The sequence below is a fragment of the Pseudomonas sp. DR48 genome (assembly GCF_019823085.1).
Lineage (GTDB): Bacteria > Pseudomonadota > Gammaproteobacteria > Pseudomonadales > Pseudomonadaceae > Aquipseudomonas.
In genome coordinates this window covers 629242-686912 of the sequence record NZ_CP081946.1, presented here as the reverse complement: position 1 = coordinate 686912, position 57671 = coordinate 629242, and the positions used below count along the sequence as shown (strand labels likewise).

Here is a 57671-nt window from a genome sequence, read left to right as displayed (position 1 = left end):
CGCTTCTTTATTGACCATGGCATGGGCATCGTCATTGGTGAAACCGCCGAGATCGGCAACGACGTCACCCTCTACCAAGGCGTGACCCTTGGCGGCACCAGCTGGAACAAGGGCAAGCGTCACCCGACACTTGAAGATGGCGTTGTGGTGGGGGCGGGTGCCAAGGTGCTCGGTCCGTTCACGGTCGGTGCCGGTGCCAAGGTCGGTTCCAATGCGGTGGTGACCAAGGCGGTTCCGCCGGGTGCAACGGTTGTTGGGATTCCGGGGCGGATCATCGTCAAGTCCGATGACGAGCAGGACGCCAAGCGCAAGGCCATGGCCGAGAAGATCGGCTTCGATGCCTATGGTGTTGGCGAAGACATGCCGGATCCGGTGGCGCGTGCGATTGGCCAGTTGCTGGATCACTTGCAGGCGGTCGATGGTCGCCTGGAAGGGATGTGCGGGGCGTTGAAGGATCTGGGCAGTAATTACTGTGCCAAGGATCTGCCTGAGCTGCGCGAAGAAGACTTTGCCTGTGTAAAGGGCAAGGACGAAAGCAAGGCCAGTTAAGGCCATGGTGGGTCGTATTCAGGCAATGGCGCAGCGCTCGGCGGTGTGCCATTAGGCCGCAGACCCTGATATGATGCCGCCGCTATTTTGCGGGTAATCCTGACTAAAGTACTAGGTCTTATAGTTGACTTAAACACTCGGGAATTGCATACTCGCCCCATTCCGAACTCCGTGGTAATTGTCCATGCGACTGACTACAAAAGGCCGATACGCCGTGACCGCCATGCTTGACCTGGCGTTACATGCGCAGCACGGGCCGGTGTCCCTGGCCGATATCTCCGAGCGCCAAGGCATCTCCCTGTCCTACCTCGAACAGCTTTTCGCCAAATTGCGCCGTAGCAATCTGGTTTCCAGCGTTCGTGGCCCGGGCGGCGGCTACCAACTGTCCCGCGACATGCAGGGCATCCAGGTCGCCCAGGTGATCGATGCGGTAAACGAATCGGTCGATGCGACCAAATGCCAGGGCCAGGGTGATTGCCATCAAGGCGACACCTGCCTGACTCACCACTTGTGGTGCGATCTGAGCCTGCAGATTCACGAATTTCTGAGCGGTATCAGCTTGGCTGACCTTGTCACTCGCCGTGAGGTACAAGAAGTAGCCCAGCGTCAGGACCAGCGCCGTTGCAACAGCAAGGCGCCACGCCTGGACAAGATTGAAGCGTCCGCCGTCGAATGACAGCCAAAGAGCTAAGCGGCACGCCAGCCAGCCTGATTTAGGAGATAGTCCATGAAATTGCCGATTTACCTTGATTACTCTGCGACCACCCCGGTTGATCCGCGTGTCGCGCAAAAGATGAGTGAATGCCTGCTGGTCGACGGAAACTTCGGTAACCCGGCGTCCCGTTCCCACGTGTTCGGCTGGAAAGCTGAAGAGTCCGTCGAAAACGCTCGTCGTCAGGTCGCTGACCTGGTCAACGCCGATCCGCGTGAAATCGTCTGGACCTCCGGTGCCACCGAGTCCGACAACCTGGCTATCAAGGGTGCGGCGCATTTCTATGCCACCAAGGGCAAGCACCTGATCACCACCAAGATTGAGCACAAGGCTGTCCTCGACACCATGCGCCAACTGGAGCGTGAAGGCTTCGAAGTGACCTACATCGAGCCTCGCACCGATGGTCTGGTCACCCCTGAAATGATTGAAGCCGAGCTGCGCGACGACACCATCCTGGTCTCGGTCATGCACGTGAACAACGAAATCGGCACCATCAACGACATCGAAGCCATCGGCGAACTGACCCGTTCCAAGGGCATCCTGTTCCACGTCGACGCTGCTCAGTCCACCGGCAAGGTCGAAATCGACCTGTCGAAGCTGAAAGTCGACCTGATGTCGTTCTCGGCGCACAAAACCTACGGCCCTAAAGGCATCGGCGCGCTGTACGTCAGCCGCAAGCCGCGTGTTCGCATCGAAGCGACCATGCACGGCGGCGGTCACGAACGTGGCATGCGTTCCGGCACCCTGGCGACCCACCAGATCGTCGGCATGGGTGAAGCTTTCCGCGTAGCCAAGGAAGACATGGCTGCCGAGAACGTGCGCATCAAAGCGCTGAGCGACCGTTTCTTCAAGCAGGTCGAAGGCCTGGAAGAGCTGTACGTCAACGGCAGCATGACCGCTCGCGTACCGCACAACCTGAACCTGAGCTTCAACTACGTTGAAGGCGAGTCGCTGATCATGGCGCTCAAGGATCTGGCGGTTTCGTCCGGTTCGGCTTGCACCTCGGCATCGCTGGAGCCTTCGTACGTACTGCGCGCCCTGGGCCGCAACGACGAACTGGCACACAGCTCGATCCGCTTCACCTTCGGCCGTTTCACCACCGAAGAAGAAATCGACTACGCCGCGAAGAAAGTCTGCGAGGCCGTTACCAAGCTGCGCACCCTGTCGCCGCTGTGGGACATGTACAAAGACGGTGTCGACATCTCGAAAATCGAGTGGGCGGCACACTGATTTCAAGTCGCCGCCAACCGGCCCTGTGAACCTTCGGGTGCAGGGCTCAAGAGCGACTCTCTGATGAGTGAGGATTAAGAATCATGGCTTACAGCGAAAAGGTCATCGACCACTACGAAAACCCGCGTAACGTCGGCAAGATGGACGCGGAAGACCCGGATGTCGGCACCGGCATGGTCGGCGCGCCAGCTTGCGGCGACGTAATGCGTCTGCAAATCAAGGTCAACGAACAAGGCATCATCGAAGACGCCAAGTTCAAGACCTACGGTTGCGGTTCGGCTATCGCCTCCAGCTCCCTGGCGACCGAGTGGATGAAAGGCAAGACTCTGGATGAAGCAGAGACCATCAAGAACACTCAGCTGGCCGAAGAACTGGCACTGCCGCCGGTAAAAATTCACTGCTCCGTACTCGCAGAAGACGCTATCAAAGCGGCCGTTCGCGATTACAAGCAGAAGAAAGGCTTGATCTGACTTTCAAGATTTGGCGACGAGTAAGGAGTCACCGATGGCTATCAGCATGACAGAAGCGGCTGCTCAACACGTGCGACGCTCCCTCAACGGGCGCGGCAAAGGTGAGGGGATTCGCCTGGGTGTTCGTACCACAGGCTGTTCCGGCCTTGCCTACGTGCTGGAGTTTGTCGACGAGGTGGTTGCAGAGGATCAGGTGTTCGAAAGTCACGGCGAGAAAGTGATCATCGACCCTAAAAGCCTGGCGTACCTGGACGGCACCGAGCTCGATTTCGTCAAGGAAGGGTTGAACGAAGGCTTCAAGTTCAACAACCCCAACGTGCGCGGTGAATGTGGCTGCGGCGAAAGCTTCAACATCTGAGGCTGCTTGTGGGTACTCTTTGTCATTTCGCTTTATTTGAGCTGCAACCGAGCTTCAATCTGGATCTCGACCAGCTGGCTACGCGCTACCGTGAGTTGGCGCGCAGCGTTCATCCGGACCGTTTTGCGGACGCTTCCGAGCGCGAGCAACGGCTGGCGCTAGAGCAATCCGCGAGCCTCAACGAGGCCTACCAGACGCTCAAAAGTCCCCCCAAGCGCGCGCGTTACTTGCTCGCCATGGGCGGTCGCGAGCTGCCGCTGGAGGTCACGGTGCATGATCCGGAGTTTCTTCTGCAACAGATGGAGTTGCGTGAAGAGCTCGAAGACCTGCAAGACAGCGCCGACATGGCCGGTATTGCAGCGTTCAAGCGTCGCCTGAAAACGGCGCAGGATGAGCTGAACCAAAGCTTCGCAGCCTGTTGGAATGATGCAGCGCAACGTGAGCAGGCCGAACGCCTGATGCGGCGCATGCAGTTCCTCGACAAGCTCACCTACGAAGTGCGCCAGTTAGAAGAGCGCCTCGACGATTAACCCAGTGCCGCTCCGGTCGCACGCCTGATATACAGATAAGTCCTGATCACGATGGCCCTACTGCAGATCGCCGAACCCGGCCAAAGTCCTCAACCGCACCAGCGTCGTCTGGCTGTGGGGATCGACTTGGGCACTACCAATTCGCTGGTCGCTGCGTTGCGCAGTGGTCTTTCCGAGCCCCTGGCCGACGCTGACGGGCAGGTCATCCTGCCGTCCGCCGTGCGCTACCACGCCGACCGCGTCGAAGTTGGCGAGTCGGCCAAGCTGGCTGCCGCTACCGATCCCTTGAACACCGTGCTGTCGGTCAAGCGCTTGATGGGTCGTGGTCTGTCCGACGTCAAGCAATTGGGCGATCAACTGCCGTATCGCTTTGTCGGCGGCGAATCGCACATGCCGTTCATCGACACGGTTCAGGGGCCGAAAAGCCCGGTTGAAGTCTCCGCCGATATCCTCAGAGTGCTGCGTCAGCGCGCCGAAGCGACGTTGGGTGGCGAGTTGGTGGGCGCGGTGATCACCGTTCCGGCCTATTTCGATGATTCCCAGCGCCAAGCCACCAAGGATGCGGCCAAACTGGCCGGTCTGAACGTGCTGCGCTTGCTCAATGAGCCGACTGCCGCCGCCGTGGCGTACGGTCTGGATCAACACGCCGAAGGCCTGGTCGCCATTTATGACCTGGGCGGCGGTACGTTCGATATTTCGATTCTGCGCCTGACAGGCGGAGTGTTCGAAGTGCTGGCCACCGGCGGCGACAGCGCCCTGGGCGGCGACGATTTCGATCACGCGATCGCTGGCTGGATCATCGAGAGCGCCGGTTTGTCCGCCGACCTCGATCCGGGTGCGCAGCGTCATCTGTTGCAAGCCGCTTGTGCGGCCAAGGAAGCGCTGACCAATGCCGCCTCCGTTGAGGTCGCTTATGGCGACTGGAAAGCCGAGCTGACTCGCGAAGCTTTCAACGCGCTGATCGAGCCGATGGTTGCTCGCAGCTTGAAAGCCTGTCGTCGCGCAGTGCGTGATTCCGGCGTCGAGCTGGAAGAAGTGCACGCCGTGGTCATGGTCGGCGGTTCGACTCGCGTGCCGCGTGTTCGCGAAGCGGTTGCCGAAGCCTTCGGTCGTCAGCCGTTGACCGAAATCGATCCGGATCAAGTGGTGGCCATTGGTGCTGCGATCCAGGCCGATACATTGGCGGGCAACAAGCGCGACGGCGGCGAACTTCTTTTGCTCGACGTCATTCCGTTGTCCCTGGGCCTGGAAACCATGGGCGGCCTGATGGAGAAGGTGATTCCACGCAACACCACCATCCCCGTTGCCCGCGCCCAGGACTTCACCACGTACAAAGATGGCCAGTCGGCCATGGCGATTCACGTCCTGCAGGGCGAGCGCGAGCTGATCAGCGACTGCCGCTCCCTGGCACGTTTCGAATTGCGCGGCATTCCGGCGATGGTGGCCGGTGCGGCGAAAATTCGCGTGACCTTCCAGGTCGATGCCGATGGTCTGCTCAGTGTTTCGGCTCGCGAGCTGGGTTCGGGCGTTGAAGCCAGCATCCAGGTCAAGCCGTCCTACGGCCTGACCGACGGCGAAATCGCCAAGATGCTCAAGGATTCGTTCCAGCATGCCAACGACGACAAAGTCGCCCGCGTGCTGCGTGAGCATCAGGTCGATGCCCAGCGTCTGATCGAAGCCGTGCAGGGTGCCCTCGATGCCGACGGCGACCGTCTGCTCGACGCCGAAGAGCGCATGGTCATCGAATTGCAGATGCAGGAACTGACCGAACTGATGAAAGGTACCGATGGTTACGCCATCGAGCAGCAGACCAAGCGTCTGTCGCAAGTGACCGACGCCTTTGCTGCCCGCCGCCTGGATTCGACGGTGAAAGCCGCGCTGGCGGGGCGCAACCTGAATGAGATTGAGGAATAACGATGCCGCAGGTCATTTTTCTGCCACACGAGAAGTTTTGCCCGGACGGCATGGTTGTCGAGGCTGAGCCCGGCATCTCCATCCTCGAACTGGCTCACGAACACCATATCGAGATGGAAAGCGCTTGCGGCGGCGTCTGTGCTTGCACCACGTGTCACTGCCTGGTCCGCGAAGGCTTTGACTCGCTGGAAGAAGCCGACGAGCTGGAAGAAGACTATCTTGATAAGGCTTGGGGGCTGGAGGCGCAGTCGCGTCTGGCCTGTCAGGCAAAAGTCGGGACTGAAGACCTGACCATCGAAATTCCGAAATACTCGCTCAACCATGCAGCCGAAGCGCCGCACTGATTCAAGGAATTGTCATGAGTCTCAAGTGGACTGATGTGCTGGAGATCGCGATCCAGCTGGCTGAAAGCAAGCCCGATGTTGACCCTATGTCGGTCAACTTCGTCGATCTGCGCAAATGGGTGATGGAATTGCCCGAGTTCGACGACAAGCCTGAGCATTGTGGTGAGAAGGTCCTGGAGGCTATCCAAGCCCACTGGATCGAAGAACGCGACTGAGCCACGCTGCAGGTTAGGCAATACCCAAGAACCCGCGTATAATTCGCGGGTTTAATTTTTCACAAATTACCGTTTCTGGAGTTACACCATGGCTGTTCAACGTACTTTCTCCATCATCAAGCCTGACGCTGTTGCAAAAAACGTCATCGGCGAGATCACCACTCGTTTCGAAAAAGCAGGCCTGCGCGTTGTAGCTTCGAAACTGAAGCAACTGTCCAAAGCTGAAGCTGAAGGCTTCTACGCTGAGCACAGCGCTCGTGGTTTCTTCAACGACCTGGTTGCTTTCATGATCTCCGGTCCGGTTGTCGTTCAGGTTCTGGAAGGCGAAAACGCTATCGCTCTGAACCGTGAGCTGATGGGCGCTACCAACCCTAAAGAAGCTGCTGCCGGCACCATCCGTGCTGACTTCGCTGACTCCATCGATGCCAACGCTGTACACGGTTCGGACTCCGAAGCCGCTGCTGCTCGCGAAATCTCGTACTTCTTCGCAGCTACTGAAGTAACCACTCGCTAAGCATTGGCTTAAGAGTGAAGGTGAATCCATGACTACATCGACTGTAAAAACCAACCTGCTGGGGCTGACTCAACAGGAAATGGAAAAATTCTTCGACTCAATCGGGGAGAAGCGTTTCCGTGCCGGTCAGGTAATGAAATGGATTCACCACCTTGGCGTCGATGATTTCGACGCCATGACGAACGTCAGCAAAGCCTTGCGCGACAAGCTCAAGGTGATTGCTGAAGTTCGTGGTCCCGAAGTGGTCAGCGAGGACATCTCCACCGACGGCACCCGTAAGTGGGTGGTGCGCGTGGCGTCCGGCAGCTGCGTCGAGACCGTCTACATTCCCCAGGGCAAACGCGGCACATTGTGCGTTTCGTCCCAGGCAGGCTGTGCCCTGGATTGCAGTTTCTGCTCCACCGGCAAGCAAGGATTCAACAGCAACCTCACTGCCGCCGAAGTCATCGGCCAGGTGTGGATTGCCAATAAATCGTTCGGCAGCATCCCGGCGACTGCCGACCGTGCCATCACCAACGTGGTGATGATGGGCATGGGTGAGCCGCTGCTGAACTTCGATAACGTCGTCGCCGCCATGCATCTGATGATGGATGACCTGGGCTACGGGATCTCCAAGCGCCGCGTAACCCTGTCCACTTCGGGCGTGGTGCCGATGATCGATGAGCTGTCCAAGCACATCGACGTCTCCCTGGCGTTGTCGCTGCACGCACCAAACGACGCATTGCGTAACCAATTGGTGCCGATCAACAAGAAATATCCGCTTAAGATGCTGCTCGAGTCGTGCCAGCGCTACATGTCGTCCCTGGGCGAAAAGCGCGTGCTGACCATCGAGTACACCTTGCTCAAGGACATCAACGACAAGGTCGAGCATGCCGTTGAGATGATCGAGTTGCTCAAGAACATCCCGTGCAAGATCAACCTGATTCCGTTCAACCCGTTCCCGCATTCCGGCTACGAGCGCCCGAGCAACAACGCGATTCGCCGGTTCCAGGATCAGCTTCACCATGCCGGTTTCAATGTCACCGTACGCACCACTCGCGGTGAAGACATCGATGCCGCGTGTGGCCAATTGGTAGGGCAGGTGCTGGATCGCACCCGTCGCAGCGAACGTTATATCGCCGTGCGCGAGCTGAGCGCCGAAAACGATATCGCACAGAACGCTGCGAACAATAATTAAGAGAGGATCTCTATGTCCCTGCGCTTTGCGCTGCTGTTGCTGCTGGCCAGCCTGTGTGCTGGTTGCGTCCTGTCGGGCGATTTCAACCCGATGAAGACCAGCAAGGGCCGCGATGAAGCGCGCACCGCCTACGTGCAACTGGGCTTGGGCTACTTGCAGCAGGGCATGACCGAGCGCGCCAAGGTGCCGTTGAAGAAGGCGCTGGACCTGGATAGCTCTGACCCTGACGCCAATGCGGCGTTGGGCCTGGTGTTCCAGGCTGAGATGGAGCCGGAGCTGGCTGACGAGCATTTTCGCAAGGCGCTGTCTTCGCGTCCCGGCGATGCACGAATACTGAACAACTACGGCAGCTTTCTTTTCGAAGAAAAACGTTACAAGGAAGCTTACGAGCGCTTTGAACAGGCCGCTGCCGATACCCTGTATCCTGAGCGTTCGCGGGTGTTCGAGAACCTCGGCATGACGGCTTCGAAGCTGGGGGAACGTGATCTGGCGAAGCAGCAGCTGGAAAAAGCCCTGCGTTTGAACCGCCAACAACCACGTGCATTGCTGGAAATGGCTGAGTTGTCCTTCGAAGACAGGCATTATGTGCCCGCGCGTGACTACTACGATCGTTTTAGCCTGCTCACCGAACAAAATGCACGTAGTCTATTGCTCGGCGTTCGGCTGGCAAAAGTGTTTGAAGATCGCGACAAGGCCGCAAGTGCAGGCCTGCAATTAAAACGACTCTATCCCGGCACGCCGGAATATCAGCAATACCTGTCGGAGCAATGATGAAAGCGGCGCATCCCGAAGTTGTAGCAGCGAATCGCGTTAACCCCGGTGAGACTTTGCGCCAGGCCCGCGAAAGCAATGGCTGGTCGCTGGCCGAAGTGGCCCTCAAGCTCAACCTCACCGTCAATTCCTTGAGCAATCTGGAAGCGGGCGCTTTCGACAAGCTGCCTGGGCACACCTTTGCTCGCGGTTATATTCGCGCGTACGCCAAGCTGCTCGGCATGGACCAGACCGTTCTGGTCCAGCAGTTCGACCAATCCACCGGTACCGACTCCCAAGGCAGCAATGTCCACAGCCTGGGTCGCATCGAAGAGCCGGTTCGGGTTTCCCACACTATTTTGCGTATCGTGAGCCTGCTGTTGCTGATCGCGGTGATTGGTGGTGGTTTTGTCTGGTGGCAGGATCAAACTTCGTCGCGTACCAAGGACCTGACCACCCTGGCTCCGGAACACGTTGAAGTCGAAGGCGCCGACGGCACCACCCAGATCCATCCGCTGGACGAGCCGGAAGACCAGGCCGTCGCGCAAGGTCAGGCTGAAGGCACCACCGCACTTGCATTGCCACAAGCCGAGACATCCGCCGAAGCACCGGCAGCCGCTGAAGCGCCCGCGCCGACAGCACCTGCGCCAACGCCTGCAACCCCGGCTCATAGCACCGCACCAGTTGTCGCGGCCCCGGCTCACAGCACCGCGCCAGCTGTCACGACACCGCTCTCGCCTGCGCCGACAGCCCCTGTTGTGTCGACCCCGCCGGCAAGCGCATCGGTGACACCGACCATTCCTCCAGCCACAGCGGCTGCTCCGGTGGCCGGCCAAGGCCAGGTTCAACTGCAATTCACGGCTGATTGCTGGACGCAAGTGAGCGACGGCACCGGCAAGGTGTTGTTGAGCGGTCTCAAGCGCAAAGGCGAAAATGTTTCTGTCAGCGGCAAACCACCGTTTTCAGTGCGTCTGGGCTTCGCCCGTGGCGCTCAAGTCAGCTACAACGGTCAGGTGGTTGATGTCGCTCCGTTCACCAGTGGCGAGACTGCTCGCCTGAAGTTGGGTCAATAAGTCATGCACGGCGAATCTCCAATCAAACGTCGCGAATCCCGCAAGATCTGGGTCGGTAACGTGCCTGTGGGCGGCGATGCACCTATCGCTGTGCAGAGCATGACCAACAGCGACACCAATGACGTGGCTGCCACCGTAGCCCAGATCAATCGCCTGGAAGCAGCGGGCGTCGATATCGTGCGCATTTCGGTGCCGGATATGGATGCCGCCGAAGCTTTCGGCAAGATCAAGAAACTGGTCAAGGTGCCGTTGGTGGCCGACATTCACTTCGACTACAAGATCGCATTGCGCGTAGCCGAACTGGGCGTTGACTGCCTGCGGATCAACCCGGGCAACATCGGTCGTGAAGACCGTGTGCGCGCGGTGGTCGATGCCGCTCGAGACCGCGGGATTCCGATCCGCATCGGCGTCAACGCCGGCTCCCTGGAAAAAGACCTGCAAAAGAAATACGGCGAGCCAACGCCAGCTGCACTGGTCGAATCTGCCTTGCGTCACGTCGAGCACCTCGAACGCCTGAATTTCCAGGACTTCAAGGTCAGCGTGAAAGCCTCCGACGTGTTCATGGCCGTCGCCGCCTACCGCTTGCTGGCCAAGGAAATCGTCCAGCCGCTGCACTTGGGTATCACCGAAGCCGGTGGTTTGCGTTCAGGCACGGTGAAATCCGCCGTAGGCCTCGGTATGCTGCTCGCCGAAGGGATTGGCGATACCATCCGCATCTCGTTGGCGGCCGACCCGGTCGAGGAAGTGAAAGTCGGCTACGACATTCTCAAATCCCTGCACCTGCGTTCCCGTGGCATCAACTTCATCGCCTGCCCGAGCTGCTCGCGGCAGAACTTCGATGTGGTCAAGACCATGAACGAGCTGGAAGGGCGTCTCGAAGATCTGCTGGTGCCGCTGGATGTCGCGGTCATCGGTTGCGTGGTCAACGGGCCGGGCGAAGCCAAGGAAGCCCATATCGGCTTGACCGGCGGCACGCCAAACCTGATTTACATCGACGGCAAACCGTCGCAGAAACTGACGAATGACAATCTGGTGGATGAGCTCGAACGCTTGATCCGCCAGAAAGCGGCCGAAAAGGTCGAAGCCGACGCCGCTGTTATCGCGCGTGGCTGACCCGACTGAAGCGCTGAACGAATTTAAGGATTTATAGTGAGCAAGTCTCTGCAAGCCATACGTGGCATGAACGACATCCTGCCCGATCAGACCCCCCTGTGGCGTCATTTCGAGGGCACCGTCTCGCGTTTGCTGGATAACTACGGTTACAAGCAGATCCGCATGCCGATCGTCGAGTTCACCGAGCTGTTCAAGCGCTCCATCGGTGAAGTGACCGACATCGTCGAAAAAGAGATGTATACCTTCGACGACCGCAACGGCGACTCCCTGACCCTGCGTCCGGAAGGCACGGCAGCGTGCGTGCGTGCGGTGCTCGAGCACGGCATCACCGGCGGCGGCCAGGTGCAGAAACTCTGGTACATCGGCCCGATGTTCCGCCACGAACGTCCTCAGAAAGGCCGTTATCGTCAGTTCCACCAGATCGGTGTCGAAGTGTTCAACCTCGACGGTCCGGACATCGATGCCGAGCTGATCGTGCTGACCTGGCGCCTGTGGGGCGAGCTCGGCATCCGTGATGCGGTCAAGCTTGAACTCAACAGCCTGGGCACCAGCGAGTCTCGCGGTCGTTATCGCGAAGCGCTGGTCGAATACCTTTCGGCCCGCCTGGATCAGTTGGACGAAGATAGCCAACGCCGTCTGAAAACCAACCCGCTGCGGGTTCTGGACACCAAGAACGCCGACACTCAAGCGGTCCTGGTCGACGCGCCGAAAATGGCCGACTACCTGGACGAAGAATCCCGCGTGCACTTCGAGGGCCTGAAGGCTCGCCTGGACGCCGCCGGCATTCCTTATGTCATCAACCCGAAGCTGGTTCGCGGGCTGGATTACTACAGCAAGACCGTTTTCGAATGGGTCACCGACAAGTTGGGCGCCCAGGGCACCGTATGTGCCGGTGGTCGTTACGACGGTCTGGTGGAGCAGATGGGCGGCAAGCCGACCCCGGGCGTAGGTTTCGCCATGGGTATCGAGCGCCTGGTGCTGCTGCTTGAAACCCTGGAACAGATCCCGGAAGAAATCTCCCGTCAGGTCGATGTCTATCTGTGCGCCTTCGGCGAGGCCGCCGAACTGGCTGCCCTGACGTTGAGCGAGAAGGTGCGTGATCAGTTGCCAAACCTGCGCCTGCAGATCAATGCCGGCGCCGGCAGCTTCAAAAGCCAGTTCAAGAAGGCCGACAAGAGCGGTGCGCTGTACGCGCTGATCCTCGGTGACGATGAAATGGCCCAGCAAGTGGTAGGTTTCAAACCCCTGCGTGGCCAGGGCGAACAACAAAGCATTGCCTGGGATGCGCTTGCTGCACACCTGGCCACCTGCGTCGTGCAGGGTTGAAGCTGTCAAACAGCCGAATTAGCGATTAAGGAGTATTGGGGTGTCGAGTACCGAAGACGAACAGCTGGCGGATTTGAAGGACTGGTGGACACGCAACGGCAAGCCCCTGGTCACTGGCGGCCTGTTGGCGCTGGTCATCGTGTTCGGCTGGCAGGCCTTTCACAAGTATCAGAGCAATCAGTCGCAAACTGCCTCGATTCTCTATCAGCAACTGCTGGAAACCACGCTGACGCCTGACGGCAAGCCTGACGCTGCCCGTGTTTCGGATCTGGCCGGCAAGCTTAAAAGCGAGTTCGGCGGCACCGCTTATGCGCAGTATGGCAGCCTGTTCGTGGCGAAAGTCGCGGTCGACAGCGGCAAGCTGGACGATGCTGGCACCGAACTGAAAGCCATCGTCGACAAACCGGCAAACCCGGCGCTGGGCGAAATTGCCCGTCAGCGTCTGGCGCAGGTATTGGCCGCGCAGAACAAGGCCGATGAGGCCTTGAAGTTGCTCGAAGGCGATGCCGACAAGGCGTTCCTGGCTACTCGCGAAGAACTCAAGGGTGACCTGCTGGTGCAGTTGGGTCGTACCGACGAAGCAAATACGGCGTATCAAAAAGCCAAGGCGGCACTGTCGGATGAAGCGGCAGTCGGTGGCCTACAAATCAAGCTGGACGACCTGGCCAAAGGGGATGCGTGACGTGATTCGTTGGAAACATGCAGCATTGCTGGCTCTCGCCATTTTGGCCGCGGGTTGCAGCAGCAACGGCAAAAAAGAATTGCCTCCGGCCGAGTTGACCGACTTCAAGGAAGAAGTGGTTCTGCACAAGCAGTGGAGTCGTTCGATCGGTAACGGTCAGGGCGAAACCTACAACATGCTGGTTCCGGCGATCGACGGCGATACCATTTATGCCGCGGACGTCACTGGTGTGGTGATGGCGATGGATCGCAGCAACGGCGACGTCAAATGGAAGAAGGATCTTGATCTGCCTGTTTCCGGCGCCGTTGGTGTGGGTTACGGTCTGGTCACGTTCGGTACCCTCAAGGGCGAAATCGTTGCCCTGGACGCGATTAACGGTGAAGAGAAATGGCGCGCTCGCGTGTCCAGCGAAGTACTCGCACCGCCGGCCAACAACGGTGATGTGGTTGTGGTTCAGACTCAGGATGACCGTCTGATCGGTCTGGATGCCGCCACCGGCAACCAGCGCTGGTTGTACGACAGCACGCCTGCGGTCCTGACCCTGCGCGGCACCAGCGCACCGATCGTGACCAACCGCCTCGCTGTGGCTGGCCTGTCGACCGGTAAAGTGGTCGCTCTCGATATTTCCAACGGCGTGCCGGTATGGGAACAACGGGTTGCGATTCCACAGGGCCGTTCGGAACTGGAGCGCGTTGTCGATATCGACGGCGGTCTGCTGTTGTCCGGCGGTACCCTGTACGTTGCCAGTTACCAGGGTCGCGTTGCGGCACTGGACCTGGAAAGCGGTCGTCAGCTCTGGCAGCGTGATGCTTCCAGCTATGCCGGTGTCGCCCAGGGTTTTGGCAACGTTTACGTGAGCCTGTCCTCGGGCACCGTTGAAGGCGTCGACGAACGTTCCACCACAGCCTTGTGGAGCAACGATTCGCTGGCCCGTCGTCAACTGTCGGCTCCGGAAGTGTTCTCCAGCTACGTTGCAGTCGGCGACATGGAAGGCTACCTGCACCTGCTGAGCCAGGTGGACGGTCGCTTCGTCGGCCGCGAGCGCATCGACAGCGACGGCCTGCGTGCCCGTCCGCTGGTGGTGGGTGACACGATTTATGTTTATGGCAACAGTGGCAAGCTGGAAGCCCTGACCATTAAGTAAGAACTATGCTTGGGGTTAACACCCCAGGCTGCTGCACATGTGGGAGCGGGCTTGCTCGCGAAGGGCGTCAACGATGACGCGTACAGCCTGAATAAACGCGGTGCTGTTACGGTTTTTCGCGAGCAAGCCCGCTCCCACAGTGTTGCCCCGAGCACCAGCCGCTGCCTCGCAGCGGCTTTTGTATTTTCTGAAATAACGAAGTGGAGAGCCGCATGGTTCCCGTAATCGCCCTGGTGGGCCGACCGAACGTCGGCAAGTCCACCTTGTTCAACCGCCTGACCAGGACTCGTGACGCCATCGTCGGCGACTTGTCCGGTCTGACCCGTGATCGCCAATACGGTGAGGCCAAGTGGCAAGGGCGTTCCTACATTCTGGTCGACACCGGCGGTATCTCCGGTGACGAGCACGGTATGGACGAAAAAATGGCCGAGCAGTCGCTGCTGGCCATTGAAGAAGCGGATGTCGTTCTGTTCCTGGTAGATGCCAAGGCCGGTTTCACCGCCGCCGACCAGATGATCGCCGAGCATTTGCGCAAACGTAACAAGCGTTCCTACGTAGTGGCTAACAAGGTCGACAACATCGACCCTGAAATGGCCCGCGCTGAATTCGCCCCGTTGGGCATGGGCCACGCGATTCCAATCGCTGGTGCTCATGGTCGTGGCATCACCCAGATGCTGGAAATCGCCCTGAGCGACTTCCCGAAAGACGAAGACGAGCAGGAAGAAGGCGAGGAAGAGATCGTTGCCGAAGGCGAGGAAGCCAAGCGCATTCCTGGTCCAAGCGAAAAAGACGGGATCAAGATCGCAATCATCGGCCGCCCGAACGTCGGCAAGTCGACCTTGGTCAACCGCATGCTCGGTGAAGACCGGGTAATCGTCTATGACCAGCCCGGCACTACCCGCGACAGTATCTACATCCCGTTCGAGCGTAACGACGAGAAGTACACGCTGATCGACACCGCCGGTGTGCGCAAGCGCGGCAAGATCCACGAAGAAGTCGAAAAGTTCTCCGTGGTCAAAACCCTGCAAGCGATCAAAGACGCCAACGTGGTGATCTTTGTGATGGACGCCCGCGAAGGCGTGGTGGACCACGACCTCAACCTGCTGGGCTTTGCCATTGAGTCGGGTCGTGCGCTGGTCATCGCGATCAACAAGTGGGACGGCATGACGCCAAGCGAGCGCGACTTCGTGAAGGTCGAGCTGCAACGTCGACTGTTCTTCGTTGACTACGCCGATATCCACTTCATCTCGGCCCTGCACGGCACTGGCGTGGGCAACCTCTACGCGTCCGTACAGAACTCGTTCAAGTCCGCGGTCACCCGCTGGCCGACCAACCGCCTGACCCAGATTCTGGAAGATGCGGTTGGCGAGCACGCGCCACCGATGGTCAACAACCGCCGGATCAAGCTGCGTTATGCCCACTTGGGTGGCGCGAACCCGCCGATCATCGTGATCCACGGTAACCAGATCGAGAAGGTGCCGAAGTCGTACGTTCGTTACCTGGAAAACACCTACCGTCGCGTGTTGAAGCTGGTCGGTACGCCGATCCGTATCGAGTTCAAGGGCGGCGAGAACCCGTTCGAAGGCAAAAAGACCACGCTGACCGACCGCCAGGTCAACAAGAAGCGTCGCATGATGTCGCACCACAAGAAAGCCGACAAAAAGCGCCGCGATAAGAAGTAGAAGCAGCTTTAAGTTTCAAGCTGCAAGCTTCAAGTCAAAGCAAAAAGGGTCCTGTGCAGGGCCCTTTTTTGTGCATGATGGTTTGAGGCTTGACCGCTTGCAGCTTGTCGCTTGAAACTTGCAGCTCACCTGCAAGGGGCTACCGATGATCACCAGTAAGCTGCCGAATGTCGGCATCACTATCTTCACTCAGATGTCTCAGCTCGCGGCGCAAACCGGGGCGATCAACCTGTCCCAGGGTTTTCCCGATTTCGATGCGCCGCAGGCCCTGTGCGATGCGGTCGGTCGGCATGTTGCCAATGGCCACAACCAGTATTCGCCAATGACCGGCCTGCCGGCGTTGCGCCAGCAAATCTCGGCCAAGATTGCTCGCAGCTACGGCGTCAACGTGGATGCCGACCATGAAGTGACAGTCACGCCCGGCGCTACCCAGGCGATCTTCTGTGCCATACAGGCGGTTATCCACAGCGGCGACGAAGTGATCGTGTTCGATCCATGCTACGACAGCTATGAACCATCGGTGGAGCTGGCCGGTGGCCGTTGCGTGCATGTGCAACTGGGCCTCAACGATTTTGCCATCGACTTTGAAAAGCTCGCGGCGGCGATTACGCCACGCACGAAAATGATCGTTCTCAACGCTCCGCATAACCCAAGTGGCGCACTGATCAGCCGTGCGGAACTGGATCAGCTGGCGACCTTGATTCGAGACCGCGACATCTACATCGTCAGCGACGAAGTCTACGAACACCTGGTCTTCGACGGCGTGCCTCACGTCAGCGTGCTGAATCACGAAGAGCTGTATCAACGCGCGTTCGTGGTCAGTTCCTTTGGCAAGACCTATCACGTGACGGGCTGGAAAACCGGCTACGTGGTTGCACCGCCGGCACTGACTGCGGAACTGCGTAAAGTGCACCAGTACGTCAGTTTCTGCGGCGTGACACCGTTGCAATATGCCTTGACCGACTTCATGGCCGAGCACCCGGAACACGTCGAGGAGCTCCCTGGTTTCTACCAGGCCAAGCGCGATTTGTTCTGCGATCTGCTGGCGCCGTCCCGATTCAGCTTCAAGCGGGTAACAGGCACTTATTTCCAGCTGGTTGATTACTCGCAGATCCGCCCGGACCTCAACGATGTCGAAATGGCGTTGTGGATGACCCGCGAACATGGTGTGGCGAGCATCCCGATTTCGGTGTTCTACCAGACCCCGCCCGAAGGCCAGCGCCTTGTGCGACTGTGCTTCGCCAAACGCGAGGAGACCCTGCGTGAAGCAGCGGCAAAACTATGCGTGATTTGAGTGCTCTGCCTAATCTGAATGTTGCGCTGATCCAGACGACCCTGACCTGGCATGACCGCCAGGCCAATCTGGAGCATTTCGAGCAGTTGCTTGAACAGGCTCGCGGCGCTGACCTGATTATCCTGCCGGAGATGTTCACCACCGGTTTTTCCATGGAGTCGCAAACCCTCTGCGAGCCGGAAAACGGCCCCACCAGCAAATGGCTGCGGGTTCAGGCTGCGAAGCTCGATGCCGTGATTACCGGCAGCATCATTGTCCAGGCCGCTGACGGCAGCCATCGCAATCGTCTGCTCTGGGCGCGACCGGACGGGGAAGTGTGGCATTACGACAAGCGCCATCTGTTCCGCATGGCTGGCGAGCATAACCACTACACGCCGGGTGAGCGTCAGGTGCAGTTCGAGCTCAAGGGTTGGCGTGTGCGGCCGCTGATTTGCTACGACCTGCGCTTCCCGGTCTGGAGCCGCGATGCGCAAGACACCGACCTGTTGCTGTACACCGCCAACTGGCCGGGTGCCCGGCGCCAGCACTGGAACCGTTTGCTGCCAGCGCGGGCGATTGAAAACCTTTGCTATGTGGCAGCGGTGAATCGCATCGGGACCGACGGTAAAGGGTTTGCCTACACCGGCGACAGTCAGGTGCTGGATTTCCAGGGCGAGACATTGCTCAGTGCGGGCGAGGCGGATGGGGTGTTTCAGGTGGTGCTGAATGCTGCGGATCTGCAGGCTTATCGCACGCGTTTTCCAGCGAATCTGGATGCCGATACCTTCGAATTCACCTGAGATTTTCGTTGCCTGAGCCGGCCTCTTCGCGGGCAAGCCCGCTCCCACGGTTGACCGTTGTGAACACAGTTTTTGTGTACACCAAAGCACATTGTGGGAGCGGGCTTGCCCGCGAAGGGGGCCGGACAGGCAGCACAAAAAACACGCAGGCAAACAAAAAGGCCCCGAGGTTCGCACCTCGGGGCCTTCTGCATTGCAGCGAAGGCTTATGCCGCTTTCGCTTCCGGCTGGCTCAGGGAGCGGTTCAGCGCGCTGAACAGGGCCTTGAAGCTGGCGGTGGTGATGTTTTCGTCGATACCGACGCCGTGCACCGCACGTTCACCGTTCACGCGCAGTTCAATGTAGGCCGCAGCCTTGGCATTGGTGCCCGCGCCTATCGCGTGTTCGTTGTAGTCCATGATCTCAACCGGAATCGGCAGACCGGCCACCAACGCTTCCAGGGCGCCGTTGCCCTTGCCGCGCCAGTGCAGGTTGGTTTCGCCCTGGCCTTTGCCCGAGACTTCCACTTCGACGGCGCTGTGACCGTTTTCTTCCTGCAGGCGATGGCTGACCAGCGCGTACGGAGTGTTGGCCTGCAAGTATTCGCTGTGCAGCAACGCGTGGATCTGCTGGGCGGTCATTTCCAGGCCGAGGCGATCGGTTTCACGCTGTACAACCTGGCTGAACTCGATCTGCATGCGGCGCGGCAAGCTGATGCCGTATTCCTGTTCCAGCAGGTAAGCGATCCCGCCTTTGCCCGACTGGCTGTTGACGCGGATCACCGCCTCGTAGCTGCGGCCGATGTCGGCCGGGTCGATCGGCAAGTACGGCACTTCCCACAGCGCGTCCGGTTTCTGCTGGGCGAAGCCCTTGCGGATGGCATCCTGGTGGGAGCCGGAGAACGCGGTGTGAACCAGGTCGCCAACGTAAGGGTGACGTGGATGCACCTGGATCTGGTTGCATTCTTCGACGACTTTGCGCACGCCGTCGATGTCGGAGAAGTCCAGCTCAGGGTGAATGCCCTGGGTGTAGAGGTTCAACGCCACGGTCACGAGGTCGACGTTACCGGTGCGCTCGCCATTACCGAACAGGCAGCCTTCGACGCGGTCGGCGCCGGCCATCAGGCCCAGCTCGGTGGCGGCAACGCCAGTGCCACGGTCATTGTGGGTGTGCAGGCTGATGATCACGCTGTCACGACGGTTGATGTGACGGCCGAACCATTCGATCTGGTCGGCATAGATGTTCGGGGTTGCGCATTCCACGGTGGCTGGCAGGTTGAGAATCACCTTGTGCTCAGGCGTCGGGTTCCAGACTTCGATCACGGCGTCACAGACTTCCTTGGCGAACTCGAGCTCGGTCGCGCTGAAGGTTTCCGGCGAGTACTCGAAGGTCCACTGGGTGTCCGGCTGCTGGGCAGCGTATTTGACGAACAGCTTGGCCGCGTTCACTGCGATGGCCTTGATCCCGTCCTTGTCCTGGTTGAAGACAATGCGGCGGAAGGAAGGGGAGGTCGCGTTGTACAGGTGAACGATGGCTTTCTTCGCCCCGCGCAGGGATTCGAAGGTGCGCTCGATCAAGTCTTCACGGCCCTGGGTCAGCACCTGGATGGTGGTGTCGTCCGGGATGTGGTTGCCTTCGATCAGGGTACGGACGAAGTCGAAGTCGGTTTGCGAAGCGGCCGGGAAGGAGGCTTCGATTTCTTTCACGCCGACCTGCACCAGGGTTTTCCAGAAACGCAGCTTCTTGACCGCGTCCATGGGTTCGATCAACGACTGGTTGCCGTCACGAAGGTCGGAACTGCACCAGATCGGCGCGGCGGTGATGGTCTTCGATGGCCAGGTACGGTCCGGGATATCGATGGTCGGGAACGCGCGGTATTTCGAAGACGGGTCTTTGAGCATGCTCATCGGGAAATCCTTATTGTGTGGGCCGAAAAAAGGCGGCCTGCCGGTGGATCAAATGTTCTTGGGGAAAAGCGTAGGGCGAGGCACCGCAAATTCAGCCCGGCAGTCGTGCACTGACGAGGCACAGGCTGCGGTGCTGGCGAAGCTGAATGAGGGTGTGAGAGGTTTTCATGTCTTCAACCCTAACCGCCGTTGTGGAGGATGGCAAGCAGTCGAAAAAAATTGAGAGGAATACCCGTAAAAGTCGATTTGTCGCGATTTTATTGTGCTGAATTAAAGTGATTGTCTGGATCCTTGCGCGAGGTTTGAGCGATGCGCAATCGCAGGCTTCAGCGGATGGGGCGTGTCAGTACAGCTATTATTAAAGCCTCAACAGGACGACTTGTACGCAGGAGTCAGCCATGAACGAGTCGGATTGGAAGCTATATAGCGCGTTGCGTCCATGGGCCCATGAGCGGATGTGCATCCGGATCATGGATGAGGTTGAGCGCACGGTGCTGGATAAAAGCCTGACGCCCTACGAGCGTATCGAAGCCAGTGAAGAAAGGCTCAAAGCGGGTCAGAAGGAGCTGTATTGGGCGTTTGACGTTTTCAGGCATTCACGCGATGAAGCGCCCGGTCACTTGCTGGGGCTGTGTTCGCGTGAGTTGATCACGGCCGAAGACCTGGCGGGCTTCTCGCAGGAAACCCAGGATTGGATCAAAAAGAGCCTGGCGCACTGGGAAGTCCATGGGATTGAGGATCTGGAGGCGGAATAAGCGGCGTCTGTAATGGCCCTATCGCGGGCAAGCCCGCTCCCACATTTGACCGGCGTGAACACATATTCTGTGCATCCGAAAATCTAATGTGGGAGCGGGCTTGCTCGCGAAGGTGCCATCAGCCTCAACAACTGTTTTATGGTTGAAACGCCCCGATAAAAATCGCCGGATCCACCCGCGCATCATTCAGGCTGACATTCCAGTGCATGTGCGGCCCGGTCGCGCGCCCGGTGGAGCCGACCTTGCCGACCACATCGCCACGTGCCATTGACTGGCCGACCTTCACATCAATCTTCGACATGTGGCAAAACATGCTGATAAAGCCCTGCCCGTGGTCGACGAACACCGTGTTGCCATTAAAGAAGTAGTTGCCGATCAGAATCACCTTGCCCGCCGCCGGTGTCTTGATCGGTGTGCCTGCGGGCACCGCGAAGTCCAGGCCCGCATGCGGATTGCGCTCCTCGCCGTTGAAGAACCGGCGCACCCCGAACTTGCTCGACAGCGGCCCGTTGACCGGTTTGTCCAGCAGCAGGTTGCTTGGGGTATTGGGGCTGAAGCTGCGGTAGGCCTGGATCTGTTCGGCCAGTTCGCCCTCGATGCGCTTGAGGTTCTCCGGGTTCGGATTGACCTGCTGTGTGTTTTTCAGGGTGATGTGCTGTTCCGGGTATTTCTTGTTGCCGACCGTGAAACTCAGATTACGCCCGCCACTGCTGACCTGCTGCGTCCCCGGTTTTACCGTCAACGGCACGCCGACAATCGCCAGCCAATTGTTCTGTTCCTTGACCACCAGCACCGGTTTGCCTTGATAGCTGGCTTTCGGTGCCTGCGCAGCAGCGCCCAGATCCACCACGGCGACGCCGCCTGGCACCGGCTTGTTCAACAGGCGGGTGATGTAACTGTCGGCGTGAGCGTTGAAGGTCAGGCACAGCAACAGCAGTGAAGCGAAAAAACGCGTCATCGATTAATCCAGTAAAGAAAGGGTGACAGGCGTCAGGTGGTTGTCTTCGACCCGTACTTGCAACTCGCCGTCACCGAGTTTGGCTTTCAAGCGTTGACCGGTGTGGGTTTGCCCGGCGCTGCGGATCGCATTGCCGCGCTCATCCAGCAAAATGCTGTAGCCACGGGCGAGGGTCGCCAGCGGGCTGACCACTTGCAGCGTCTGCACCTGGCTTTGCAGTTGCAGGCGACGGGACTTGAGGCCTTCGCGCATGGCTCGGGGCAGGCGTTCGGCAAAGTTGTCGAGACGCTGGCGCAGCAGCGCCAATTGCCGCCCCGGGTGTTGCCCGGCGAGGCGGGTTTCCAGGCGAATCAGTTTTTCCCGACGGGTATTGAGGCTGCGGTCGAAGGCGCGGCGCAGGCGCATGTCCAGATCATCCAGGCGTTGCGCTTGCTGGCGCAGGCGTTCGCCAGGATGACGCAGGCGGCGGGAGATGCCTTCCAGGCGCAGCCGATCACGCATCAGGCGGTCACGGATGCGCATCACCAGGCGACGATGCAGGCTTTCGACCCGACGCACCAGATCGCTGGAGTCCGGGGCGAGCAGTTCGGCGGCGGCCGATGGCGTGGGAGCGCGAACGTCGGCCACGAAGTCACTGATCGACACATCGGTTTCATGGCCGACGGCGCTGACAATCGGCGTCACGCAGGCATCCACGGCGCGGGCCACGGCTTCTTCGTTGAAACACCAGAGGTCTTCCAGCGAACCGCCGCCCCGGGTCAGGATCAACGCATCGAAACCACGGGCGTCCGCCAGTTTCAGCGCGCGGACAATCTGCGTGGTGGCTTCGCGGCCCTGCACGGCGGTGGGGATCAACGTCAGTTGAACCTGAGGCGCGCGACGGCGGAATACGCTGATGATGTCGCGAATCACCGCGCCCGTCGGCGAACTGATGATGCCGATGCGCTGCGGATGCGCCGGCAGCGGCACTTTCCGTTCGGCGCTGAACAGGCCTTCGGCACTCAGCTTTTCCTTCAAGGCATCGAAAGCCAGGCGCAGGGCGCCGTCACCCGCAGGCTCCACCGTGTCGAGGATCAGCTGATAATCGCCGCGACCTTCGAACAGCGAAACCTTGCCGCGCACTTTCACCGCCAGGCCGTCCTTCAGCGCTTGGCGAACCCGCGCCGCGTTCTGCCGAAACAGCGCGCAACGCACCTGGGCGCCACTGTCCTTGAGGGTGAAGTACACGTGGCCAGATGCCGGGCGGGCGAGGTTGGAGATCTCGCCTTCGACCCAGATATTGCTGAACACGTCTTCGAGCAACACCCGCGCGCGGCCGTTGAGCTGGCTGACAGTCAGAACTTCACGGTCCAGGCCGAGTCTTGCAAAGGGATCTTTAATCATGGGGCGCAGTTTAAAGGCAATCTCTGGCCGAATGCACGATCACTGAGCTGTGTAGGAGCTGTCGAGTGAAACGAGGCTGCGATCTTTTTATTTTTTTCGATAAAAATCCAAAGATCGCAGCCTCGTTTCACTCGACAGCTCCTACAGTGATCACCGGTATTCAAGGAAGACTTGCAGATGAACGTGCTTGAGTTGTTGCACCAATGGCCATTCGGCATGGTGGATTGGTTGGTGATCGGGCTGGGCATCGCCCTGGCTTACATCGTGTTCGGCATCGCCGGTTTTGGCACCGCGCTGGTGGCTGGGCCGGTTCTGATTCTGTTCATGCCTCTGTCGAAGATCGTGCCGCTGCTGGTGCTGCTGGATTTCGTTGCCGCGTTCGGCAATCTGCTGCCCTCGCGCCGAAATGTAGAGCGGTCCGAGTTGCTGCGACTGCTGCCGTGCATGGCGGTGGGGTGCACGTTGGGGGTGATTTTTCTGCTGAACCTGAAGTCCGATGTGTTGCTGCTATTGATGGGGCTGTTTATCAGTGCCTATGCGATTTACAGCCTGTGGGTCAAAACCCGGCCCACACAATTGTCCGCCGTTTGGGCGGTGCCGATGGGCACGGTGGGCGGGATGTTCGGGGCGCTGTTTGGCAGTGGTGGTTTTCTGTATGCGATCTATTTGAACAGTCGGTTACCCAAGGACGAGGCCCGAGCCACCCAAAGTGCGCTGATCAGTTGCAGCACGGTGGTGCGTTTGAGCCTGTTTGCCGTCGCCGGGGTGTATGCCGAGCTACCCTTGTTGATATTGGCGTTGTGTTTGTTGCCAGCGATGGCGGTGGGGCTGTGGATCGGCCGGCGATTGACCATGAAATTGTCCCGCGAGGCGTTCGTGCGGCTCGTGACCTGGTTGGTATTGGCCAGCGGGATCGCCTTGATCGGGCGTTACTTGAGTACTTGACCGGATTTCGTCAGGGATTAAGCTGCCGGCCGTCCTGACGCCTTCGCGGGCAAGCCCGCTCCCACATTGGATCTTCTGCGACCCCATTATTTGTGGCCACCCAAGATAAAATGTGAGAGCGGGCTTGCCCGCGAAGGCGCCAACTGGCGTCCCGCAGGAACATCCATTTGACGCAGTAGGCTTGCACCATGAACTCGCAAAGCATCATCGTCCCGAAAATCTCCACGCTGCCGGTTCACGAACCCCGGGCCCGGGCCGTCGTGCGGTGGCTGGTGCGCAAGAACATCGTCAAGGAAGAACTGACCACGTGCGGTCGTACCGGTAACCGCATGGCCCACGCCATTGGCGAGGGTGCCCGCGATGTGGTGTTGCGCCCCGAAGCGCTGCCATTCGGCGAGCCGATCAATGGCCTGGAGATCATCACCAAGCGCTGCATCTATACACCCGCCAAGGGTTTCCTGGGGGAGGCTGGCTGCCCCGAGTGTCGCAAGGAAATCGGTGAAGCGTTGTTCGAAAGCCTGGAAGACTGGATGCCGGGACGCACCGATAATTTCACCTGCCCCGAGTGCGGGCATGAAGATGACATCAACGGGTTTCTTTTCCTGCAGGAATGCGGCTTTTCCAACCTGGGGTTCATCTTTAACAACTGGGCCGAGGCCGGGTTCAAGCAGAGCTTTATCGACGAATTTGCCGACTGGCTTGATCAGCCCGTGAGTTGGGTGAAAGTCGAGTTGTAGGAAGTGACAATCCCCGTATATCAGTAATGCTAATAATAGACAGAGTTTTACATTGAACCCGAGGGGGTGTCTGACTATAATGGCGCGCTTCCATTTTCCCGCTCGGGAGCCCCCGCGATGCTGCGTATCAGCCAAGAAGCTCTGACATTCGACGACATTCTCCTAGTGCCTGGTTATTCCGAGGTGCTTCCTAACGAAGTCAGTCTCAAGACCCGCCTAACCCGTGGCATCGAGCTGAATATTCCTCTGGTTTCTGCCGCCATGGACACCGTTACTGAAGCCCGTCTGGCAATCGCCATGGCTCAGGAAGGTGGCATCGGTATCATCCACAAGAACATGACCATCGAGCAGCAAGCTGCCGAAGTGCGCAAGGTCAAGCGTTACGAAGCCGGCGTGGTCAAGGACCCGATCACTATCGAGGCCGACGCCACGGTTCGTGAACTGTTCGAACTGACCCGCATGCACAACATCTCCGGTGTTCCGGTCTTGCACGATGGCGACCTGGTCGGCATCGTCACTTCCCGTGACGTGCGCTTCGAAAACCGTCTGGACGCCACCGTCCGTGAAGTGATGACGCCTAAAGAGCGTCTGGTCACGGTCAAGGAAGGCGCCGACAAGAACGACGTCCGCGAGCTGTTGCACAAGCACCGCATCGAACGCGTCCTGATCGTCGACGACAAATTCGCCCTCAAAGGCATGATGACCGTCAACGACATCGAAAAAGCCAAGGCATACCCGCTGGCCAGCAAGGACGATCAAGGTCGTCTGCGCGTGGGTGCTGCGGTCGGCACCGGTAAAGACACCGGTGACCGCGTCGCGGCCCTGGTCAATGCCGGCGTTGACGTGGTGGTGGTCGACACCGCACACGGTCACTCCAAAGGCGTGATCGACCGCGTTCGCTGGGTCAAACAGAATTTCCCTGAAGTGCAGGTCATCGGCGGCAACATTGCCACCGGCGCTGCCGCCAAGGCCCTGGCCGAAGCCGGCGCCGACGCAGTCAAGGTCGGTATCGGCCCTGGCTCGATCTGCACCACCCGTATCGTCGCCGGTGTCGGCGTCCCGCAAATCAGTGCCATCGCCAACGTCGCCGCTGCCCTTGAAGGCACAGGCGTGCCGTTGATCGCCGACGGCGGCATCCGCTTCTCCGGTGACCTGTCCAAGGCCATCGTAGCCGGTGCTTCCTGCGTGATGATGGGCTCGATGTTCGCCGGTACTGAAGAAGCTCCGGGCGAGATCGAACTGTTCCAGGGCCGTTCGTACAAGGCTTATCGCGGCATGGGTTCGCTGGGCGCCATGTCCCAGGCTCAAGGTTCTTCCGATCGTTACTTCCAGGACTCCTCGGCAGGCGCCGAGAAGCTCGTACCGGAAGGCATCGAAGGCCGTGTGCCGTACAAGGGCAGCCTGAGCGCCATCATTCATCAACTGATGGGTGGCCTGCGTTCCTCGATGGGTTACACCGGCAGTGCCGACATCGAAGAAATGCGCACCAAGCCTGAGTTCGTGCGGATCACCGGCGCTGGCATGGCCGAGTCCCACGTTCACGACGTGCAGATCACCAAAGAAGCGCCAAACTACCGAGTCGGCTGATGCCGACAGCTAAAAGCCACAAGCTATAAGCTGCAAGCGGTACTGCATTCATGCAGCTACCGCGCGGCTTCCGATAACTTGCAGCTTGCAGCTTGAAGCTTGCAACTGCTTTTCAGAGCTCTCCCATGGCCCTCGACATTCACGCTCACCGCATCCTGATCCTCGACTTCGGTTCCCAGTACACCCAGCTGATTGCCCGCCGCGTGCGTGAAATCGGCGTGTATTGCGAACTGCATCCGTTCGACATGGATGAAGAAGCGATTCGCGAATTCGCTCCAAAAGGCGTCATTCTCGCCGGCGGCCCCGAGTCCGTGCACGAAGCCAACAGCCCTCGTTGCCCGCAAGCGGTGTTTGACCTGGGCGTGCCGGTCTTCGGTATCTGCTACGGCATGCAAACCATGGCCGAACAACTGGGCGGCAAGGTTGAAGGCTCCGATCTGCGTGAGTTCGGTTACGCCCGTGTCGACGTGGTCGGCAAGAGCCGCCTGCTCGACGGCATCGAAGACCACATCGACGCCGATGGCCTGTTCGGCCTCGACGTATGGATGAGCCACGGTGACAAAGTCACCAAGATGCCGCAAGAATTCCACATCCTGGCCAGCACCCCGAGCTGCCCGATTGCCGGCATGTTCGACGATGCTCGCGGCTACTACGGCGTGCAGTTCCACCCGGAAGTGACCCACACCAAGCAGGGCGGTCGGATCCTGTCGCGCTTCATCCTCGACATCTGCGGCTGTGAAGCCCTGTGGACGCCGTCGAAGATTGCCGAAGACGCCATCGCTCAGGTTCGCGCCCAGGTCGGCACCGACAACGTACTGCTCGGCTTGTCCGGCGGCGTTGACTCCTCGGTAGTTGCCGCGCTGCTGCACAAAGCCATCGGCGACCAACTGACCTGCGTCTTCGTCGATAACGGCCTGCTGCGTCTGCACGAAGGCGAGCAAGTGATGGCCATGTTCGCCGAGAACATGGGCGTCAAAGTAATCCGCGCCAACGCCGAAGAGCAGTTCCTGAACAACCTGGCCGGCGAGTCCGACCCAGAGAAAAAACGCAAGATCATCGGTCGTACCTTCATCGACGTGTTCGATGCCCAGTCCAACAAACTGGACAACATCAAATACCTCGCCCAAGGCACTATCTACCCGGACGTGATCGAGTCGGCTGGCGCCAAAAGCGGCAAGGCTCACGTGATCAAGTCGCACCACAACGTGGGCGGCCTGCCGGAAGAAATGAACCTCAAGCTGGTTGAACCCCTGCGCGAGCTGTTCAAGGACGAAGTCCGTCGTCTGGGCCTGGAACTCGGCCTGCCGTACGACATGGTCTACCGTCACCCGTTCCCGGGCCCGGGCCTGGGCGTGCGGATCCTCGGTGAAGTGAAGAAGGAATACGCCGACCTGCTGCGTCGTGCCGACCACATCTTCATCGAAGAACTGCGCAAGGCCGACTGGTACCACAAGGTCAGCCAGGCATTCGTGGTGTTCCAACCAGTGAAATCGGTTGGCGTGGTTGGCGATGGCCGTCGTTACGCCTGGGTAGTTGCCCTGCGTGCCGTTGAAACCATCGACTTCATGACCGCGCGTTGGGCACACCTGCCTTACGAACTGCTGGAAACCGTCAGCGGCCGGATCATCAACGAAATCGAAGGCATCTCCCGCGTCACTTACGACGTGTCGAGCAAGCCGCCAGCGACGATTGAGTGGGAATGATTGGACGTCCGGCCCTGACCGGTCCGATTAGCGTCCAGCGCTAGATTCGGAGGGGCGCAGGGAAGGCGTTTAGCCAATGCCAGTCAGTTATGCTGACTGGCATTTTTGTTTTTGGGGGAAAGCTCCAAAGCAAGAGCTGTCGCTTTCAATGAACGGTAAAGGCTGGCTTAGGTATTAGAGGAACTGTGATCGAATCAAATCAGTATCGAATGGCGTTATGCCTTGATCGGGCGCAAACACCGCCTGTGCGTGTTGCAGCGAAGCCACTCGTTCCCCTCGTGCTCGAACATGTAAGTCGAACAGAGTTTCCAAATCTGGCCGTGGTGTATGCACCAGAGCCCGCAGCATCAACGATATCCCACTGAGGTTGTTCTCGACGTTGTTCCACCGCGGAGATGAAGTGAGCCCCAGATCGGCCCAAATCATGCGTCGTTCCTGCAAATCCATTACGAATGGCAGACAGATCCCTGTGTCGGACGCGATATCGATACGGTCGAACACGGATCGCGGCTCGAATATCTCACCCGACGCCGTGTCGGCGCGGGCCATCCAGCCAGCGAAGCATTCTGGAAGATCGCAATACGGCTGCTCGGTGAATGAGTTGATAGACGTGACGACGTAGCGGATACCCTTCTCGACTAGGACATCAATGTCGAGGTCGATGAACTCCGAAGCCCCGTCGGGAGCGTCGATGATGTCGCCGCTGTGGTAGCCGCCGAAACCCTTTAGGTTGTAGTACGCGACCGTTTGTGTGAACACGAAGTTGGCGTCGAAAAATGCGGCGGACAAGTCGATGTCCGTGCGTTCACGACCGTTCTTCCACCACAGGAACAGGCGAATGTAACGTGTGTCAGGCATAGGCAACCGACTGCCCCGCACCAGCGTACGTAGTGACTTCGATGAGGCACGCTGCGCCAGCGGCACCCTGTATTCGCGTAATGCTGGATCGATGAAACAGCGGCCTAGTGGCGGCAGCGACGCGAAACGCTTTACGAGAGCGTCCTCGCAGATTTGGGCTGCACGAGCCAACACGTCGGGTGTGAGCGGTTCGCGTCGATCCTTGATGCCATAGATTTTGGCGAATGAACCTTTCGGTGTGAAGGCCCGCAGGGGCAGGGGGCGCGGAGCGCGTACTTGGGCCAGCAACTGCAGCAGGACAGGTGAAGACACTTGTGTCGCAACAGCCTCAAACGCTTCGAGAACCGACTCTGGTTCCGTCGCGCGCCGCAGGGTTGCGTCCAGCCGTCGTGCGAACTCACCAGGACGGCTCTGTAGCACGGGAACAAGCTCGGCGATATCGCGCTGGGCGAACAATGTTTCGACACGTGAGCCAAATGAGTCTGGCGCTTCGTTACGACGCGCCGCCGTGATGGCTGTCAGCGCTCGTGGATACTTATCGGCGTAGTCGCCCGGATGCAGTACTTCAGCCAGGCGTTTCCAGCGTTCCGCATGACGCATCACGTCTTCAGCAGCGTTGGGTATGTGATCAAGCAGGCTTAACAGCAGACGGCGCATCGAACGTTTCATCGCTTTGAAACGTGTCGTAGCGGTTGCCAGTGACACGTCTCCTCCGGTCAGCGCGACCGCGAGTCGTAATACGTCAGTTGCCGTCTCGACGTTTCGCTCCAGGAATGCGTCCACCCGAGCATCGCCGACTGCATGCAGGATAAGCGCGCAGCCAAGCTGTGCACGGATCTCCCGGAACGGGACGGCCTCAGGCAGGAGACGGAACACATCGCCTTTGTACTCTCGGACAAACCAGGCGAGATCGGCAGTTTCCTCTTCGGAGAGCGAGGTGCGCGATGAAACCAGCGGCTCGAGTAGTGACTCAAACTCGGAGATGCTTCCCGGTTCGATAACGCGGGATATGAAGTTGCCTTCAAGCATCGCAGGTCGAGGGTGTTCAGTCGGTGGTAAACGCCAAAGCGAGAGGTAGTGCATGACGGCGTTAAGGTACAACTCCGCCTCTGAGGCCGTCAGAACTTGCTCCGGAAAGTCAGGGTAAAACGGCTGATGGTGCACATGAGCACCAGTCTCCCGCCGAAGCACTACGACAATGTCGTGCAGCCAGTGCTTGAGCTCTGTCGCTGACAGCGTGCCGATTTGCTCAATCAGAGGCTCTGATAGTACACATCGGAACGCCGCGACTGCCCGGACAGCCGACGCGACCTGAGAGCGTGTGGCACCGCCAGTGCCCACCGGGACGTGGACTTTGGTACGGCGACGCAGGAACAGCTCCTGATTCATCCTTGATTATCTCCCTTGGCCGCCGTCGCGAACGAGCTGCAGCTTCGTGTCTACAGCCGATATAAAAACGCCTGCAAGAAGCAGGCGCGGTGTGGAGAGCGAAACCCCTAGGTCATAGGAGGTTTAGAAGGAAGGTGTTCCATAGCCACGGAGGCATTCTACGTAAGATTTTCCCTGTTTGTCAGGTTGCTGCGTGCCTCAACGGTAACAAGCTGCTTCGCCAGAAGAACAGGGATGATGAGCGACAGGTCGCTTGTCCATCGTCCAGACAAGCGGCGGCGTTATTGGCCGTGCCTTGGGCTCTTATCACCCTTCATCTCGTCGCAATCACTCACGAGCATTGCCGATGTGTTCGCATCTGGTAGGGAGCGATTTCAGTAGGTGGCGGTGGTGTTCATAAATAGTAGTTTGTTGAGCGTCGGCTGCTGCGCGCTATGTGCCTCCCAGAAACGAGCTGGACCTGTTAAAGTCCTCATCTTTTTTAAATTCCCGGCACCTGCCAATGAGTCAACGGAGCGGCTATGCCTACGTTTGACAGGCGACCAGAACTTAGGCCTGTAGCGTGCCGCACTGCGGCTAGCGAAGGTTAGTGGTGAGCGGCAGGTCTTCTATCGACATGTGATTGACCGGTGCCTTAAGGTGTTACGAGACGCACAACAAATCAAGCGTTTGTGTCTGGCCCGAATACTCCAATTGGACTGGCCGCAGAATGTTATCTGCAAGGTCTCACGGACAACTATTTTTCAAGGTGACTCCCCGCAAGGCTATGGCGCAAGCTCGCGGGACCGTCAGCATATGAGGAGCGATGATGGTAAGTCTGCCACCAAAGGAGTCAGGGGCTCGATCCGTTGTCTTCGCAGAAGGGGCGCAGTGGGTTCGCGCAGACTTTCATCTGCATACCCGAGCAGATCGAGAGTTCAAGTATGCGGGCGATGACAGCTTCTACAACAGCAACTATGTGGATGCGTTGGAGAGTGCGAACATTCGGCTGGGTGTCATCACTAATCACAACAAGTTTGATTTCGATGAGTTCAAAGCACTCCGCAAGACGGCTCTGAAGAAGGGGATTGCCTTGCTTCCGGGTGTCGAGTTGTCGGTCAATGACGGGGCCAATGGCATCCACACGCTTGTTGTGTTCTCAGACGAATGGATTGATGAGCACGACTACATCAACCCCTTCCTGACAAGCGCATTTGAAGGCAAAACGCCCGTGCAGTACGAGCAGGAGAACGGCCGCTCCTCCTGGTCACTTCTGGAGACGATCAGGAAGCTGGAAAGCTATCACCGCGACTTCTTTCTCGTCTTCGCCCATGTTGAAGCACCGAGTGGCTTGTGGGCGGAGTTGGATGGTGGCCGACTCACAGATTTGGGACAAAACGAATTCTTTCGGCGCAGAACGCTGGCATTTCAGAAGGTTCGCACGCACGACGGTGCAGGCAAAGACAAACCTAGCCGCACTAAGATTCAAAGCTGGCTGCAAAGCTGGTATCCCGCCGAACTTGAGGGCAGCGACCCCAAGTGTATCGATGAAATTGGTCGGGGCAAAACCAGCTACCTGAAGCTGGGCGAGTTGTCCTTCGGAGCGGTGAAGTTTGCCTTGGGTGATCCCGTTGCGCGGGTGGCTAACGAACAGCCCATACATCAGGGCTCGCACATTCGCAGCATCCACTTCGACGGTGGCATCCTCGACCGACAGACGCTGCACTTCTCCTCCGAACTCAACACGCTCATTGGAATTCGAGGCAGTGGCAAGTCGTCGATCCTTGAGGCAGTGTGTTACGCCCTCGACATTCCACGGGGCGAAAAAGCGCAGGACACCAAGTACAAGGATGAGTTGATCCGCCATACCCTCGGCAGCGGCGGCAAGGTGACGCTGACGGCCTGCGATATATACGGCCAGGAATTCACCATTTCCCGCATCTTCCGCGAAGCGCCGAACGTTTATCTAGATGGCAAGTTGCAGCCAGGCGTGTCGATCCGGGAGACCGTACTGCGCCGCCCGATCTACTTCGGACAGAAGGACCTCTCTAGCACCGGCGAAGGCTTTGAGACCGATCTGGTAGAAAAACTGGTCGGCGAGAAGCTTCGGATGCTGCGCGAAGAAATCGAAACTCAACGCCAACGCGTTCGCGACGCTGCCCAGCGCTGGCTCAAGCTTACCAATACCGCTGAACTCAAGCGTGACTTCGGGACTCAACTCAACGACGCCAACTTCCGTCTGAGCAAGTTCGCGGAGTACGGTGTCGCCGACAAGCTTCAAAAGCGTTTGGGCTTCCAGCAGGACGCAACTGCGCTCGTGCGCATGGATGAGCGGGTAGACAACTTCATTCTCGCCTTGGGAAGCTTAATCGCCGAGCACGAAGACGAGCTACGCAACGCGACGAGCTACGTGTCCAAGCAGAACCCAGGCTTCTTTGCGGCTTACTACGCCGAATTTTCCAAACTAGTTGCTAAAGTCGATCAGCTTAAGCAGATCGAGCAGGAGGTGCTCGCTGTTGCAGCTCGCCTCAAGGCCAAGCAGGGCGAGTTTGAAGGGGCGAGCCAAAGTCTTAAGGAGGAATTCGCACAGGTCGAGCGGCAACTGGCCCAGGAACTCAAGCAAACCGGTATGACGGCCATCCGGCCGGACGATTTCTTGGTCCAGCAACAGCGAAAAACCAAGGCAGAGCAAATGCTGGAGGCATTAGCCAAGCAAGAGTCACAGCAGATCAGCATTCGCGATGCAATGTTTGCTGAAATCGACAAGCTCAATGGACTTTGGCTGCACGAATTCAACACAATCAAGGCTGAGTTAGACCGCGTGAACGCTGGTCACACGGCGTTGCAGATCGAAGCTGACTTCAAAGGCGACAAGGAAGCCGCCATTAGCTTCATGCAGCAGCTTTTCAAAGGCAGCAACATCCGCGAAACCACCCTTCGGGCAGTCATGGAGAACTACGCCGATTTCGGTGGCCTCCTTCGTACCCTGCCGGAGGCTTTGTTCAAGGCTGGCAGCACCCCCGAGGTCTTTGAGAAGACCTTCATGCAAAACTTGGCCGAGTTCATTACTTGGCAGGTGCCTAACCGCTTCGTGATCCGCTATCGCGGCAAGGAACTGAAACACCATTCGCTCGGGCAGCGTGCCTCGGCGCTACTGCTCTATGTGCTTAGCCAACGGCAGAACGATGTGATCATCATCGATCAGCCGGAAGATGATCTGGACAATCAGACCATCTACGACGATGTCATCAAGCTGCTGCGTGAAATGAAGCCTTACACGCAATTCATCTTTGCTACTCATAACGCCAATTTTCCGGTGCTGGGTGACGCCGAACAGGTGCAAGCCTGCCAGTATCAGGATGAGAAAGTTGCCACAAAAAGCGGCAGTATTGACGCCCGTCCGGTGCAGGAGGCCATCATCAACATCATGGAAGGAGGCCAGGAAGCCTTCAACCGTCGTAAAGAGGTTTACAACCTATGGAAACCACAGAGCTGATCGACCTCCTCTCACGGGGTGAGGACAGTCGCCAGCAATTCAAGGCCGATATGACCAATGCCGATGGCTTGGCAGCCGAGATTGTCGCCTTCAGCAACACATCTGGTGGGCGCATCTTCATCGGCGTAAACGATGATGGCTCGGTGCGCGGTCTGTCTGGCGCCGACTTGGCTCGCCTCAACCAACTTGTCGCCAATTCGGCTTCTCAGAACGTCCGCCCCGCTGTAAATCCTTTGACCGAAAACGTACCGCACCCAAATGGCACAGTGATGGTGGTCTCTATTCCTGAAGGCGTCAGCAAGCCCTACATGGATAAAAACGGTGCTATCTGGGTGAAGAACGGCTCAGACAAACGACGTGCAACCTCACGCGAGGAGCTTCAGCGTTTATTCCAGCAGGCAGGCTTGGTGCATGCAGACGAAACACCCGTTGCGGGTCTGAGCGCGGGCGATGTGGACATGCCCTATTTCGAAGCCTTCTTCGAACAGCAATTTGGCGAGCCGCTCGCCGGGCACAATCAGCCAATGCCGCAACTGCTGACCAACATGAATTTGATGAGCCAAGGTCAGCTAAATGTGGCTGGTAGCCTGCTGTTTGCCAAGACGCCGCAATACTCGCTTCCTGCATTCATCGTCAAGTCTGTTGCTTTTGTCGGTAACCAGATCGAAGACGATCGCTACATCGACAGCCGCGACATTACCGGAAAGCTGGCTGATGTGTTCCAGCAGACGCTGGGCTTCATAATTGCCAATACCCGAGCCACGCAGGGCGATCAAGGATTCAACTCCCAAGGCCAGGCCGAAATTCCACGTGTCGTATGGGAAGAGCTGGTCGCCAACGCTCTAATCCACCGTGACTATTTTATCAGCGCCCCAGTGCGCGTTCTGGTCTTTGCGGATCGCGTCGAGATCATCAGCCCTGGACATCTGCCGAACAATCTGACCATTGAAAACATCAAGGCCGGCAATTCCAATATGCGTAATCCCATCCTGGCATCTTTCGCCACCAAGCTCCTACCTTATCGCGGCTTGGGAAGCGGGCTACTGCGAACTCTGCGGGCGTGGCCTCAGATCGAACTCATCGATGATCGTGGCGGTAATATGTTCAAGGCCATCGTGATGCGGCCCAATGTGCCGGAGGCGGAGCGATGATCTGCTCTGGATGGCGTGAATGCCGGACGATTGATTTTTTTATGGTGTTTTTCATGGGTTTTGGCGATTCGCATCTATAGAAATGCCGTTCCTACTGATTTTTTACTCGTTGATATTTGAGTGGGAGCGAGCCCACGGCACGGCATGAAAGAACCGGCTTTTGCCGGTTTTTTCATGCCCGAGCGAATGGCTTATTCTCGCTATTGAAAGAGCCGCATTGTGTTGGTGGCAGCTCTCTGTCGGTAGCTGGATATCGTGAAACACGGAAGACCAGAATGAAACTCCTCACAGATGATGAGATTAACGTTGCATACGCTCACGTCGAAGCCGTAGACGAAGGGCGCGTGGGACCAGATAGAGCAAATTATCTTGCGTTAACGGACGCTGATTTTGAACTCCTCCTGTACAGCATCTATAGAGGGCGTGCGTCTGATTTGCCGTGGTACAGCAATGCTCGTTTGATGGTCACAGGAGCTGACCAGGGGCGGGATGTTTGGCTCACGAAGGATGAGCGGCCGGTTGGGCTTATTCAGTGCAAAAAGGTTAAAGCTGGTTTCACTCGGCCGGACACGCTCCGTGAGGTAATCAAGTTCCTTCTAAATGTCGTGCTTGAGCCGGCGCTTATGCCGGACCCGACCGATTTCCGCTTTATTCTTGCCCTTGCTTCGGATCCTGCAAGTACAGCAACCGATTTTTTTGACACGTCACAGACTTGGCTAACTGCCAATGAAGCAGAGCTTTTAGGTCTGGTTACCGACGTCATTAAAAAGTATGAGGCATTCTCGACACTTAAGATCGAGGCTGTTATGCCAGGCATCAGTACGGCCCTCAAGAGTCTGAAATATGAGCTTCTTAGGCCAGTCGACCTCGATGCGTTACTGGAACGCATTCCTGCTGTCCGTCAGCGGTTTTTCAAAGTTCAACTTGTCGTGGCTCTGGAGGATGCCGAGGCTATGATTGAGGCTCGGTTCGCTGCAGTCGGCTTGGTTTCAAAGAGCACAACGACATTCACCAGAGATGATGTTGAGGAAGACATTGCGCGCGGGTCACGCGGTCTGGCTGACTGGCCTCAAATGATTTGGGGACAGCATATAGAACGACCAGAGTTCGACGATTTGATCCAGCGGATCAGTCGGCATCCTGCAGGCTCCACGCTGGTCGTAGGAGGAGCAGGGACTGGGAAGTCAGCACTTCTCGCTGAGCTGTATTGTGCCCTCAAAGCTCGCGGCCAAATTGTGCTGGCGATAAAGGCCGACATGCTTAGCCCAGATATTATGGACTTCGCCGATCTCGCTCGCGATCTTGGCATGTCAGGTGATATCGAGCAGGAACTTCTCCTGCTAGCGGTTGAAGGTCCGGTTGTACTAATCATCGATCAGCTTGACGCTGTCAGTGAAGTGATGGACCAGAGTTCACAGCGCATGCAGGTCTTGCTTCGCCTCGCGTCTCGGCTTCAGGAAGTAAAAAGTCAAGAGGACAATAAACTCCCCATCCATGTCATCGTTTCTTCTCGACCATTTGAGGCGAAGTTCGACGCTCGATTTAGGTTGCTTGATGCGGATGAGTTACTACTTTCCCTGCCTCCGTTCGAGCGGATTTCCGCGCTGCTCGGTGAGCTCGGTATCGACGCCACGGTGGTGCCGGATAGCCTCAAAGAGACGCTACGTACACCATTTGCTCTAGGTATATACGTCGATCTTGTCAAATCTGGCTTGAACCCCTCAGATCTGACAGCAGCAAATTTGCTTGATCGATGGCTCGACAAGAAACTACCCGCAGGGGCAGGACGGGCTTCGTGTATGGCGTTCTTGCGTCAGCTTGCAGCCGACATGACACAGTATGAGAGCCTCTGGCGGCCAGCGGCTCACTATGACCCAGACTACAGCGAGATGCTGCGTTGGGCCGAGTCGATTGGCATCGTTATTCGCGAGGATGCCAACATCGGCTTTAGTCATCAGTCGTGGCTCGATGATTTCCAGGCTAAGACGCTTCGAACCGCAGAAGAGTTGGCTGAGTACGCTTGGAGTCGCCAGGAAGGGTTGTTTGCGCGGGGCACAATATTGCGCGGCCTTGAGCATATGCGTCGGGTTGATGTGCCTTCCTACGAGATGGCTATTCGCTTGTTGCTACCAAACTCCAGGACGCGCAGACATTTGCGCCATCTTATGGCCGATTATTTAGCGAGTACTGATGATCCAGGCTTAAGTGATATTGCTTGGGTAGACTGGATGGCACGAAACGATCATGCACTTGCGAATCGGGCATTCAGGCAGGTAGCGATAAGATGGCCGCGCTGGAGATCAGGTCTGCTGACGCTCCTACCTTTTCTTCTGCAGGACGAAAAGCATCGCTGGAATGCGACCATGCTGCTCGTTCGAGAGGTTGCGGAGGACTCGAGCCACGTTATGGATCTGGTCGACCGCTATTGGTCGGATGCTTCGAATGACGGAGACGTGTTTAGTATCTGCGAACGCTCTGGTATTGCGTCCGATCGTGCAATCGCCCATGTCCGTAAGATATTCAGTCGAACGGCGCTGGCAGATTGGGCGATATCCCATTACGCCAAAACTTTGCATGAGAACGGTAATACCCGCGTTGCATTAGATCTCATCTCATTTTGGGCTGAGACACAGACCGGGGATCGGTACAACGGCATCAAGGTTTATGGTGTTGAAAAGATTGCCGCAGCCGCACCGCTATATTGTGCCGAACGGCTCCTGCCTTGGTTTGTCGGGGTGGCATCGCGAGAGATTGGCGATGGACGGCCTGGGCATAGGTATCCGCAATCGATATCTATTCCATACGATTGGAAATATGACTCTGGCGAGGGCCATTTGATGCAGCTTCTGCAGAGTGTGCTCGAAGAGTCTGTAGTTTCTGACCCGGTAGGAGCGCGCACCTTGCTTGATACTGTTGTAGCTGTAGAAATTGACGAGGTTCAGTCACTAGTTGCCGACACTTTGGCGGCGAATCCGGCACTTTTTAATGAGTATGCGCTCTCTTTCCTTTTCGCAGATCAGCGACGCCTTCATCTAGGTAGTGACATGTTCGACGATGAAAGAGGTATTGGTCACATGATCTGTGGCTGGTCATCAAGCAATTTGATCGCCCAAGTCATTCCTCACCTCTCCCACAATGATATTGAGAGGATTCGCGACTATATCGAGTCGTGGGAGCCTTGGAGGGAGGAATTACAGGAAGAGCAAGATCCCGCTCAGAGACTGATGTTGCTGCGTTGGTCTGATGAGCGGCGATTGCGTTTGCTTGCCGAGCTACCAGTACAAGTGCTGACGGCTCGTCGTCGTAGACAAGTTGAGGAGTGGAAGGTCGAACAGCCTCTACCGAAGGTAAAGCACCGAGGCCGGATGCTGGCGCGGTTCGTTGAGTCCCCCATGAGCCATGATCAGATGGCAAGGGCAAATGACGACGCGATAATCAAAATGCTCAATGCAGTCAACGACAAAGCTGGTCGCCATGAGAATCCGAAACATTGGCTAAAGGGCGGTGTTATTGAGTTGTCTCGGGCTTTTGCCGCATTTGCGAAATCGTTTCCAGATCGTGCTCTTCGTATCATTCCGTTTCTCCAATCTGGTCTGCACGAGCAGGTAGCGGGCGCAGCTATTCAAGAGTTGTCAGCGATCGAAGAGGTAAGCGCCCAGACTATTAAGGCGTTGGTTTGGGATCTTCATGCCCGTGGCTTCTCGTCGCGCGATTTCTGCCAGGATGCTGCCAGTGCTATGGCGAAGCTCGCAAAGCGTATGAAGGGGCTTGAGGATCGCGACATCATGCTCCTCCGTAGCTGGCTGCAACGTGATCCCAATGTGTTGGTCGCTGAAACAGCGCGTCATGCCGAGTTAAACAGATCCAATCGCGAACGGAATGAGAAACCGGATCGACGCCCTGAAGCCATGCTGTTTGGCCGAGGCGGTGGAATGCACTCTCTCCCTCAGCGCAATTTCACGCTGCTATCAGCAATCGCCGCAGGATATGTCCATCGTGACGGCGTGGACTGTGATGGTTGGCTCGCGGAGTTAGAGCACCATGTTACTCATCCTGAAGATCCCGAAGTTTGGAGTGGGATCCTAATGTTCAGGTCGCATGAGCTCTGGTGGGCGGATGCCGCAAGAGTGGGCGAACTGATTGAGGCGATCTGGCGAAGATTTCCTGCAGCGTTTGAAGATGCTGCAGTAGTCCAATCGTTGTGGCGCCTGCGCGTTCGCATGCGTATGGGCCTACAGCAGGAGATAGTCAACTTCTGGCTCAGACATAGCGATCATAAACTCAGACAGATTGGTGGTGAGTTCTCTGCTGCTAGCGTGATTGTCGATAGCGCTGCTTCTGGTGAGATGGGCGATCTAGTTGAAGCAGTGATAGCAGGAAGTGATATTTTTGCCAGGTGCGGCGTGTTATTTGCGGCTGCTGCGGGATGGGGCGAACCTGATCGAGATATTCGAAATCGCTCGCACGCCTACCTCATTGCGGTCGTCAGCATTGTCAGAGGATTCGAGGCTCATGCTCTATCTACAGCTGTCGATCGTGGCGAGCGATTGCCTCCTGACGAGATGACGCGATCCCTACTAGCTTCTGTTGCAGGAAATATTGATCTGCTTAAAGAGTCGATGGGGCCGCTATTTGTACGTTCGCTTCAGTACCTGCTGTTATATCCTGGCTTTGAAATGCTGGTGCTTGAAATCGCAGAGGCTGCAACTGAGCTTGCGGGTACATCGCCAGAAAGGACCGTTGGAGGGATGTACGACGGCGAATTTATAGGGCTTGTGATTGCACTTCAGCGCTCACCAATAGAGATCAAAACTCGTGCGATGACGGTCTATGAGCGTCTGCTTGACGCTGAGGTTTATGGCGCAGAGGATGCCGCAGCATTTGCTTTGCGCCGTTGAGCGGCCAAGCCAGTGCCCCGGAGGGCACAGTATCCTAGCGATAAAAGCCCTTGAGAGGGATTTTGATCCTGTATGGTGTTTTTCATGGTTTTAAAATTATAGGTGCCTTTAAGGCCTATAAATTACTCGTCTGAGCGAGTCTATTGATAATAGGGTGGGAGCATTCCCGGTCTGACGGATCGTCCGTAACACCTGAGAAGCCCCGTGAACGCGAGTTCACGGGGCTTTTTGCCTATCAGGACCCGGCCACTTTCACTGGTCTCAGTCCCATGAGCCTTAACGCTGTCGAGAGGTCCGTGATGTTGGGGAAACGCCGGCCGCTGATGGACGGCCAACTTGGCCGCTCAATGTAGAACGAACCGGAGTCGCGCTGGATAACTGTGCGAACGATGGTGCCGTCGCTGCTGCGGTGAATGAGTGTGGCCGTGTTATCGATGTTCATTACCGCGCAATCACCCGTATTGCGCAGGCTCTTTTCCAGTGTTTCGGCCAGCACAACACTGGGCGGTGTATCCAGTTGCAGACGCAGATCACCTTTGACGCTGGCCAGCGGCCGGCCGAAGTTATCGGTAGGAATGCGTCCCGGGTCCACTTCGATGCCTCGTGCCGTTCCGGCGTCGGTGCTTTCTATGCGCAAGCTGATGCCGCCCTCCAGTTCGCTGACACCGGGCACGCCGCCCCATGTGCTGGCGTGACTGTCGCCCATTAGCGCGACCCAGCGATGAGCGCCTCGGGCAGCCTGGTCGGCGCTGATAACCTGATGGGCAAAAAAATTCATCATTCTTTGCCGGAAATCAGGTTCAACACCGGTCATTCCCGTGCTCCGGTAGCTGGCCATGCAATCGATGGCCTGTATCCGGATATGGTTTCGGCGGGCAGCCTTGACCACTTCCAGAAAGGTGAACTGACCGCTGGGGTCGGTGCTGTGCCCTTGATCCAGAATTTTCAGGTAATTCTCGAGATTTTCCGACATCGTTCCCGTTCGATTGAACACATCCAGATCAGCCTGATGAAAGTCGGTCAGCAAGTGCTCCATGTAGAGCGTTTTGATCTTTTGCTTGCTCAGGACCTCCATGTTTTCGATCAGGAACTGTTTGCTGGCGACGCTTGAGTGGCTCTCACCGACCACCAGCCCTGATACCAGGCGAAACAGCTTCTTGATGATGTCTTTGTAGGGCAGACGCGCTGGCAGAGTAGGGATTTCGGGCCTGGCCGGAAGGGGGTTTGATTCGAAGAATGCTGTGGCGTCCCGGTACAGGGTTTTGCGCATGTCCTTGAAGTCGGCAACGGGATTGCTGCCATCTGGCTTGGGCAGGCTGCCGGCGTAGTCTTTGAGGTCGTATTTGCTGCCACCTCCTTGGGCAAGGTTTTTGAGCTGTTCGCGCGAGGCCTGTGGCATATCGTATGCGCTGGGCGGGCTGTCGATGTCAGGTAGCGCGGTGCTGTCACGGCCCCACGGCCATAGTCCGTCGAACTTGCCGCCACCGAACAGACCCGGACGGTTGATGGGTTGCCATTCTCCCGCCGCGTCCAGCCGGACCGGCAGGCTGCGATAAAACGAATAGGGATTGGCCGGGTCGATGATGACCCAGGTTTTCAGTGCCTCGGCGTAGCGTACAAGGTAGTAACTGTCGTTGATCAGCACATAGCTGCCGCCGTTTGCTGGCTGATAGATGCCGGCGAATTTGCCTTCGTCGCTGACGGGCAACAAGCCATCCAGCACTTCATTGGTTTCAAAGGATGACAGCAGCTCCGCACCTTGCTCGGCATACGCCGGGCCGGGGGCGAATCGGGCGATGGGTGGGAGCCCTGAAGGGCTTGTGGGGCGTTCATTGACAGGTTCAGTGACGCTGTCCTGTGGCGTGAAGGTTTCGCTGGCTTCACTGACTTCGGCGAGCTCCGTTGCCCCGCGCAGGAAAGGCAGGTTGAACAGGGTTTCGATACCGCTGAAGATGGCACCCACGACCCCCGCCTTACGCTCAGCCTTGGTGCTGCCATTGATTGCCTGGTCAATGTTCAAACCCATATCGGCAATGCCGGCGCCAACGGCAGCCAGCGCCACAGGCCATCCAAGGCCCGCCATCGAACTGAAGAGGTGGACGAACGCGTTCAAATAACCGATCCACATCTTTTTTCGCAGTTGTCCGTTGGAGTGCAGGGACAGGTCCGCATCGCTGTACATGCGCGCCTTCACCGAGTCGCGCAACCAGCTGAAAACATCGCCGGTGATCGGCTCGGCGTTTTGATTGATCAGGTGATGGTCGTAGGCGCCCCACGTTGTATAGAGCAGGTCGATCGTAGCGTTCAAGCCGATTTTGCCGTCGTCCTGCTGTTGGGCGGACAACGGGAAATGACTCATGAATCGCGCCCGTTTCTCTGCATAGTTGTTTTGCAGCAACAGCCACCAATGGAAATCGAGCAGGGTGGTAAAGATGTGGAACGTCTGGGTTTCACCCGGTGTGTAAAGGATGTTCACGCCGTTGCGATCGGTGATGCACAGGATATCGGTCGCCTGATAACCGCCGATATCCAGCGCGCACACGCGTAATCCGTCCACGGTTGGTGCCTGCGCTCGCAGCATGTCGAGGCTGACCGGCCAGCTCACATTGCCGGCCACGGCTTTGATCACCGTCTTGAGGTTTTCATTGTTCAGTCGGGCGCCGTCGTGTTCGTCCAGTGCCTGCACCAGGAAGTTGAGTTTGGCGAGGGTCCGAAAATCGTCCGAATGGAGTGGCCAGAATCGCTCCATTTTTTCTCGGTAGGACTGAGCAAAATTGAGGGCCCAGAAGTCCTTCAGAACATCCCTTGGGTACATCCTGATTTCGTTGGTTTGGTTAAAAATCGAGGCGTGAGGACCTTGGTTGTAGAAGCCGCCATCGCCATCGGGCATGCCAGGGTCTTCCTGATCGCTGAGGCGGAATCGCTGGACCACCAGTTGCGGCAAGGTCAGCGATTCGCAAGGCTTCGGATAACGCTCCCAGCCCAGAAAAGCCTTGGGGCTGCTGACCGACACGTTATCGAAACGGTGCCACCAGACCTTATCCGGGTCGATGCCTTTGATTCCGTGTTTATCGAGTATGCCTTTTGCGACGTCGTAGGCCATCGCATGCATGTCGGGGCAGGCCTCGGTAAAAGGCAGCACCAGCGCTTTCAGGGATTGCTCGTCCGTGGGATTGGGCAAAAGGGATGGGGCAACTGATTCAGGTAAGTTCATTTCTCGCTCCTTGAGAAAATGGGGCGGTGAGGATCGCCCATTTACTCTGGAGGAGTGCACTACATAGATATGCCCACACGGGATGCGCATTCGTGTAGGGGCAGCGACGCGGTGCGGCCATCCGCCGCGCTGCCCTTACTGTTTCTCATCCGCAGGTGTATCGTATTCGCCTTTTGCGGGCCTGCGGGCCTGTCGCTGATACGTGAGGTAGTTGAGTTCATGTCCTTTACCCGTCGACAAATACTCGGTGGTCTGGCCGGTCTTGTGGTGGTTGGCGTGGGGGCCGGTGGCGCGTCGCGCTATTGGTTGGGCAAGATGGCCGACGCTGACGCCGGTCATGACTATGAGCTGATCGCTGCGCCGCTGGACGTCGAGCTGGTCGCCGGGCACAAGACTCAAGCCTGGGCGTTCGGCCCGTCGGCGCCTGGCACTGAGCTGCGCGTGCGTCAGGGTGAATGGCTGCGGGTGCGGTTCATCAACCACCTGCCGGTGGCGACCACCATCCACTGGCATGGCATCCGCCTGCCGCTTGAGATGGACGGTGTGCCGTACGTTTCGCAATTGCCGGTGCTACCCGGCGAATACTTCGATTACAAATTCCGCGTGCCCGACGCTGGCAGCTACTGGTATCACCCGCACGTGAACAGCAGCGAAGAGCTCGGTCGCGGCCTGGTCGGCCCGCTGATCATCGAAGAGCGCGAGCCCACCGGTTTCAAGTACGAGAAAACCCTGAGCCTCAAGAGCTGGCACGTCGATGAAGAGGGCGCTTTCGTCGCCTTCAGCGTTCCTCGCGAAGCCGCCCGTGGTGGCACCGCCGGACGCCTGTCGACCATCAACGGTGAGTCGCAAGCGGTGATCGACTTGCCCGCCGGGCAAATCACCCGCGTGCGCTTGCTCAACCTCGATAACACGCTGACGTATCGCCTCAACATTCCCGGCGTCGAAGCGCAGATCTACGCACTGGACGGCAACCCGATCGAACCGCGCCCGTTGGGCAAGGAATACTGGCTAGGCCCGGGCATGCGCATTTGCCTGGCGATCAAGGCGCCGCCGGCCGGTGAGGAGTTGTCCCTGCGCAACGGCCCGGTTCGTCTCGGCACGTTTCGTTCGGTGGCGAACACCGATGCTCCGACCGTGTGGCCGCCGGCGCTGCCCGCCAACCCGGTGGCTGAGCCGGACCTGGCCAATGCCGAGAAACTCAACTTCAATTTCGAATGGGTGGGCTCGGTCTCGGTGAACGTCGACAACGGCAAGCCACCCAGCTTGTGGCAGATTAACGGCAAGGCCTGGGACATCACCGACAAGACCTGCGCCGACCGCCCGATTGCCAAGCTCGAGAAGGGCAAGAGCTACATTTTCGAATTGAAGAACATGACTCAGTATCAGCATCCGATTCACCTGCATGGCATGAGCTTCAAAGTCATCGCCTCGAACCGGCACAAGGTCATTCCGTATTTCACCGACACTTATTTGCTGGGCAAGAACGAGCGTGCGCAAGTGGCCCTGGTGGCGGATAACCCGGGAGTGTGGATGTTCCATTGCCATGTGATCGACCACATGGAAACCGGCCTGATGGCCGCGATCGAGGTGGCCTGATGCGTCAGATTCGTCCCGCCGCAATCATTGACCGCAGCCGCGACCGCGACTTCATGCGCGAAGCCCTGGCTCTTGCGGCTGAAGGTGCAACCCTTGGCGAGGTACCGGTCGGCGCGGTGCTGGTGCAGGACGGTGAGATCATCGGGCGCGGCTTCAATTGTCCGATCAGTCGCCACGACCCGAGTGCCCACGCCGAGATGGTCGCGATCCGTGCCGCTGCATTGGCGGCCAGCAACTATCGCCTGCCGGGCAGCACGCTCTACGTGACGCTTGAACCGTGCAGCATGTGCGCCGGACTGATCGTGCATTCGCGGATTGCGCGGGTGGTGTATGGCGCCCTGGAACCGAAAGCCGGGATTGTGCAGAGTCAGGGGCAGTTTTTCACCCAGGGCTTTTTGAATCACCGGGTGCTGTATGAAGGTGGGGTGTTGGCCGAGGAATGCGGTGCTGTTCTCAGCGAGTTTTTCAAGGCCCGAAGAGCTAAACCAGCAGACTAAACACTGAACCCATGTGGGAGCGAGCTTGCTCGCGATAGCGGTGTGTCAGTCGACATAACTAGTGACTGATACTCCGCTATCGCGAGCAGGCTCGCTCCCACAGGGGATCTCCATTGGGTTGGAGATTGAGGTTCTATTTGCGGGCGACGATGACGGCACGCATCGGCGCCGGCAGCCCTTCAATGGTCTTGCTGTGATCCTCTGGATCAAGGAAGTCACTCAGCGACTGAAACTTCATCCACTCCGTCCCGCGTTGTTCCTCGACCGTGGTCACGCTCACATCGACGCAGCGAACATCGGTGAACCCGGCGCGGCGCAACCATAATTCCAGCGCCGGTACCGACGGCAGGAACCAGACGTTACGCATCTGCGCATAACGGTCTTCCGGCACCAGCACCTGTTGCTGATCGCCTTCGATCACCAGCGTTTCCAGGACCAGCTCACCGCCCTTGACCAGGCAATCCTTCAGCGCCAGCAAGTGCTCGATCGGCGAGCGACGGTGATAGAACACGCCCATGGAAAACACAGTGTCGAAGCCTTCCATGTTCGGCGGCAGGTCTTCGAACGGGAATGGCAGGTGCCAGGCGTTGGGCTCGGACAGGTAACGCTGCACCGCCTGGAACTGGCAGAAGAACAGCCAGTTCGGATCGACACCAATCACACTGTCGGCCCCGGCGCCGAGCATGCGCCACATGTAATAACCGTTGCCGCAGCCGACATCGAGGATGCGTTTGCCCTTGAGGTCCAGATGCGGCGCGACCCGCGACCACTTCCAGTCCGAGCGCCATTCGGTGTCGACGTGCACGCCAAACAAGTCGAACGGCCCTTTGCGCCACGGCGACAGACCCATCAGCGCCGTGCGCATTTGCGCGCGGGTTTGATCATCGCAATCGGTGTCCATCGTCAGGCCATTGAGCAGGTCGACTTCACTCGGCTGGATTTTTGGCAAGGCGTCCAGCGCACTTTGCCAACGTTCCAGGTCGCCGTGACCTTTCTCCATTTTCTTGTCGAGTTGCGCTTGCAGGGTGTTGGCCCATTCGGCCAGCGGAGTACCAGCCAGACGGCGGGCAAGAGGGGACAGATCAATCATGGCAAGGCAATCAACGAGGCAAAGTTAAGACACTGGAACCACGGCACGACTTTCGAGAACCCGGCCGCCATCAGGCGTTCTCGGTGTTCTTCGAGACTGTCGGGCTTCATGACGTTTTCGATGGCGCTGCGTTTCTGGGCGATTTCCAGTTCGCTGTAGCCGTTGGCGCGCTTGAACGCGACGTGCAGGTCGGTGAGCAGCGCATGTTCTTCAGGATCGTTGAAGCGCAGTTTCTCCGACAGAATCAGCGCGCCGCCGGGCAGCAGCGATTGACGGATGCGCGAGAGCAAGGCTGTGCGCTGGTCGGGGGCGATGAATTGCAGGGTGAAATTCAGCGCCACCACCGAGGCGGGCTGGAACTCAAGGGCGAGGATGTCTCCTTCGATCACTTCCACCGGCAGCAACTCCTGGAACATCGAGTCCTGACCGTTGAGGTATTCGCGGCAACGCTCGACCATCGCTGCGGAGTTATCCACAGCGATAACGCGGCAACCGTCGGTGCGCACGTGGCGACGCAACGCTTGAGTCACGGCCCCCAAAGATGAACCGAGGTCGTAGAGCACGCTGTTGGGTTGGGCGAATTGCGCGGCGAGCACGCCGAGGTTTTCAACGATGGTCGGATAACCTGGCACCGAGCGCTTGATCATGTCCGGGAACACCCGCACCACGTCCTCGTTAAAGGCGAAGTCGGGCACCTGGGCCAAAGGCTGGGCGAAAAGGCGATCGGGTTCTTTGCTCACGGCGGTTCCAGCAGCTTCGGTTGAAAAGGCTGGCATTTTAGCCAAATTGACGGGGGGATGCGCGGGTTGTCTGATAAAGCGCCGGGCAGATCCGGACGCTATGTTTTCAGGGAGACCGCTATCGCGGGCAAGCCCGCTCCCACAGGTACTGCGCTGTCCCTGTGGGAGCGGGCTTGCTCGCGATGAACTCAGCGCGGTTTCGGGCCAAACGCCGACGTAGTGATCCCCCATTGTCCAACCCAGTAACTGAGGATGATCACGTAAGGCGCTGCCTCGAACGGCACGACGAATCGGCTGATGCCAATCACGCTGTCGGAGAACACAAACGCCACCGCACCGGCCGCCGCCAGCAGGGCCGAGCGTTGAGGCACATCGCTGCCCAAACGAGCCAGCGCGCGCCAGAGCATCGCGCTGATGGCCAGAGCGTAAACGATCACTGGAATCAGCAACGGGCCCAGTCCATGGGAAATCAAGATCCCCAGCAGCACCGCGCCAACCGCCATGGCAATCACCAAAGGCAACAACGCCAAGCGCCGGCAATCGCTCAAATAAGCCTTCAGATACGCCAGGTGCGCGACCAAAAACGCACCGAGGCCAAACACAAACAGATCCCCCGGCCACGCCAGCAACACATCGCCGAGCAAGGAGAAAATCAGTCCAAGGCTGATCCAGCGTCGATATTCGCTGGGCGGTGCATCGTGCAGCCAGCCGAGCAGGGCCAGCACCGGCAGCGGCTTGACCAGCAGGCATAACAACGCGGCATGTACGCTCAGCCCATAGAGGAACGTCACCGCACCCATCAGCGCCAGGATCAGCCAACCCATGTTCAGTTAACCGAGATCGCGCAGTCGAAGGTGTCCACCGGCAGTACTTCCGGTGCCCAAGGCTGTTGGGAGGTCAGGCGCAGACGACCGTTGCCGGCGGCGAACGCCTGAAAGCGCCAGGTCGAAATACCGGCGCTGCCGACAATCCCGGCATCTTCGGGGTTGCTGTAGACCTCGGGGCTGAGTGCATGCAACACGCCGCCAGCCGAGTCTTGAATCGCCCAGCGGTAACCGGTGGTTGGGTTGCTGGGCAGGGTCAGGATCAGGTTTTGCCCGTTGCGCAGTTGCACGGGGCATTCGCTTTGTTTTTCCACGGTCACGTTCTGTTTCGGTTGCGTGGCGCAAGCCGCCAACAGGGAAAGGGCGAGGGGGACGAACAGGCGAGTGGGGGACATGGGGACAGGGGCTCCGGCGTTCACGACGAACGGCGAGCATAACTGAAGATGAGACAAAGTGTGACAGCCATACCTTTGGGCTGGCTGGGGGATTTTTGTTGTCAGTGCCGACGTCATCGCGGGCAAGCCCGCTCCCACAGGGATAGCGATGAACCTGTGGGAGCGGGCTTGCCCGCGATGGCGTCAGTACTGTCGCTACAGTTCTGTCAGAACAGAATCTTTGCCACATCGGCAAAGCGTTTGGCGAAGTGCACGGTAATCCCTTCCTTCAGATAGTCCGGCAGTTCTTCAAAGCTTCCACGGTTCGGCTCCGGCAGGATCAATTCAAAGATCTTCTGCCGGCGCGCCGCAATGACCTTCTCACGCACCCCGCCAATCGGCAGTACATGCCCGGTCAGCGTCAGTTCACCGGTCATGGCCACGCCTTTTTTCGGCGGCTGGTTGCGGGCGAGCGAGAGCAGGGCGCTGGCCATGGTCACGCCGGCGCTTGGGCCGTCTTTCGGGGTGGCGCCTTCCGGGACGTGCAGGTGGACGAAGGCTTCGTCGAAGAACTTCGGATCGCCGCCAAATGACTTCAGATTCGAGCTGACGTAGCTGTAGGCGATTTCCGCCGACTCCTTCATCACATCACCCAGTTGCCCGGTGAGTTTGAAGCCGCGGTTCAAGGTGTGGATTCGCGTGGCTTCGATCGGCAGGGTCGCGCCGCCCATGCTGGTCCAGGCCAGGCCGGTGATGACACCGATGCCGGACAGCACTTGCTCGTTGCGGAACACTGGATGGCCGAGGGAGGCTTCGAGGTCTTTCGGTCCGAGCTTGATCACCGCCTTGGGTTCGTCGATCAGCTTGACTACGGCCTTGCGCACCAGTTTGCCCAGTTGTTTTTCCAACTGGCGCACCCCGGCTTCACGGGCGTAGCCGTCGATCAAGGCTTTCAACGCGCTGTCGCTGATGCTCAGGCTGCCTTTGGACACGCCGGCCTTTTCCAGCTGTTTGGGCCACAAGTGGCGTTTGGCGATGGCGATTTTCTCTTCGGTGATGTAACCCGACAGGCGGATCACTTCCATCCGGTCCAGCAACGGGCCGGGAATCGAGTCCAGGGTGTTGGCCGTGCAGATGAACAGCACTTTGGACAAGTCCAGGCGCAGGTCCAGATAGTGGTCGAGGAATTCGACGTTCTGTTCCGGGTCTAGGGTTTCCAGCAAAGCCGATGCCGGGTCGCCCTGGTAGCTTTGGCCCATCTTGTCGATTTCGTCGAGCATGATCACCGGGTTCATCACTTCGACGTCTTTCAACGCGTGGACGAGTTTGCCCGGTTGCGCGCCGATATAGGTGCGACGGTGGCCCTTGATCTCGGCTTCGTCGCGCATGCCGCCGAGGCTGAAGCGATAGAACGGTCGGCCGAGGGATTCGGCGATGGATTTGCCGACGCTGGTTTTACCCACGCCCGGCGGGCCGACCAGCAGCACGATGGAACCGCTGATCTCGCCTTTGTAGGCGCCGACGGCGAGGAATTCGAGGATGCGGTCCTTGATGTCGTCGAGGCCGGCGTGGTGTTTATCCAGCACCTTGCGCGCGTGCTTGAGGTCGAGTTTGTCCTCGCCATACACTCCCCATGGCACCGAGGTCGCCCAGTCGAGGTAGTTGCGGGTGACTGCGTATTCCGGGGAGCCGGTTTCGAGGATCGACAGCTTGTTCATTTCCTCTTCGATGCGTTTTTGCGCCTGGTTCGGCAACACTTTGCCTTCCAGGCGTTGCTCGAACTGTTCGATGTCGGCGCTGCGGTCGTCCTTGGTCAGGCCCAGCTCTTGCTGGATGACCTTGAGTTGTTCCTTGAGGAAGAATTCGCGCTGATGTTCGCCGATCTTGCGGTTAACTTCGGCTGAAATCTCTTTCTGCAGGCGTGCGACTTCGACTTCCTTGCGCAACATCGGCAGGACTTTTTCCATGCGCTTGAGCATTGGCACGCAGTCGAGCACTTCTTGCAGTTCGCTGCCGGTGGCCGAGGTCAGTGCTGCGGCGAAGTCGGTCAGCGGCGAGGGATCGTTGGGGCTGAAGCGGTTGAGGTAGTTTTTCAGTTCTTCGCTGTACAGCGGGTTGAGCGGCAGCAGTTCCTTGATCGCGTTGATCAGCGCCATGCCGTAGGCCTTGACTTCGTCGGTCGGCTCGGTGGGCTGGTGCGGGTATTCGACTTCGACGAGGTACGGCGGGCGATGGTGTTTGAGCCAGGTGCGGATGCGCACACGGGTCAGGCCTTGGGCGACGAATTGCAGTTTGCCGTTTTCGCGGCTGGCGTGGTGGACCTTGACCAGGGTGCCGTAGAGCGGCAGGGCCGAGGTGTCGAAGTGGCGTGGGTCTTCCTGGGGGGTGTCCATGTAGAACAGGGCCAGGGAGTGGTGGTCGGATTTGCTGACGAGGTCGAGGGTTTCGGCCCAGGGTTCTTCGTTGACGATGACCGGCAGGACTTGGGCCGGGAAGAATGGGCGGTTGTGGATCGGGATGATGTAGACCTTGTCCGGCAGGTTTTGGCCGGGCAGGGCCAGGCCTTTGCTGGTGGCGGGGTGTTCGGCGTTTTCTGGGTCGGCGTATTCGCTCGGGTCTTCGGGGAATTCTTGCTGGTCGCTCATGGGGCACCTGCGCAATGGGGTATGGGTCTTAGATGGGGCGGGTTGGCTGTGGTTTCAATGGGCTGGGACATTTCTAGGTGTGTTCAGGGTTTTGACAGGTGCTTGGTGACTTGGCGGCCTTTGGGCCGACCATGTTCTTATGGTGGGGTGTACATATCCGTTGCTGCGGTAACGGCGGCTTAGGGTTTCGCCCTGACGGCGACTCACTTTTTTTGACAAACGCCTCAAAAAAAGTAAGCAAAAAAAAGGCTCGCCCCGGCGTCCGGCCCCTCGCTTAGGCTCGGCGTTCCTTCGTTCCGGCATTCATCTGGGGGCATCGCCTCCGGTCTGCTTCGCGACGACCTCCTCTCGATGTGTGCGGCTTCGCCGCACGGCGCTACGCACCTACCCCCAGATGAACGCCTCCACTCAGCCTCCCGAAGGGGCGGGTGGGTCAAAATCAAAAGCAGGCGAGCTACCGCTCGGCCTATTGAGTGGTTAAGAGCGGAACGTGTACGCCGATCTATTGTGGGAGCTGGCCTGCCAGCGATGGCGGCCTGACAGCCGACCAGTCTCTTTCAGGTGTACCCGGTCCACTGTGGGAGCTGGCCTGCCAGCGATGGCGGCCTGACAGCCGACGAGTCACTTTCAGATGTACCCGGTCCACTGTGGGAGCTGGCCTGCCGGCGATGGCGGCCTGAAAGCCGACCAGTCTCTTTCAGGTGTACCCGATGCACTGTGGGAGCTGGCCTGCCGGCGATGGCGGTCAGAAAGCCGACGAGTCACTTTCAGGTGTACCCGGTCCACTGTGGGAACTGGCCGGCGATGGCGGTGGGGCAGTCGATGTAAATGTTGTCTGTTGCACTGCCATCGCGGGCAAGCCCGCTCCCACAGGTGATCGCCAGTGAATACAACATCTGTGTCCGACAACGATCCAGTGTGGGAGCGAGCTTGCTCGCGATAGCGGTGGGTCGGTTGAAATCCATGTGACTGACACGCCGCCATCGTCGGAACGCCGCCCGGAGCGAGCCCGACTCCCACAGGGGATTAGCGGTGTGGCGCGGGTTTCGGCAATTCAACGTTATCCAGCATCCGGTTCACCGCCAGCTCGGCCAGCATCACTATCTGCTGAATCGCCATTGCCGTGTGTCGGTGCGGGCCTTCCAGATAGCCGGCGAAGTCGCTGGCCATGACACTGGCCTGGGCCAACGATTCACAGGTGTGGGCTAGCAGGTCTTCGTCTTTGATGTCCGGCGCAATCAGGAACATGGTGCTTGGTTTGCGGTTAGCTGGTGATTTGAGGGCTGCGGGGTTGAGGTAGTGGTCCAAGGCGCGTTCGGCGGCGTCGTTGAATTTTTTGGAGTCGGCGGATTCGTAGGGGGAAACGTCGTCGGCTTTCGGGGGATTGGGTGTTTCTTTGATCATGGTGAGGCTCCAAGTCAGTAATGGAGCTGCCACTAATCGCCGCGATGCGATGGAGGGTGGCAGCTGTACGCAGGTTCGCGGACCGAGCACTTGGTAAACCCGGCATACCCGAAGGTATCCCGCGCACAGCCACCATGAAACCAATCGACAAACTATGAAGGAGAGTCGGTTGAGGGCGGTGATTATGCACCAAGTAAGCTAACTCAGGCCGCGATGCCCGGCCGCTGATGTGCAGCGACCCTCAAAGCCTATCTCCCAGCCTTCCGACATAACAACCGACACAACCTGTCGGAATCCCCCTCAAAAACCGCCACGGCTGTAGGACCTCCACAGATTTTTCAGGCCTACCTTGATCAAAATGTGGGAGCGAGCCTGCTCGCGATGGCTGTTTAACATTCAACATCTAAGTTGTCTGATACACCGCTATCGCGAGCAGGCTCGCTCCCACATTTTTTGATTTGCGGCGATGTAAAAAAAGGCGACTCCCTCACAGGAGTCGCCTTTGCTTTAACCGCCGCTAATACTTACTCGGACAGTTTGTACGCCATCACGTAGTCACCTTGCTTGGTGCCCAGCGAACCATGGCCGCCAGCGACGACAAGCACGTATTGCTTGCCGTCCTTGCCGGTGTAGGTCATTGGCGTGGTTTGCGCGCCGGCCGGCAGGCGGCCTTCCCACAGTTGCTTGCCGTTTTTCATGTCGTAGGCGCGCAGGTACTGGTCGAGGGTGCCGCTCAGGAAGCCTACGCCACCGGCGGTGGTGAAGGTGCCGCCCAGGCTGGGTACGCCCATGCTCAGCGGGATTGGAACCGGTGAGCTGTCGCGCACGGTGCCGTTTTTATGTTTCCAGATGATTTTGGTGGTGGTCAGGTCGACCGCTGTCACGTAACCCCAGGCTGGTGCCTGGCACGGCAGGCCCAGAGGCGAGAGCAGGGGTTCGAGGATGACGCCGTATGGCGCGCCTTTGTTTGGCTGCACGCCTTGGGTTTCGCTTTTACGCGGGCCCTGGGCGGCGATTTCAGCGGCCGGGATCAGTTTCGATTTGAACGCCATGTAGTCCGGGTTCATGAAAGCGATCTGACGCACCGGATCAACCGAGATGCCGCCCCAGTCGAACACGCCGAAGTTGCCTGGATAAACGATCGAACCTTGCAGCGATGGCGGCGTGAACGGGCCGTCGTAGCGCATGGATTTGAAGTCGATCCGGCAGATCAGTTGGTCGAACGGAGTCACGCCCCACATGTCGCGCTCTTTGAGGGGCGGCGGCATCAGGTTGAGGTCGGATTTCGGTTGGGTCGGCGAGGTGTGATCACCTTCGACAGCGCCCTGTGGAACAGGCACTTCGTTGATCGGCACGATCGCTTTGCCGGTGGTGCGGTCCAGCACGTAGATGCTGCCTTGCTTGGTGGACGCGAGCACGGCCGGTTTTACACCGTCCGCGGTTTTCAGGTCCATCAGGGTTGGCTGGCCGCCGACGTCCATGTCCCACAGGTCGTGGTGGGTGAACTGGAAGTGCCAGCGCACTTTCCCGGTGCCAATGTCGAGGGCGGTCAGGCCGGCGGCGTGCAGTTCCGATTCCGGGGTGCGAGCGCCACCGAACTGGTCGGGGGTCTGGTTGCCCATCGGCAGGTAGAGCATGCCGAGTTTTTCGTCGACGGCGAACATGGACCACATGTTCGGCGAGTTACGGGTGTAGGTTTTGCCTTCGGCAATCGGCGTGGTGTCGTCCGGTTTGCCGCTGTCCCAGTTCCACACCAGTTTGCCGGTGTGTACGTCGAACGCGCGGATTACGCCGCTTGGCTCGTCGGTGGAGACGTTATCGGTGACGTGGCCGCCAATCACTACCAGGTCTTTGGTGACTGCTGGTGGCGAAGTCGAGTAGTAACCGCCGGCGTTGAAGCCGCCGATGTTGGCGCTCAGGTCGACCTGGCCGTTGTTGCCGAAGTCTTCGCACATCTTGCCGGTGTCGGCGTTCAGGGCGATCAGACGGGTGTCGGCGGTCGGCAGGAAGATCCGGCGTGGGCAGGCGCTGGTGACTGGCGGGCTGGCACTGCCGGTCGGGCTCTGTTCGGAGGCGTAAGCGGCGTCATCGTGATACGACACGCCACGGCAGGTCATGTGGGCCCAGCCCTTGAAGTTCGCCGCGTTCTGCGTCGAGAGCTTCGGATCGAAACGCCAGATTTCCTTGCCGGTATCCGGGTCCAGCGCGATCACCTTGCTGTGCGGCGTGCAGACATACAGCATGCCGTTGACTTTCAGCGGGGTGTTTTCGGCAGTGGTTTCGCCCGGGTCGTTCGGCCCTGGCAGGTCGCCGGTGCGAAAGGTCCAGGCCGGGACCAGTTTGTTCGCGTTTTGCGGGGTGATCTGCGCCAGTGGCGAGTAACGATCGCCATGGGCGCTGCGGCCGTAGGAGTTCCAGTCACCGTCGGGCATGGCCGGGGCGGTGTTGGTCATGCCCGGCACGCTGTCGCGGTCCAGTTGGCCTTTGATTTCACCAGGATTGGTGAACTGGCTGGCCAGTGCGGCAACGCCTGCCAGCACCACGGCGACGCTCAGCGCGCCAGTGCCCATCGGCGCAGGGCCGGTGATCAGCAGCGGACGGCGGAACCACGGCAGCAACATGACGATGCCCAGCGCAAACAACATCGCCAGACGCGGCACCAGTTGCCACCAGTCGAGGCCGACTTCCCACAAGGCCCAAACCGTACTGGCGAACAGCACCAGTGCGTAGAGGCCCAGTGCAGCGCGGCGAGCCATGATCAGCAGCACGCCGGTCAGCGTCAGGCCGATACCGGCCAGCAAGTAATACAGCGAGCCGCCGAGCATGCTCAGCTTGATCCCGCCGGCCAGCATGGCCAGGCCCATTAGCAGAAGCAGGATGCCGAGCAGGCTCGGCAGCAGACGGCTTCGACTCAAAGCACCATCAGTGCTCATAGTGTGGTTCTCCGTGACGTTTTAAGTAGTCCCGCGCAAGTTCACTGTAGATGACGATCTGGCGTGGGCATGGTTCAGTTATAAAAGTGAAACTTGATCCTTGTGGGAGCGGGCTTGCTCGCGAAGAGGCCATCAGCCTCAACATCAATGTTGACTGACCCACCGCTTTCGCGAGCAAGCCCGCTCCCACAAGGGTTTGGGTTTGGGTTAGAACGATGACTGGATTTTTATCCCGCCAATCAACGCGTCATCGACCTTGTCCACGCCACCGGGGTGGCGGATGTATTGCAGGTTCGGGCGCACGGTCAGCCAGTTCGTGACGTGCACGCCGTAATAGAGTTCGGCGCTGTATTCGGTGTCCTGCGGCGGCAGGAACGACGGGTCGTCGTAGTCGAAGACGGCGTGGGCCTGATTGGTCGCCTCGGCGTTCTTGCGAAAGGCCGGGTTGACGTGAACCCGCGCCATGGCAAAGCCGATGTCGTCTTTGGCGCGCGCATCGAACAAGCCTTTGTAGACGACGCCGGCCTGGACATAGTTGTCGATGGCGTTGGTCTTCTTGTCGTGCATCGTGCCGTTGGCGAACACGCTCAAGCCGCGCGAGTTGTCGCTGGCACGGCTGGTGATCTGCTGCTGCACACCAAGCCACACACCGTGTTTGCTCGACGCGCTGCGGTAAGCCTCGCCGCTGAGCGCGGCGGGCTGGCCGTTGCTGTCCTTGTAGACATCGGTGGCGTTGGCGCTGCTGTAGTAATAACCGGCGCGGTATTCACCCGGCAGGCCATTGAGCTTGGGCGACCACACCAGTTCCACCGGCAGGACCGCGCCCTGGGTGCCGCTGCCGCTGAGCTTGAAGCCGTTGCCGCGATCGAGGTTCGACGGGTTCTGCTCATACGCGCCGATTTGCGCGTACAGCTCCGGCGTCAGGTGATATTTGACGCGCATCGCCCACTGGCTGACGGGCCAGTTGTACCAGATGCCACCGACCCAGTTGCCGACCTGGGAGCCGCAGAACGCCAGGTTCTGGAAGTCGCAGGGGAAGCTGTTGAAGTCCTCGCCTTCGCCGAAACGACCGACTTTGATGTCGAGCTTCTGATCGAAGAATTTCTGCTGATACCACATCTGCGTCAGGCGCCAGGTTTGCCCACGGCCCCAGACTTCCTGGGCCGAGGTGAAACCACCGACGCGAGGATCGTTGATCCGGTCATTGCTGATGTTATTGCCGTTGCGCTCGGTAACGGTCAGCTGAAATTCAGCCGCGTTCCAGCCCAGAATTTTCTGCAAGTCCAGGTGAGTGCCGAGGCCGAACTGATCGCTGTAGCGTGCGGTGCGGTCATGGTCGTAGCCGCCGTGCAGATTGCTGCCCATCTCGCCGGTGTAATCGACTTTGAAGTCGTAGCCTTTTTCCGAAAGTTCGCTGCGCGTGCCATTCCAGTCGCCGAGCATCCAGGGTGATTCGCTATCAAAGGCTGGCGCGGCCTGGGTGCAGGTGGCGAGGCCCAGCGCGGTGAAGCCGCCGATCAGGTTCAGTGCTTTTCGGCTGGCAACAGCGATGCGGACAGCGCTGTCTCGCGAAGTTTGAAAATCAGGCATAAAGGAGAAGTTCTGGGTCTTTTTCTAAGGGGGTGAACTGAACGCAGCAGGGTGAAGGGGGGGAGCGGAAGCGTTTCAGCTTGACGGGCGCAAGGATAATGTCCTGTTACAAATAGAGAAAGCGCTTTTAGTGACATGAATTATTTCGTATTTGGTAACAGTCCGTGGAAAGATCGCAGCCTCGTTTTACTCGACAGCTCCTACAGGTGAACGCATTCCAATGTAGGAGCTGTCGAGTGAAACGAGGCTGCGATCTTTTCCGTTTCACCTACATTTAACTGACCACGCACAGATCGCTTCCCCCGAACGAAGCCCTCGGCTAAGGTGCGCGGCTTCCCAACCTGACATCGCTCGAAGGCCCGGCATGACCGAACAGAACAACAACCCGCTGCATGGCGTGACGCTGGAACAAATCCTCAACGCCCTGGTTGAACACTACGAATGGTCGGGGCTGGCCGAGCGCATCGATATCCGCTGCTTCAAGAGCGACCCGAGCATCAAGTCGAGCCTGACGTTCCTGCGTAAAACCCCGTGGGCGCGGGAGAAGGTCGAGCGCTTGTACGTGAAGTTGATGCGCACCAAGCGTCCGGTCTGAACATGATCAAGCTGTTGGCGCCTGGTGCTGTCGCGAGGCGTCGTTTTGTGGCGGTGGCGGCGGTGCTCGGGTGGGCAGGTTTGAGCATCCAGCTCTACCTGATTTTCTATTCGCGCTGGACCTTGGCGGCCAGTCTGCTGGGCGGGCTGTTAAGTTTTTTCAGTTATTTCACGGTGCTGACCAATACGCTGGTGGCGACCGTCCTGACCTGCGAATGGACGTCCCGCGAATCGGCGGCGCGCCGCTGGTTTTTGCAGCCGTGGGTGAGCAGTGGGATAGCTGTCAGCATTACCGTGGTTGGTCTGGCGTACAGCCTGTTGCTGCGCCATCTGTGGCATCCCGAGGGCTGGCAGTTTCTGGCTGATGAGCTGATGCATGACGTCATGCCGCTGCTGTTTCTGGCGTATTGGGGGTTCTGTGTGCCCAAAGGCACGTTGCGGGTGCGGCATATCGGCCGGTGGGTGATTTACCCGTTGGTGTATTTCGCCTATTTACTGCTGCGTGGGCATGAGTTGGCGGTCTATCCCTATCCATTCATTGATGTGGACAAGCTGGGTTATCCACAGGTGTTTTTGAATGCCGCAGGAT

45 protein-coding genes (2 of these 45 only partly in view) are annotated in these 57671 nt (G+C 58.5%); 32 read left to right on the top strand and 13 right to left on the bottom strand.

What is annotated here, in order from left to right; all coding sequences use genetic code 11:
- The 20 genes from cysE to K5K95_RS02990 all read left to right on the top strand — a co-directional run.
- A protein-coding gene (cysE, locus tag K5K95_RS03085; protein WP_222588336.1) for a serine O-acetyltransferase crosses the window boundary here: on the top strand, nt 1–549 show its 3' portion. The gene continues 228 nt to the left of window position 1, outside the view; only the last 549 of its 777 coding nucleotides appear in the window; its start codon lies off the left edge, out of view; it ends in the stop codon at nt 547–549.
- A gap of 184 nt (nt 550–733) precedes the next feature.
- Entirely contained in the window at nt 734–1225 is a 492-nt protein-coding gene (gene iscR / locus K5K95_RS03080) for a Fe-S cluster assembly transcriptional regulator IscR (RefSeq protein ID WP_007903581.1), read from the top strand.
- A 51-nt stretch (nt 1226–1276) separates the two neighbouring features.
- The gene (locus tag K5K95_RS03075) at nt 1277–2491 is read left to right on the top strand and encodes an IscS subfamily cysteine desulfurase (protein ID WP_222588335.1); all 1215 of its coding nucleotides are present in this window, start codon (nt 1277–1279) and stop codon (nt 2489–2491) included.
- Between the two features lie 83 nt (nt 2492–2574).
- Nucleotides 2575–2961 carry a Fe-S cluster assembly scaffold IscU gene (iscU, locus tag K5K95_RS03070; protein ID WP_003443374.1) on the top strand — a complete coding sequence of 129 codons (387 nt, stop codon included), beginning with the start codon at nt 2575–2577 and terminating at the stop codon, nt 2959–2961.
- Between the two features lie 34 nt (nt 2962–2995).
- Complete coding sequence (gene iscA, locus K5K95_RS03065) at nt 2996–3319, top strand: iron-sulfur cluster assembly protein IscA (protein WP_007903589.1); 324 nt, start codon at nt 2996–2998, stop codon at nt 3317–3319.
- A gap of 8 nt (nt 3320–3327) precedes the next feature.
- Nucleotides 3328–3849 (top strand): co-chaperone HscB, encoded by a 522-nt coding sequence (hscB, locus tag K5K95_RS03060; RefSeq protein WP_090180469.1) that lies wholly within the window; start codon nt 3328–3330, stop codon nt 3847–3849.
- A 51-nt stretch (nt 3850–3900) separates the two neighbouring features.
- Nucleotides 3901–5763 (top strand): Fe-S protein assembly chaperone HscA, encoded by a 1863-nt coding sequence (gene hscA / locus K5K95_RS03055; protein WP_222588334.1) that lies wholly within the window; start codon nt 3901–3903, stop codon nt 5761–5763.
- Between the two features lie 2 nt (nt 5764–5765).
- The gene (gene fdx, locus K5K95_RS03050; RefSeq protein ID WP_222588333.1) at nt 5766–6107 is read left to right on the top strand and encodes an ISC system 2Fe-2S type ferredoxin; all 342 of its coding nucleotides are present in this window, start codon (nt 5766–5768) and stop codon (nt 6105–6107) included.
- Between the two features lie 14 nt (nt 6108–6121).
- The gene (iscX, locus tag K5K95_RS03045) at nt 6122–6322 is read left to right on the top strand and encodes a Fe-S cluster assembly protein IscX (protein ID WP_046820391.1); all 201 of its coding nucleotides are present in this window, start codon (nt 6122–6124) and stop codon (nt 6320–6322) included.
- Between the two features lie 88 nt (nt 6323–6410).
- Entirely contained in the window at nt 6411–6836 is a 426-nt protein-coding gene (gene ndk, locus K5K95_RS03040) for a nucleoside-diphosphate kinase (protein WP_007903599.1), read from the top strand.
- A 28-nt stretch (nt 6837–6864) separates the two neighbouring features.
- Nucleotides 6865–8013: a 23S rRNA (adenine(2503)-C(2))-methyltransferase RlmN gene (gene rlmN / locus K5K95_RS03035; RefSeq protein WP_046054692.1), complete on the top strand. Its 1149-nt coding sequence runs from the start codon at nt 6865–6867 to the stop codon at nt 8011–8013.
- A 12-nt stretch (nt 8014–8025) separates the two neighbouring features.
- Nucleotides 8026–8784 carry a type IV pilus biogenesis/stability protein PilW gene (pilW, locus tag K5K95_RS03030; protein ID WP_222588332.1) on the top strand — a complete coding sequence of 253 codons (759 nt, stop codon included), beginning with the start codon at nt 8026–8028 and terminating at the stop codon, nt 8782–8784.
- Entirely contained in the window at nt 8784–9836 is a 1053-nt protein-coding gene (locus tag K5K95_RS03025) for a helix-turn-helix domain-containing protein (RefSeq protein WP_222588331.1), read from the top strand. Before pilW ends, K5K95_RS03025 begins: the two co-directional genes overlap by 1 nt.
- A gap of 3 nt (nt 9837–9839) precedes the next feature.
- Nucleotides 9840–10949, top strand: coding sequence for a flavodoxin-dependent (E)-4-hydroxy-3-methylbut-2-enyl-diphosphate synthase (gene ispG, locus K5K95_RS03020; protein WP_008147751.1), 1110 nt, complete (start codon nt 9840–9842; stop codon nt 10947–10949).
- 36 nt (nt 10950–10985) lie between these two features.
- Complete coding sequence (gene hisS, locus K5K95_RS03015) at nt 10986–12275, top strand: histidine--tRNA ligase (RefSeq protein WP_222588330.1); 1290 nt, start codon at nt 10986–10988, stop codon at nt 12273–12275.
- A gap of 40 nt (nt 12276–12315) precedes the next feature.
- Nucleotides 12316–12957 carry a tetratricopeptide repeat protein gene (locus K5K95_RS03010; RefSeq protein ID WP_222588329.1) on the top strand — a complete coding sequence of 214 codons (642 nt, stop codon included), beginning with the start codon at nt 12316–12318 and terminating at the stop codon, nt 12955–12957.
- Nucleotides 12950–14101 (top strand): outer membrane protein assembly factor BamB, encoded by a 1152-nt coding sequence (gene bamB / locus K5K95_RS03005; protein ID WP_222588328.1) that lies wholly within the window; start codon nt 12950–12952, stop codon nt 14099–14101. The genes K5K95_RS03010 and bamB overlap by 8 nt, the downstream gene beginning before the upstream one ends.
- Before the next feature lie 212 nt (nt 14102–14313).
- Nucleotides 14314–15783, top strand: a complete 1470-nt coding sequence (gene der / locus K5K95_RS03000; protein WP_090180494.1) for a ribosome biogenesis GTPase Der — start codon at nt 14314–14316, stop codon at nt 15781–15783.
- Nucleotides 15784–15928: 145 nt separating this feature from the next.
- Nucleotides 15929–17077 (top strand): pyridoxal phosphate-dependent aminotransferase, encoded by a 1149-nt coding sequence (locus K5K95_RS02995; protein WP_222588327.1) that lies wholly within the window; start codon nt 15929–15931, stop codon nt 17075–17077.
- Nucleotides 17065–17856 (top strand): amidohydrolase, encoded by a 792-nt coding sequence (locus tag K5K95_RS02990; protein WP_222588326.1) that lies wholly within the window; start codon nt 17065–17067, stop codon nt 17854–17856. The genes K5K95_RS02995 and K5K95_RS02990 overlap by 13 nt, the downstream gene beginning before the upstream one ends.
- A gap of 206 nt (nt 17857–18062) precedes the next feature.
- On the opposite strand, the gene leuA is transcribed toward K5K95_RS02990, so the two are convergent.
- Entirely contained in the window at nt 18063–19742 is a 1680-nt protein-coding gene (gene leuA, locus K5K95_RS02985; protein WP_090180500.1) for a 2-isopropylmalate synthase, read from the bottom strand.
- 398 nt (nt 19743–20140) lie between these two features.
- On the opposite strand from leuA, the gene K5K95_RS02980 reads away from it, so the two are divergent.
- Nucleotides 20141–20497, top strand: coding sequence for a hypothetical protein (locus tag K5K95_RS02980; protein WP_222588325.1), 357 nt, complete (start codon nt 20141–20143; stop codon nt 20495–20497).
- A 136-nt stretch (nt 20498–20633) separates the two neighbouring features.
- On the opposite strand, the gene K5K95_RS02975 is transcribed toward K5K95_RS02980, so the two are convergent.
- Nucleotides 20634–21455, bottom strand: a complete 822-nt coding sequence (locus K5K95_RS02975; RefSeq protein WP_222588324.1) for a peptidoglycan DD-metalloendopeptidase family protein — start codon at nt 21453–21455, stop codon at nt 20634–20636.
- Nucleotides 21456–21458: 3 nt separating this feature from the next.
- Complete coding sequence (gene xseA, locus K5K95_RS02970) at nt 21459–22838, bottom strand: exodeoxyribonuclease VII large subunit (protein ID WP_222588323.1); 1380 nt, start codon at nt 22836–22838, stop codon at nt 21459–21461.
- Nucleotides 22839–23015: 177 nt separating this feature from the next.
- Between xseA and K5K95_RS02965 the strand changes: the two genes are divergently transcribed.
- From K5K95_RS02965 to guaA, 4 genes are all read left to right on the top strand, one after another.
- Nucleotides 23016–23783 carry a sulfite exporter TauE/SafE family protein gene (locus tag K5K95_RS02965; protein ID WP_222588322.1) on the top strand — a complete coding sequence of 256 codons (768 nt, stop codon included), beginning with the start codon at nt 23016–23018 and terminating at the stop codon, nt 23781–23783.
- Between the two features lie 188 nt (nt 23784–23971).
- A complete protein-coding gene (locus K5K95_RS02960) occupies nt 23972–24520 on the top strand; it encodes a sugar ABC transporter ATPase (RefSeq protein ID WP_222588321.1) in 549 nt (182 codons plus the stop codon).
- Nucleotides 24521–24637: 117 nt separating this feature from the next.
- Complete coding sequence (gene guaB, locus K5K95_RS02955) at nt 24638–26107, top strand: IMP dehydrogenase (RefSeq protein WP_090180524.1); 1470 nt, start codon at nt 24638–24640, stop codon at nt 26105–26107.
- Nucleotides 26108–26232: 125 nt separating this feature from the next.
- Nucleotides 26233–27810: a glutamine-hydrolyzing GMP synthase gene (gene guaA / locus K5K95_RS02950; protein ID WP_222588320.1), complete on the top strand. Its 1578-nt coding sequence runs from the start codon at nt 26233–26235 to the stop codon at nt 27808–27810.
- Between the two features lie 174 nt (nt 27811–27984).
- Here the strand turns inward: guaA and K5K95_RS02945 are convergent, their stop codons facing one another.
- Complete coding sequence (locus K5K95_RS02945) at nt 27985–30057, bottom strand: TerD family protein (protein WP_222588319.1); 2073 nt, start codon at nt 30055–30057, stop codon at nt 27985–27987.
- Nucleotides 30058–30862: 805 nt separating this feature from the next.
- Between K5K95_RS02945 and K5K95_RS02940 the strand changes: the two genes are divergently transcribed.
- The 3 genes from K5K95_RS02940 to K5K95_RS02930 all read left to right on the top strand — a co-directional run bounded on the left by K5K95_RS02940 (nt 30863) and on the right by K5K95_RS02930 (nt 39581).
- Entirely contained in the window at nt 30863–33532 is a 2670-nt protein-coding gene (locus tag K5K95_RS02940) for a TrlF family AAA-like ATPase (protein WP_261398131.1), read from the top strand.
- Entirely contained in the window at nt 33514–34683 is a 1170-nt protein-coding gene (locus K5K95_RS02935; RefSeq protein ID WP_222588318.1) for an RNA-binding domain-containing protein, read from the top strand. Before K5K95_RS02940 ends, K5K95_RS02935 begins: the two co-directional genes overlap by 19 nt.
- A gap of 275 nt (nt 34684–34958) precedes the next feature.
- Nucleotides 34959–39581 (top strand): ATP-binding protein, encoded by a 4623-nt coding sequence (locus tag K5K95_RS02930; protein WP_261398130.1) that lies wholly within the window; start codon nt 34959–34961, stop codon nt 39579–39581.
- 235 nt (nt 39582–39816) lie between these two features.
- On the opposite strand, the gene K5K95_RS02925 is transcribed toward K5K95_RS02930, so the two are convergent.
- Nucleotides 39817–42795, bottom strand: a complete 2979-nt coding sequence (locus K5K95_RS02925) for a membrane-targeted effector domain-containing toxin (protein WP_222588316.1) — start codon at nt 42793–42795, stop codon at nt 39817–39819.
- Between the two features lie 219 nt (nt 42796–43014).
- On the opposite strand from K5K95_RS02925, the gene K5K95_RS02920 reads away from it, so the two are divergent.
- Both K5K95_RS02920 and tadA read left to right on the top strand, forming a co-directional pair.
- A complete protein-coding gene (locus K5K95_RS02920) occupies nt 43015–44391 on the top strand; it encodes a multicopper oxidase family protein (RefSeq protein ID WP_208669741.1) in 1377 nt (458 codons plus the stop codon).
- Nucleotides 44391–44888, top strand: a complete 498-nt coding sequence (gene tadA / locus K5K95_RS02915; RefSeq protein WP_222588315.1) for a tRNA adenosine(34) deaminase TadA — start codon at nt 44391–44393, stop codon at nt 44886–44888. Before K5K95_RS02920 ends, tadA begins: the two co-directional genes overlap by 1 nt.
- Before the next feature lie 133 nt (nt 44889–45021).
- On the opposite strand, the gene cmoB is transcribed toward tadA, so the two are convergent.
- The 8 genes from cmoB to K5K95_RS02875 all read right to left on the bottom strand — a co-directional run bounded on the left by cmoB (nt 45022) and on the right by K5K95_RS02875 (nt 56488).
- Complete coding sequence (gene cmoB, locus K5K95_RS02910; RefSeq protein WP_222588314.1) at nt 45022–45978, bottom strand: tRNA 5-methoxyuridine(34)/uridine 5-oxyacetic acid(34) synthase CmoB; 957 nt, start codon at nt 45976–45978, stop codon at nt 45022–45024.
- Nucleotides 45975–46754, bottom strand: coding sequence for a carboxy-S-adenosyl-L-methionine synthase CmoA (cmoA, locus tag K5K95_RS02905; protein ID WP_197678923.1), 780 nt, complete (start codon nt 46752–46754; stop codon nt 45975–45977). Before cmoA ends, cmoB begins: the two co-directional genes overlap by 4 nt.
- A 152-nt stretch (nt 46755–46906) precedes the next feature.
- Nucleotides 46907–47542 carry a lysoplasmalogenase gene (locus K5K95_RS02900; RefSeq protein ID WP_222588313.1) on the bottom strand — a complete coding sequence of 212 codons (636 nt, stop codon included), beginning with the start codon at nt 47540–47542 and terminating at the stop codon, nt 46907–46909.
- A gap of 2 nt (nt 47543–47544) precedes the next feature.
- Nucleotides 47545–47937: a protease inhibitor I42 family protein gene (locus tag K5K95_RS02895; protein ID WP_222588312.1), complete on the bottom strand. Its 393-nt coding sequence runs from the start codon at nt 47935–47937 to the stop codon at nt 47545–47547.
- A gap of 206 nt (nt 47938–48143) precedes the next feature.
- Nucleotides 48144–50561 (bottom strand): endopeptidase La, encoded by a 2418-nt coding sequence (gene lon / locus K5K95_RS02890; RefSeq protein ID WP_259156637.1) that lies wholly within the window; start codon nt 50559–50561, stop codon nt 48144–48146.
- Between the two features lie 1026 nt (nt 50562–51587).
- Nucleotides 51588–51965: a DUF6124 family protein gene (locus K5K95_RS02885; RefSeq protein WP_222588311.1), complete on the bottom strand. Its 378-nt coding sequence runs from the start codon at nt 51963–51965 to the stop codon at nt 51588–51590.
- Between the two features lie 524 nt (nt 51966–52489).
- Nucleotides 52490–54898 carry a glucose/quinate/shikimate family membrane-bound PQQ-dependent dehydrogenase gene (locus K5K95_RS02880; RefSeq protein ID WP_222588310.1) on the bottom strand — a complete coding sequence of 803 codons (2409 nt, stop codon included), beginning with the start codon at nt 54896–54898 and terminating at the stop codon, nt 52490–52492.
- Between the two features lie 207 nt (nt 54899–55105).
- A complete protein-coding gene (locus K5K95_RS02875; protein WP_222588309.1) occupies nt 55106–56488 on the bottom strand; it encodes a carbohydrate porin in 1383 nt (460 codons plus the stop codon).
- 364 nt (nt 56489–56852) lie between these two features.
- On the opposite strand from K5K95_RS02875, the gene K5K95_RS02870 reads away from it, so the two are divergent.
- Together K5K95_RS02870 and K5K95_RS02865 are read left to right on the top strand one after the other, a co-directional pair.
- Complete coding sequence (locus K5K95_RS02870) at nt 56853–57083, top strand: VF530 family DNA-binding protein (RefSeq protein ID WP_007944895.1); 231 nt, start codon at nt 56853–56855, stop codon at nt 57081–57083.
- Nucleotides 57084–57085: 2 nt separating this feature from the next.
- Nucleotides 57086–57671: the 5' portion of a Pr6Pr family membrane protein gene (locus K5K95_RS02865; RefSeq protein WP_222588308.1), read on the top strand. 86 nt of this gene lie beyond the right edge of the window; the window shows 586 of its 672 coding nt (coding positions 1–586); the start codon lies at nt 57086–57088; the stop codon falls past the right edge of the window.

Coding starts and splice junctions, on each gene's coding strand:
- iscR (WP_007903581.1), top strand. CDS start 734: ATGCGACTGACTACAAAAGGCCGATACGCCGTGACCGCCATGCTTGAC.
- K5K95_RS03075 (WP_222588335.1), top strand. CDS start 1,277: ATGAAATTGCCGATTTACCTTGATTACTCTGCGACCACCCCGGTTGAT.
- iscU (WP_003443374.1), top strand. CDS start 2,575: ATGGCTTACAGCGAAAAGGTCATCGACCACTACGAAAACCCGCGTAAC.
- iscA (WP_007903589.1), top strand. CDS start 2,996: ATGGCTATCAGCATGACAGAAGCGGCTGCTCAACACGTGCGACGCTCC.
- hscA (WP_222588334.1), top strand. CDS start 3,901: ATGGCCCTACTGCAGATCGCCGAACCCGGCCAAAGTCCTCAACCGCAC.
- fdx (WP_222588333.1), top strand. CDS start 5,766: ATGCCGCAGGTCATTTTTCTGCCACACGAGAAGTTTTGCCCGGACGGC.
- iscX (WP_046820391.1), top strand. CDS start 6,122: ATGAGTCTCAAGTGGACTGATGTGCTGGAGATCGCGATCCAGCTGGCT.
- ndk (WP_007903599.1), top strand. CDS start 6,411: ATGGCTGTTCAACGTACTTTCTCCATCATCAAGCCTGACGCTGTTGCA.
- rlmN (WP_046054692.1), top strand. CDS start 6,865: ATGACTACATCGACTGTAAAAACCAACCTGCTGGGGCTGACTCAACAG.
- pilW (WP_222588332.1), top strand. CDS start 8,026: ATGTCCCTGCGCTTTGCGCTGCTGTTGCTGCTGGCCAGCCTGTGTGCT.
- K5K95_RS03025 (WP_222588331.1), top strand. CDS start 8,784: ATGAAAGCGGCGCATCCCGAAGTTGTAGCAGCGAATCGCGTTAACCCC.
- ispG (WP_008147751.1), top strand. CDS start 9,840: ATGCACGGCGAATCTCCAATCAAACGTCGCGAATCCCGCAAGATCTGG.
- bamB (WP_222588328.1), top strand. CDS start 12,950: ATGCGTGACGTGATTCGTTGGAAACATGCAGCATTGCTGGCTCTCGCC.
- der (WP_090180494.1), top strand. CDS start 14,314: ATGGTTCCCGTAATCGCCCTGGTGGGCCGACCGAACGTCGGCAAGTCC.
- K5K95_RS02995 (WP_222588327.1), top strand. CDS start 15,929: ATGATCACCAGTAAGCTGCCGAATGTCGGCATCACTATCTTCACTCAG.
- K5K95_RS02990 (WP_222588326.1), top strand. CDS start 17,065: ATGCGTGATTTGAGTGCTCTGCCTAATCTGAATGTTGCGCTGATCCAG.
- leuA (WP_090180500.1), bottom strand. CDS start 19,742: ATGAGCATGCTCAAAGACCCGTCTTCGAAATACCGCGCGTTCCCGACC.
- K5K95_RS02980 (WP_222588325.1), top strand. CDS start 20,141: ATGAACGAGTCGGATTGGAAGCTATATAGCGCGTTGCGTCCATGGGCC.
- K5K95_RS02975 (WP_222588324.1), bottom strand. CDS start 21,455: ATGACGCGTTTTTTCGCTTCACTGCTGTTGCTGTGCCTGACCTTCAAC.
- xseA (WP_222588323.1), bottom strand. CDS start 22,838: ATGATTAAAGATCCCTTTGCAAGACTCGGCCTGGACCGTGAAGTTCTG.
- K5K95_RS02965 (WP_222588322.1), top strand. CDS start 23,016: ATGAACGTGCTTGAGTTGTTGCACCAATGGCCATTCGGCATGGTGGAT.
- K5K95_RS02960 (WP_222588321.1), top strand. CDS start 23,972: ATGAACTCGCAAAGCATCATCGTCCCGAAAATCTCCACGCTGCCGGTT.
- guaB (WP_090180524.1), top strand. CDS start 24,638: ATGCTGCGTATCAGCCAAGAAGCTCTGACATTCGACGACATTCTCCTA.
- guaA (WP_222588320.1), top strand. CDS start 26,233: ATGGCCCTCGACATTCACGCTCACCGCATCCTGATCCTCGACTTCGGT.
- K5K95_RS02945 (WP_222588319.1), bottom strand. CDS start 30,057: ATGAATCAGGAGCTGTTCCTGCGTCGCCGTACCAAAGTCCACGTCCCG.
- K5K95_RS02940 (WP_261398131.1), top strand. CDS start 30,863: ATGATGGTAAGTCTGCCACCAAAGGAGTCAGGGGCTCGATCCGTTGTC.
- K5K95_RS02935 (WP_222588318.1), top strand. CDS start 33,514: ATGGAAACCACAGAGCTGATCGACCTCCTCTCACGGGGTGAGGACAGT.
- K5K95_RS02930 (WP_261398130.1), top strand. CDS start 34,959: ATGAAACTCCTCACAGATGATGAGATTAACGTTGCATACGCTCACGTC.
- K5K95_RS02925 (WP_222588316.1), bottom strand. CDS start 42,795: ATGAACTTACCTGAATCAGTTGCCCCATCCCTTTTGCCCAATCCCACG.
- K5K95_RS02920 (WP_208669741.1), top strand. CDS start 43,015: ATGTCCTTTACCCGTCGACAAATACTCGGTGGTCTGGCCGGTCTTGTG.
- tadA (WP_222588315.1), top strand. CDS start 44,391: ATGCGTCAGATTCGTCCCGCCGCAATCATTGACCGCAGCCGCGACCGC.
- cmoB (WP_222588314.1), bottom strand. CDS start 45,978: ATGATTGATCTGTCCCCTCTTGCCCGCCGTCTGGCTGGTACTCCGCTG.
- cmoA (WP_197678923.1), bottom strand. CDS start 46,754: ATGCCAGCCTTTTCAACCGAAGCTGCTGGAACCGCCGTGAGCAAAGAA.
- K5K95_RS02900 (WP_222588313.1), bottom strand. CDS start 47,542: ATGGGTTGGCTGATCCTGGCGCTGATGGGTGCGGTGACGTTCCTCTAT.
- K5K95_RS02895 (WP_222588312.1), bottom strand. CDS start 47,937: ATGTCCCCCACTCGCCTGTTCGTCCCCCTCGCCCTTTCCCTGTTGGCG.
- lon (WP_259156637.1), bottom strand. CDS start 50,561: ATGAGCGACCAGCAAGAATTCCCCGAAGACCCGAGCGAATACGCCGAC.
- K5K95_RS02885 (WP_222588311.1), bottom strand. CDS start 51,965: ATGATCAAAGAAACACCCAATCCCCCGAAAGCCGACGACGTTTCCCCC.
- K5K95_RS02880 (WP_222588310.1), bottom strand. CDS start 54,898: ATGAGCACTGATGGTGCTTTGAGTCGAAGCCGTCTGCTGCCGAGCCTG.
- K5K95_RS02875 (WP_222588309.1), bottom strand. CDS start 56,488: ATGCCTGATTTTCAAACTTCGCGAGACAGCGCTGTCCGCATCGCTGTT.
- K5K95_RS02870 (WP_007944895.1), top strand. CDS start 56,853: ATGACCGAACAGAACAACAACCCGCTGCATGGCGTGACGCTGGAACAA.